At 72.4% G+C, this 49,133-nt stretch carries 42 protein-coding genes and 1 pseudogene; 20 read left to right on the top strand and 23 right to left on the bottom strand.

The features are described 5' to 3' along the window. The 3 genes and pseudogenes from AB0B33_RS41805 to AB0B33_RS41795 all read left to right on the top strand — a co-directional run. Window positions 1-1,400, top strand: a pseudogene (locus tag AB0B33_RS41805) (hypothetical protein); the annotation flags it as partial. Continuing rightward, a complete protein-coding gene (locus AB0B33_RS41800; RefSeq protein WP_360782365.1) occupies window positions 1,357-2,250 on the top strand; it encodes a hypothetical protein in 894 nt (297 codons plus the stop codon). The pseudogene AB0B33_RS41805 and the gene AB0B33_RS41800, both read left to right, overlap by 44 nt. A gap of 2 nt (window positions 2,251-2,252) precedes the next feature. Next, the gene (locus AB0B33_RS41795; protein ID WP_360782355.1) at window positions 2,253-3,095 is read left to right on the top strand and encodes a ferredoxin; all 843 of its coding nucleotides are present in this window, start codon (window positions 2,253-2,255) and stop codon (window positions 3,093-3,095) included. Between the two features lie 48 nt (window positions 3,096-3,143). Here AB0B33_RS41795 and ilvA read toward each other — a convergent pair whose 3' ends face one another. After that, window positions 3,144-4,346, bottom strand: coding sequence for a threonine ammonia-lyase (gene ilvA / locus AB0B33_RS41790; protein WP_247018645.1), 1,203 nt, complete (start codon window positions 4,344-4,346; stop codon window positions 3,144-3,146). 96 nt (window positions 4,347-4,442) lie between these two features. Here ilvA and AB0B33_RS41785 point away from each other — a divergent pair, with 96 nt between their 5' ends. After that, window positions 4,443-4,706: a hypothetical protein gene (locus AB0B33_RS41785; protein WP_247018643.1), complete on the top strand. Its 264-nt coding sequence runs from the start codon at window positions 4,443-4,445 to the stop codon at window positions 4,704-4,706. A 9-nt stretch (window positions 4,707-4,715) separates the two neighbouring features. After that, window positions 4,716-5,159 carry a VOC family protein gene (locus AB0B33_RS41780; protein ID WP_247018641.1) on the top strand — a complete coding sequence of 148 codons (444 nt, stop codon included), beginning with the start codon at window positions 4,716-4,718 and terminating at the stop codon, window positions 5,157-5,159. 1 nt (window position 5,160) lies between these two features. On the opposite strand, the gene AB0B33_RS41775 is transcribed toward AB0B33_RS41780, so the two are convergent. The 8 genes from AB0B33_RS41775 to AB0B33_RS41740 all read right to left on the bottom strand — a co-directional run bounded on the left by AB0B33_RS41775 (window position 5,161) and on the right by AB0B33_RS41740 (window position 13,055). Beyond that, on the bottom strand, window positions 5,161-6,318 hold the full coding sequence (locus tag AB0B33_RS41775; RefSeq protein WP_247018639.1) for a cystathionine gamma-synthase: 1,158 nt from the start codon (window positions 6,316-6,318) through the stop codon (window positions 5,161-5,163). Between the two features lie 139 nt (window positions 6,319-6,457). Beyond that, on the bottom strand, window positions 6,458-6,898 hold the full coding sequence (locus tag AB0B33_RS41770) for a hypothetical protein (RefSeq protein WP_360782352.1): 441 nt from the start codon (window positions 6,896-6,898) through the stop codon (window positions 6,458-6,460). 97 nt (window positions 6,899-6,995) lie between these two features. Continuing rightward, entirely contained in the window at window positions 6,996-7,391 is a 396-nt protein-coding gene (locus AB0B33_RS41765) for a hypothetical protein (RefSeq protein ID WP_247018635.1), read from the bottom strand. 385 nt (window positions 7,392-7,776) lie between these two features. After that, on the bottom strand, window positions 7,777-9,285 hold the full coding sequence (locus AB0B33_RS41760) for a hypothetical protein (RefSeq protein WP_360782350.1): 1,509 nt from the start codon (window positions 9,283-9,285) through the stop codon (window positions 7,777-7,779). A 128-nt stretch (window positions 9,286-9,413) separates the two neighbouring features. Further along, a complete protein-coding gene (locus AB0B33_RS41755; protein ID WP_247018631.1) occupies window positions 9,414-10,784 on the bottom strand; it encodes a cystathionine beta-synthase in 1,371 nt (456 codons plus the stop codon). A gap of 140 nt (window positions 10,785-10,924) precedes the next feature. Next, window positions 10,925-11,125 (bottom strand): hypothetical protein, encoded by a 201-nt coding sequence (locus tag AB0B33_RS41750; protein WP_247018628.1) that lies wholly within the window; start codon window positions 11,123-11,125, stop codon window positions 10,925-10,927. A 13-nt stretch (window positions 11,126-11,138) separates the two neighbouring features. Next, window positions 11,139-12,086 carry a pentapeptide repeat-containing protein gene (locus AB0B33_RS41745; RefSeq protein WP_360782348.1) on the bottom strand — a complete coding sequence of 316 codons (948 nt, stop codon included), beginning with the start codon at window positions 12,084-12,086 and terminating at the stop codon, window positions 11,139-11,141. Between the two features lie 378 nt (window positions 12,087-12,464). Further along, entirely contained in the window at window positions 12,465-13,055 is a 591-nt protein-coding gene (locus tag AB0B33_RS41740) for an isochorismatase family protein (protein WP_360782346.1), read from the bottom strand. 101 nt (window positions 13,056-13,156) lie between these two features. On the opposite strand from AB0B33_RS41740, the gene AB0B33_RS41735 reads away from it, so the two are divergent. Together AB0B33_RS41735 and AB0B33_RS41730 are read left to right on the top strand one after the other, a co-directional pair. Next, entirely contained in the window at window positions 13,157-14,134 is a 978-nt protein-coding gene (locus tag AB0B33_RS41735; RefSeq protein ID WP_360782344.1) for a DJ-1/PfpI family protein, read from the top strand. 101 nt (window positions 14,135-14,235) lie between these two features. Then, entirely contained in the window at window positions 14,236-15,456 is a 1,221-nt protein-coding gene (locus tag AB0B33_RS41730; RefSeq protein WP_360782342.1) for an acetyl-CoA C-acetyltransferase, read from the top strand. A gap of 67 nt (window positions 15,457-15,523) precedes the next feature. Here AB0B33_RS41730 and AB0B33_RS41725 read toward each other — a convergent pair whose 3' ends face one another. The 3 genes from AB0B33_RS41725 to AB0B33_RS41715 form a co-directional block, all read right to left on the bottom strand. Then, window positions 15,524-16,792 carry a YeeE/YedE family protein gene (locus tag AB0B33_RS41725; protein ID WP_360782340.1) on the bottom strand — a complete coding sequence of 423 codons (1,269 nt, stop codon included), beginning with the start codon at window positions 16,790-16,792 and terminating at the stop codon, window positions 15,524-15,526. 76 nt (window positions 16,793-16,868) lie between these two features. After that, on the bottom strand, window positions 16,869-17,615 hold the full coding sequence (locus tag AB0B33_RS41720) for a hypothetical protein (RefSeq protein ID WP_247018616.1): 747 nt from the start codon (window positions 17,613-17,615) through the stop codon (window positions 16,869-16,871). Window positions 17,616-17,782: 167 nt separating this feature from the next. Then, window positions 17,783-18,616 (bottom strand): Bax inhibitor-1/YccA family protein, encoded by an 834-nt coding sequence (locus AB0B33_RS41715; RefSeq protein WP_360782338.1) that lies wholly within the window; start codon window positions 18,614-18,616, stop codon window positions 17,783-17,785. Between the two features lie 321 nt (window positions 18,617-18,937). Here AB0B33_RS41715 and AB0B33_RS41710 point away from each other — a divergent pair, with 321 nt between their 5' ends. From AB0B33_RS41710 to AB0B33_RS41695, 4 genes are all read left to right on the top strand, one after another. Next, the gene (locus tag AB0B33_RS41710; protein WP_360782336.1) at window positions 18,938-20,371 is read left to right on the top strand and encodes a hypothetical protein; all 1,434 of its coding nucleotides are present in this window, start codon (window positions 18,938-18,940) and stop codon (window positions 20,369-20,371) included. A 304-nt stretch (window positions 20,372-20,675) separates the two neighbouring features. After that, complete coding sequence (locus AB0B33_RS41705) at window positions 20,676-21,344, top strand: class F sortase (RefSeq protein WP_360782363.1); 669 nt, start codon at window positions 20,676-20,678, stop codon at window positions 21,342-21,344. Window positions 21,345-21,444: 100 nt separating this feature from the next. Further along, the gene (locus AB0B33_RS41700; RefSeq protein WP_247018611.1) at window positions 21,445-23,439 is read left to right on the top strand and encodes an SDR family oxidoreductase; all 1,995 of its coding nucleotides are present in this window, start codon (window positions 21,445-21,447) and stop codon (window positions 23,437-23,439) included. Between the two features lie 116 nt (window positions 23,440-23,555). Continuing rightward, on the top strand, window positions 23,556-24,740 hold the full coding sequence (locus AB0B33_RS41695) for a cell division protein DivIVA (protein WP_360782334.1): 1,185 nt from the start codon (window positions 23,556-23,558) through the stop codon (window positions 24,738-24,740). Window positions 24,741-24,806: 66 nt separating this feature from the next. Here AB0B33_RS41695 and AB0B33_RS41690 read toward each other — a convergent pair whose 3' ends face one another. From AB0B33_RS41690 to AB0B33_RS41675, 4 genes are read right to left on the bottom strand one after another with little or no spacing between them, the layout of a single operon-like run. Then, the gene (locus AB0B33_RS41690) at window positions 24,807-26,132 is read right to left on the bottom strand and encodes an amidase family protein (protein ID WP_360782332.1); all 1,326 of its coding nucleotides are present in this window, start codon (window positions 26,130-26,132) and stop codon (window positions 24,807-24,809) included. A gap of 27 nt (window positions 26,133-26,159) precedes the next feature. Continuing rightward, a complete protein-coding gene (locus tag AB0B33_RS41685; RefSeq protein WP_247018602.1) occupies window positions 26,160-26,762 on the bottom strand; it encodes a response regulator transcription factor in 603 nt (200 codons plus the stop codon). Between the two features lie 46 nt (window positions 26,763-26,808). Then, the gene (locus tag AB0B33_RS41680; protein WP_247018600.1) at window positions 26,809-27,066 is read right to left on the bottom strand and encodes a hypothetical protein; all 258 of its coding nucleotides are present in this window, start codon (window positions 27,064-27,066) and stop codon (window positions 26,809-26,811) included. Continuing rightward, window positions 27,063-27,323: a WXG100 family type VII secretion target gene (locus AB0B33_RS41675; RefSeq protein WP_247018598.1), complete on the bottom strand. Its 261-nt coding sequence runs from the start codon at window positions 27,321-27,323 to the stop codon at window positions 27,063-27,065. The genes AB0B33_RS41680 and AB0B33_RS41675 overlap by 4 nt, the downstream gene beginning before the upstream one ends. Window positions 27,324-27,497: 174 nt before the next feature. On the opposite strand from AB0B33_RS41675, the gene AB0B33_RS41670 reads away from it, so the two are divergent. Together AB0B33_RS41670 and AB0B33_RS41665 are read left to right on the top strand one after the other, a co-directional pair. Continuing rightward, complete coding sequence (locus AB0B33_RS41670) at window positions 27,498-30,755, top strand: BTAD domain-containing putative transcriptional regulator (RefSeq protein ID WP_360782329.1); 3,258 nt, start codon at window positions 27,498-27,500, stop codon at window positions 30,753-30,755. 138 nt (window positions 30,756-30,893) lie between these two features. Next, the gene (locus AB0B33_RS41665; RefSeq protein ID WP_360782327.1) at window positions 30,894-34,523 is read left to right on the top strand and encodes a BTAD domain-containing putative transcriptional regulator; all 3,630 of its coding nucleotides are present in this window, start codon (window positions 30,894-30,896) and stop codon (window positions 34,521-34,523) included. Here AB0B33_RS41665 and AB0B33_RS41660 read toward each other — a convergent pair. The 5 genes from AB0B33_RS41660 to AB0B33_RS41640 are packed head-to-tail and all read right to left on the bottom strand — an operon-like array spanning window position 34,482 to window position 39,454. Then, window positions 34,482-35,888 carry a GH1 family beta-glucosidase gene (locus tag AB0B33_RS41660; protein ID WP_360782325.1) on the bottom strand — a complete coding sequence of 469 codons (1,407 nt, stop codon included), beginning with the start codon at window positions 35,886-35,888 and terminating at the stop codon, window positions 34,482-34,484. The two genes, AB0B33_RS41665 and AB0B33_RS41660, sit on opposite strands and share 42 nt — an antisense overlap. Further along, on the bottom strand, window positions 35,885-36,709 hold the full coding sequence (locus AB0B33_RS41655) for a carbohydrate ABC transporter permease (protein ID WP_247018591.1): 825 nt from the start codon (window positions 36,707-36,709) through the stop codon (window positions 35,885-35,887). The genes AB0B33_RS41660 and AB0B33_RS41655 overlap by 4 nt, the downstream gene beginning before the upstream one ends. Next, window positions 36,706-37,611 (bottom strand): sugar ABC transporter permease, encoded by a 906-nt coding sequence (locus AB0B33_RS41650; RefSeq protein WP_360782323.1) that lies wholly within the window; start codon window positions 37,609-37,611, stop codon window positions 36,706-36,708. Before AB0B33_RS41650 ends, AB0B33_RS41655 begins: the two co-directional genes overlap by 4 nt. Beyond that, a complete protein-coding gene (locus tag AB0B33_RS41645; protein WP_360782321.1) occupies window positions 37,611-38,867 on the bottom strand; it encodes an extracellular solute-binding protein in 1,257 nt (418 codons plus the stop codon). Before AB0B33_RS41645 ends, AB0B33_RS41650 begins: the two co-directional genes overlap by 1 nt. 8 nt (window positions 38,868-38,875) lie before the next feature. Beyond that, a complete protein-coding gene (locus AB0B33_RS41640) occupies window positions 38,876-39,454 on the bottom strand; it encodes a LuxR C-terminal-related transcriptional regulator (RefSeq protein ID WP_360782319.1) in 579 nt (192 codons plus the stop codon). A gap of 137 nt (window positions 39,455-39,591) precedes the next feature. Between AB0B33_RS41640 and AB0B33_RS41635 the strand changes: the two genes are divergently transcribed. From AB0B33_RS41635 to AB0B33_RS41615, 5 genes are all read left to right on the top strand, one after another. After that, window positions 39,592-40,773: a glycoside hydrolase family 3 N-terminal domain-containing protein gene (locus tag AB0B33_RS41635; RefSeq protein ID WP_360782318.1), complete on the top strand. Its 1,182-nt coding sequence runs from the start codon at window positions 39,592-39,594 to the stop codon at window positions 40,771-40,773. Window positions 40,774-40,818: 45 nt separating this feature from the next. After that, window positions 40,819-41,529, top strand: a complete 711-nt coding sequence (locus tag AB0B33_RS41630; protein WP_360782316.1) for a hypothetical protein — start codon at window positions 40,819-40,821, stop codon at window positions 41,527-41,529. 91 nt (window positions 41,530-41,620) lie between these two features. Then, window positions 41,621-42,235: a dihydrofolate reductase family protein gene (locus tag AB0B33_RS41625; protein WP_360782315.1), complete on the top strand. Its 615-nt coding sequence runs from the start codon at window positions 41,621-41,623 to the stop codon at window positions 42,233-42,235. 37 nt (window positions 42,236-42,272) lie between these two features. Beyond that, window positions 42,273-42,596: a YciI family protein gene (locus tag AB0B33_RS41620; protein WP_360782313.1), complete on the top strand. Its 324-nt coding sequence runs from the start codon at window positions 42,273-42,275 to the stop codon at window positions 42,594-42,596. Further along, window positions 42,593-43,819, top strand: a complete 1,227-nt coding sequence (locus AB0B33_RS41615) for an RNA polymerase sigma factor (RefSeq protein WP_360782311.1) — start codon at window positions 42,593-42,595, stop codon at window positions 43,817-43,819. The genes AB0B33_RS41620 and AB0B33_RS41615 overlap by 4 nt, the downstream gene beginning before the upstream one ends. A 27-nt stretch (window positions 43,820-43,846) precedes the next feature. Here AB0B33_RS41615 and AB0B33_RS41610 read toward each other — a convergent pair whose 3' ends face one another. Continuing rightward, window positions 43,847-46,453 (bottom strand): tetratricopeptide repeat protein, encoded by a 2,607-nt coding sequence (locus AB0B33_RS41610; RefSeq protein ID WP_360782309.1) that lies wholly within the window; start codon window positions 46,451-46,453, stop codon window positions 43,847-43,849. 314 nt (window positions 46,454-46,767) lie between these two features. On the opposite strand from AB0B33_RS41610, the gene AB0B33_RS41605 reads away from it, so the two are divergent. Further along, window positions 46,768-47,637, top strand: coding sequence for an oxidoreductase (locus AB0B33_RS41605; protein ID WP_247018577.1), 870 nt, complete (start codon window positions 46,768-46,770; stop codon window positions 47,635-47,637). A gap of 42 nt (window positions 47,638-47,679) precedes the next feature. Beyond that, window positions 47,680-48,087 (top strand): hypothetical protein, encoded by a 408-nt coding sequence (locus tag AB0B33_RS41600; protein ID WP_247018575.1) that lies wholly within the window; start codon window positions 47,680-47,682, stop codon window positions 48,085-48,087. On the opposite strand, the gene AB0B33_RS41595 is transcribed toward AB0B33_RS41600, so the two are convergent. After that, on the bottom strand, window positions 48,065-48,709 hold the full coding sequence (locus AB0B33_RS41595; RefSeq protein WP_360782307.1) for an MFS transporter: 645 nt from the start codon (window positions 48,707-48,709) through the stop codon (window positions 48,065-48,067). The genes AB0B33_RS41600 and AB0B33_RS41595 overlap by 23 nt on opposite strands. Window positions 48,710-49,133: the final 424 nt, after the last annotated feature.

The following is a 49,133-nucleotide window of genomic DNA, read 5'->3' as shown; positions in this document are numbered from 1 at the left end:
ACTCCCACGGACGCGTCTTCTCCTCCGACTACGAAATCGGCCCCGACGGACGCATGCGCCCCCGCATCCCACCCGACGGGGAATGGAACACCCACTACCCCGACGGCTCGACCCACCGGGCCGGCGAGGACGGGTTCGCGCCGGACAGCCACCACGGGGACGCGCACGACGTCGATGCCGACAGTGCGTTCGCGCGGGGCAAGGACCACCCGGACATGCACGACCTCGGCGAGGGCTGGCGGGAGCCGGAGTTCACGCGGCACGAGGACGTCACTCTCGGGCGGCACGAGCGGTTCTTCGACCCGGCGAACCCGCGGCACCTGGAGCCGAACACGCGCTACGAGGTCACCGATCCGGACGGGCGGTTCACCCGGGTCTACACGAACGGTGAGACCCCGCCGCGGATCACGCACATCGATGCCGACGTGCCGAACACGCGGGTCGGGAACAACGGCGTCGAGGTCGGGAACCCGGATGCTTCGCACCTGCACGGGGACGTCGACTACCGGGTCAGCACCGGTGAGGGGCAGTTCGAGTTCCACACCGACGCGGACGGGCGTCCCGAGCTGGACATCGACCACTTCGATCCGCCGTTGACGCCGCCGCCGGTGGAGCGGCGGATCACCGGGTACGACCCGGCCCACAACGGTGACGGTCCGTTCGGGGCCACGCCGCCGGAGGACCTCAAGCCCAACAGCCGGTACGAGGTCTATTCGAAGGCGCCCGACGGTACCGATCAGTGGCACGGCACGTTCTACACCAGCGGTGACAACCCGCCGGAGTTCACGCACATCAAGACGTGGCACGACAACGAGCGCGGCATGATCAACCCGGAGACGGGTGATCAGCACACGATGCACGACCAGCACGCCGGCCGGCCCGATGGCATGCCGGTGCGCGGCGCCAAGTACGAGATCGGCGCCGAGAACATGCACTACCACGTCGACGAGCACGGCAACGCCGCCGTGTCGTGGGAGCCGGACTACACCAGCCCGGCGACGAAGCGGGTCGGGCTCGGTCCGCAGGAACGCACCGGCCACGTCGGGCTGGAAGACCACCCGGGCAGCACCGTCAACCGCGGCGGGCACACCGCCGACCACCGGTCGGGCGGGCTGCAGGGCCGGATGGGCATGGTTCCCCAGCTCTACGAGCAGAACCACAGCGTCGGCAACCCGGACAACTGGCGGCAGATGGAGATCGACCGCCAGACGTTCGAGCGGGGCGGTGGCGACCACGGCACGACACGCGTCTACGCCGACGCGCCGTCGACCGGGGAGACACCCGACCGGCTGCACGTGATGTCCGAGAGAATCCACCCCGACGGCACCCGCACGTACAACTACAGGAGCTTCCCGAATGTCCCGAACCCAGCCCCCGTGGTACCCCCCACCCGGACCTGACCTGCGGGAGGCGGACGAGGACCAGGTGGTCCGCTGGATCGGCGGCTGGCTGATGGACGCCGCTCCCGAAGGCTGGCGGCGGATCGACATGACCGTCCGGCTGACCGCGGCGGTCGAGGAGATCTCCCTGGCCGTCGTGATGCCCGACGGCGCGGCCGCGCGCATGGAGCCGCCGCCCGACGTCAGTCCGCTGCTGTTCGAGCTGCGCAACAAGAAGTACCTGCGCGGCCGCGGCACCTGGCTGTCGCTGCGGCTGGTCATCGAGCCGGACGGCGAGTACCGCGTCTCCTACAACTTCGACCTCGACCCGCTGTGGGACCCGCCGCTCGAGGCCGACGTCTGGCACCAGGACTTCGAGGCCTACTTCCGCGACGAGGAGTGGACGCCCGCCTGGTACCGGGAGGGCGTCAAGGGCGAGGCCGGCGGGGAGCAGCCGCCCGACGAGCCCAACGCGCTGCTGAAGAACGTCGCCGACTACCTGAAGTTCACGCTCCCCGCGGGCTGGGACTACCTCCAGCTGCAGTACCGGGCGGTCGGCGACCACGAGGAGTCGGGCGCGGTCGTGCACTCGATCACCGGCACGGTCTACCCGTGGACCCCGCCGGAGCAGGTGCTCGACCTGCTCCGGCGCCACCGCGCCGCCTCGCTGTCCGAAGGCCGCGGCACCTGGGTGAGCGTGAAGTACGAGATGAAGTTCCCCGACTCGGTCAAGGCGCAGTTCAACGCCACCGAGGACCCGGGCTTCCAGGAGCGGCCGCCCGCCGGGGCGTTCGCCGAAGAGCTGCGGCGCTACCCGCGCACCGAGCGGCGCACGCCCGACTGGCTGCGCCAAGGCGCCGAAGGAGCCTGACCATGACCCAGCCACCGGGGCCGCTGCGCCCGGACCAGCAGCAGGAGATCGTCCGGCAGATCGGCGCGGCGCTCACCGCGGCGATCCCGCCGGGCTGGCAGCAGCTGCGGGTGGAGTACCGGGCCGCGGGCCGGCACGTCGAGTCCGACCTGCTGGTGACCGCTCCGGACGGGCGGCCTCGCGTGGCGCAGCCGCCGCCGGAGGCCGTGCGGCTGCTCGGCCTGCTGCGGTCGGGCATGTACCAGCCCGGCTTCGGCACCTGGCTGGGCGCGATCCTCGTCTTCGAGCCGGGGCAGGCGCCCGACGTCGACTTCGTGCGGCCGGACCTCGAGCCGCCGTTCCGGCAGCAGCCCCCGCCGATCGGGTTCCAGGACGAGCTGCGGTTCTTCCCGCGCGCGGAGGAGCACATCCCGGGCTGGCTGCGCGAGGGCGCGGGACTGCCCCCGCTCACGCCGCCGCCGGGTGACGGCGAGGTGCGCACCCCGCGCATCTACGACGGCCTCGACGCCTCCGGGCGCCCGCTGATCCGCCGCCAGCCGCTCCTGCCCGCCGAGATCGAGCGGGTGCTGACCTACCTCGACGCGGCGCCGGTGATCCTGGCGTCCCGCAGCAACGGGCCGGACGCGTTCGCGCCCGACCGCGGGGACGCGGTGCCGATGAACTTCCGCACCGACGGCGCCTGGGCGTGGCCCGGCGCGGTCGCGTACTACCTGCGCGAACACGGCGTGCCGCCGGACCCGGAGCTGGTCGCCCACATCCGGGCCCGGCGCTTCACCGCGCCGGCGGAGGTGCCGGAGACCGCGAAGGACCTCGCGCTCACGGCCATCACCGGCGAACAGCTGTGACATCCGGGGGCCGGGGGGCTCCGCCACCCGGATCCCCCGGAAGCGGCCTCAGACCACGGTGTAACCGGCGTCGGTCAGCGCGCGCTCGACGTCCTTGCAGTGCTCGGGGCCGCGGGTCTCCAGCGCCAGTACGACGTCGGCCTCGCCGAGGTCGAGGGTGCCGGAGATGCGCGAGTGCTCGACGTCGAGCACGTTCGCGCCGAGCTCGCTGACGCACGACAGCACGCCGACCAGGGAGCCGGGGCGGTCCGGGACGCGCAGCCGGAGGCGCAGGTAGCGGCCGCCGGCGGTCATGCCGTGCTGGATGATCTGCAGGAGCAGCACCGGGTCGACGTTGCCGCCGGAGAGGATGGCGACGACCGGCGGTTCGAAGGCGCCGACGTGCTGCAGCAGCGCCGCGACGGGCGCCGCGCCGGCCGGCTCGACGACCAGCTTGCGGCGCTCCAGGCAGAGCAGCACCGCGCGGGACAGGTACTGCTCGGACACCGTGACGACGTCGTCGACCAGCGACTCGACGTGCGCGAAGCTGACCAGGCCGGGCTCGCCGACCGCGATCCCGTCGGCCATGGTCGAGGTCTGGCCCAGCCGCACCGGCGCGCCCGCGGCCAGCGAAGGCGGGTACGCGGCGGCCTCCGCGGCCTGGACGCCGACGACGCGGACGTCCGGGCGCAGCGCCTTGACCGCCGACGCGACCCCGCCGACCAGCCCGCCGCCCCCGGTGGCGACCAGGATGGTCTTCACGCCCGGCACCTGCTCGAGGATCTCCAGGCCGACCGTGCCCTGGCCGGCGATGACGTCCGGGTGGTCGAAGGGGTGGATGAACACCGCGCCGGTCCGCTCGCCGAACTCGACGGCGGCGCGGAGCGTCTCCTCCAGCAGCGCGCCGTGGAGGTGCACCTCGGCGCCGTACCCGCGGGTCGCGGCCAGCTTCGGCAGCGGGGCCCGCAGCGGCATGAAGACGGTGGACTTGGCGCCGAGCAGCGACGACGCCAGCGCGACGCCCTGCGCGTGGTTGCCGGCACTGGCCGCGACGACGCCCCGCTCGCGCTCGGCCGGGGTCAGGCCGGCGATGCGGGTGTAGGCGCCGCGGATCTTGAACGAGCCGGTGCGCTGCAGGTTTTCGCACTTCAGGTGGACCGGACCGCCGTGGAGCTTCCGCAGGTCGCGTGCGTGCTCCATCGGCGTCACCCGGGTCACTCCGGTCAGGAGCTCCCGGGCGGCTTGGATGCGCTCGAGGGTGACGAGTTCCATGGGCCGGACTATGCCACTCAGGAGATCCACAGGTTGACCGGACCGCGGGCCGGGTACCCTGGGTCCCGTCAACACGCGGTAAACAGGGAGCAACTCATGGCACGGGGGAACGACGCTCGACGGGCTCGCGCCACCCGGTCCGCCGGGCTGGTCCCGCTCGTGATCGGGCTGGCCTCGGCCGCAGCGCTCACCGGAGCCGCGTACATCACGGTGGACAGCGCCTCCTGCGGCTCACCGGCCCAGTACATCCGCCACGACAGCCACGTCGAGCTGGTCGGCGGCTGCGTCGACGGCGCGAAGCTGCCGGCCGCGGGTACGCCGAAGTCCGGCGGCGTGGTGCACGGCAACTACAACCCCTGAGGAACCCCGTTGGCGCTCAAACGGATGGACAACATCCTCATCGTCGTCGACGACCTGGACGCGGTGATCGCGTTCTTCGTCGAGCTGGGCATGCGGCTCGAGGGCAAGGGCCCGCTCGAAGGGCGCTTCGCGGAGCGCGTGATCGGGCTCGAGGACGTCAAGCAGGACATCGCGATGCTGCGGATGCCGGACGGCCAGGGCGGCATCGAGCTGGCGCAGTTCCACCAGCCCAAGGCCGTCGTGCCGGAGCCGAAGGTCGCGCCGTCGAACACGCTCGGCTACCGCCGGATCATGTTCGCGCTCGACGAGAACCTCGACGACGTCCTAGACCGCCTGCGCCCGCACGGCGCCGAGCTCGTGGGCGAGATCGAGCCGTACGGGGGCATCTTCCGGCTGTGCTACGTCCGCGGTCCCGAGGGGATCATCGTGGGGCTGGCCGAAGAGCTGGACTGACTCAGTCCAGCGCCGCCAGCAGGTCGGCGACCAGGTCGCGGCCGTCTTCGATACCGACGGAAAGGCGCAGCAGGTCCGCCGGGACCTGCAGGGTCGAGCCCGCCGTGCTCGCGTGCGTCATCTTGCCCGGGTGCTCGATCAGCGACTCGATGCCGCCGAGCGACTCCGCGAGGATGAACAGCTTCGTGCGTGAAGCGACGTCCAACGCCGCCTGCTCACCGTCCGCGTGGCTGAACGAGACCATGCCGCCGAAGCGCCGCATCTGCTTCGCGGCGATCTCGTGGCCGGGGTGTTCCGGCAGGCCCGGGTAGTAGACCTTCGCCACCTTCGGGTGGTTGACCAGCGCCTGCACGATGCGCTCGGCGTTGTCGCTGTGGCGCTCCATGCGCAGGGCGAGGGTCTTGATGCCGCGCAGCGTCAGCCAGGCGTCGAACGGGCCGGGCACCGCGCCGGCGGAGTTGCGGAGGAAGAAGAACTGCTCGCGCAGCTCGTCCTCGTTCGTGATGATCGCGCCGCCGACGACGTCCGAGTGCCCGCCGAGGTACTTCGTCGTCGAGTGCAGGACGATGTCCGCGCCCAGCGAGAGCGGGTTCTGCAGGTACGGCGTCGCGAAGGTGTTGTCCACGACCAGGCGGGCGCCGGCGTCGTGCGCCACCCCGGCCAGCCCCGCGATGTCGGCGATGCCGAGCATCGGGTTGGTCGGCGACTCGCACCAGATCAGCTTGGTCTCGGGGCGGATCGCCGCGCGCACCTCGTCGAGGTCGGCCAGGTTCGCGACGGTGTGCTCGACGCCCCAGAGGCTGAGCACCTTGTCGATCAGGCGGAACGTGCCGCCGTAAGCGTCGTTGCCGAGCACGAGGTGGTCACCCGGGCGCAGGGTACTGCGCAGCACCACGTCGGACGCGGCCATGCCGGACGCGAAGGCCAGCGCGTGCCGGCCGCCTTCCAGCGAGGCCAGCGCCTCCTCCAGCGCCGAACGGGTCGGGTTCGCGGTGCGCGAGTACTCGTAGTCGCCCTCGCGGGTCCCGCCCACGCCGTCCTGCGCGTAGGTCGAGGTCTGGTAGATCGGCACGATCACCGCGCCGGTGCGGGGGTCGGGCTTCTGCCCCGCGTGAATCGCGCGGGTCTCGAAGCCCAGTTCGGAGTAGTCGTCCACCATCTGTTCAGCGTAAGGCCTGGCCTGAACATTCCCGTCAGGTGGGATGGGTCTCAGTCGGGTGAGCCGGTCCGCCTGCGGCCCAGGTCACCGGGCCCGCGGAGATCGACACCGGCGCCTTCCAATTCCGCACGGCCGGAGATCAGGCGGTGCTCACCCCGACCCAGCGGGCAGCCGGGCGGGAGGCGGCCAGCGCCAGGGTGGCGACCGACGGCGGCAGCACCAGCGCGAGCGCGGCCACCCCACCGGCGGCCAGGTCGCCCGGGCCGCCGAGGTCGACCACGGCGAGCCCGGTGGCCGCCAGCACCAGCGACGTCAGCGTCGCGAGCAGCGCCGCCGAGCTGCCGGCCACGCAGCCGAGGCGGCCGGCCGGGTGCTGCCGCGGCAGCAGGACGCCGCCGGACAGCAGGACCGACGCGAGGACGGCGTCGACCGCCGCGTGGAGGCCGGCGCGGGCGGCGTCGGCCGGGAAGCGGACCAGCGTGACGACGTCGAGGACGAACCCCGCGGCGTAGAGCAGCCCGCCGAGCAGCGCGAGCGCCGCGGCGGCGAGGGCGGTGCGGCCTTCGGTGGAGGTGGTCAAGCGGTCACCGGCCCGGTGGTCGGCCGCCCTGCGGCCGGGGCGGGTACGGCTGATGAGGATACGGCCGGTTACCGTGCGTGCTCCTCGGGGGCGGAAGTCACCAGCTCCGCGACGAAGACGGGTACGCACCCGGACCGGACATCACCGGCAGCGCGGCGCGGTAGCGCAGGTAGCGGAACGTCGGCGGCAGGAACGCGAGGACCAGCACGAGCACCGCCAGCGTGGCGAGGCCGACCCGGTCGACCATGGCGAGGCCGCCGTGGGTGAACATCGCGTCGGCGAAGCGGGCCGGCGGTACGCCCACCGACAGCGGCTCGGTGAGCAGCGCCCCGATGGCCAGCAGCGCGCCGATGCCGAGCAGGACCGCGCCCGCCGTCGCGCGGAACAGCGTGGCCAGGGAACCGATGAGCAGGACGAGCCCCGCGACGAGGTAGCCGGCGAAGTCCACCAGCACCAGACCCGGCAATGCGCCGAGGCTGAATTCGGCGGGCATGTCGAGAAAGATCTTGACCGGTACGTAGCCCGCCGCGACCGCGGCCGGAATTCCGAGAAGACCCGCGAGCACCGCCGTTACTCCGGATGGCCGAGTCGATGAATACGAATGCGAACGCGCTACCGGATAGCCGGTCACCAGTCCCCCATCGGGCAAGCTCAAGTACGACGGCGCTCACCTTAGACCGGAATGCGGGAAGTAGTCCGGAAACGGAACGGAATTCGGCCGGACGGCGGAACCCAAGATCATTATTGTGCGGTAGCGGCAGAAATCATGTCACGCGATCGCACGGACGCCTTTTGTCCTCTTCGGACAATTGCGAATTCCGCTATAAATGCAGCGTGCCCCGGAGCCGAAAGGCTCCGGGGCACGAAAGGCGCTCAGTTCACCACTGCTGCGGCGGCTGGCCGGGCTGGCCGAACCCGCCGCTCGGCGGGCCCTGCTGGCCCGGCGGCTGGCCGTAGCCCTGCTGCTGCCCCGGCTGCTGCGGGTAGCCGTGCGGCGGCTGGCCCGGCTGGCCGTAGCCACCCTGCTGCGGCGGCTGGCCCGGCTGCCCGAAGCCCCCGCTCGACGGCTGCGGGAACCCGCCGCTGGCCGGGTTGGGGCCGCCCGGCTGGCCGTAGCCCGGGGGCGGGCCGTAACCCTGCGGCGGCTGGCCGTATCCCTGCTGCTGCGGCGGCGGGCCGGGCTGACCCGGCTGGCCGAAGCCGCCCGGCTGCTGCGGGCCGCCGAAGCCCTGGGGCGGACCGCCGAAGCCCTGCGGCCCGGCCGGTGCGGCGGCACCGCCGCCACCGCCGAGGCCGACGAACTGCGCGGTCGCCGGCACCAGGCCGAGCACGCCCGCGATGAGGACGAGGACGCCGATGATCAGCGGCGGCAGCCCGAGCCCGAAGGTGTCCTTGGCGGACGCCGAAACCTGCGCGAGCGCCTCGGCGTTCGGCGTCATGCCGATCTTGAGCAGCAGCGCGAACAGCGTGAGGAGCGCGCCGCCCGCGACGACCACGATCGGGACGAACTTCTTGATGCCGCCCAGCTTGCCCGCGAGCGCCAGGCCGACACCGCCGGCCAGGGAGAGCAGCGAGCCCACCAGGATCATCACGACGTAGAACCACACGGTGCCCGGGCCGATGATGCCCAGCCGGTCGAGGACGTCCTTGATGGCTTCCTGGCTCGGCGCGCTGTCGAAGAGCTTCGAGTAGTCGCTCGCGTCGCCCATGTAGCCGAAGGAGATGATCAGCGCGATCAGGCCGAGCACCGCGACGACGCCGCCGGCGATGTAGCCGAAGAGGCCGTTGCCGCCGTCGGCCGCCGGAGCGGCACCGAACGGCTGCTGCGGCTGCCCGCCGAAACCGGGCTGCTGCGGGCCGCCGAACCCGGGGCCGCCGAAGCCCTGCGGGGGCTGCTGCCCCGGCTGGCCGAAGCCGCCCGGCTGCTGCCCGAACCCGCCCTGCTGACCGGGGTGGCCGAAGCCGCCCTGGTCCGGCTGACCGAACCCGCCCTGCTGCTGGCCGAACGCCGCGGCCGGGTTGTCGGCCGCGCTCGGCGGCGGGGTGTACGGGATCGCCGGCGGCTGGGAGCCCGGGGGCACCAGCTGCGTGGAGTCCGCGACCGGGGCGTCGCCGCCGCCGACCGGGTTCACCATCTGGGTCGCGTTCGCGTCGACCGGCGGCATCGCCTGGGTCGCGCCCGCCCCGCCGTCACCCGGCTGGACGACCTGGGTCGGCTCAGGCGTCTCCCCGAACGGGGAACCGCCCTGCTGAGGCTGGGCGGGCTGGACGACCTGGGTCGGTTCCGGGCTGCCGAACGGGTCCTGCTGCGGCTGGGGGCCACTCGGCGGGCCTTGAGGTGGCTGGCCGCCACCCCACGGCTGGTTCGGTGGCTGCGGTGCACTCATGTGGGTCTTGAACCCCCTTGACGAGGACGCGAAAGTGTTCTACTCGCGCTCACGCTATCGGATCACCCGGCAGGGCGCTCGTAACGCCCCTGCCGGGTCCGCCGATCAAGACACTTCTCAGCCGTTGTTCAGCGTCCGGCCAGAAAGCCCAGGAGGTCGTGCCGGGTGACGACCCCGGCGGGCTTGCCGTCGACCAGCACGAGGGCGCCGTCCGCGCTCTCGAGCGCGGTCATCGCGGAACCCACCTGCTCACCGCCGCCGATCGTGGGCAGCGGCGGCGACATGTGCCGGTCGAGCCGGTCGGCCAGCTGCGCCTTGCCGGTGAACAGCGCGTCGAGCAGGTCGCGCTCGTTGACCGCGCCGACGACCTCGGCCGCCATCACCGGCGGCTCCGCGCTGACCACGGGCATCTGGCTGACGCCGAACTCGGCCAGGATCGCGATGGCCTCGGCGACCGTCTCGTTCGGGTGCGAGTGCACCAGCGTCGGCAGGTGCCCGCTCTTCTTGGTGAGCACGTCGGCGACCGTCGCGCCGGAGGAGTCCGGCGGCAGGAAGCCGTAGGAGGACATCCAGGTGTCGTTGAAGACCTTCGTCAGGTAGCCGCGGCCGCCGTCGGGCAGCAGCACGACCACGACGTCGTCCTCGGTGAGCCGCTCGGCGAGCTTCAGCGCGGCGGCGACGGCCATCCCGCAGGAGCCGCCGACCAGCAGGCCCTCTTCCAGCGCGAGCCGGCGGGTGACCTGGAAGGAGTCGGCGTCGGAGATCGGGATGATCTCGTCGGCGATGTTCCGGTCGTAGGTGTCCGGCCAGAAGTCCTCGCCGACGCCCTCGACCAGGTACGGCCGGCCGCTGCCGCCGGAGTAGACCGAGCCCTCCGGGTCGGCGCCGACCACCTGCACGCGGCCGTCGCTGACCTCCTTGAGGTACTTGCCGGTGCCGGAGATCGTGCCGCCGGTGCCGACGCCCGCGACGAAGTGCGTGATCTTGCCGTCGGTCTGCTTCCACAGCTCGGGCCCGGTGGAGAGGTAGTGGCTCTCCGGGTTCTGCGCGTTGGCGTACTGGTTGGGCTTCCAGGCGCCGTCGATCTCGCGGACCAGGCGGTCGGAGACGTTGTAGTAGGAGTCCGGGTGCTCGGGCGCGACCGCGGTCGGGCAGACCACGACGCGGGCGCCGTAGGCCTTGAGGACGTTGCGCTTGTCTTCGCTGACCTTGTCCGGGCAGACGAAGACGCACTGGTAGCCCTTGCGCTGCGCGACCATGGCCAGGCCGACGCCGGTGTTCCCGGACGTCGGTTCCACGATCGTGCCGCCGGGGCGCAGCTCACCGGAGCGTTCGGCCGCCTCGATCATGCGCAGCGCGATCCGGTCCTTGACCGAGCCACCCGGGTTCAGGTACTCGACCTTGGCCAGCACGAGCGGCTTGAGCCCCTTGGTCAACGAGTTCAGCTTGACCAGCGGGGTGTTGCCCACGAGGTCTGCGATGTGCTCTGCGTACTCCACGACCGCCAGCCTAAACGGCCGACCGGTGGCGTTGTCCACCTCACGGTCCACTCACGCGCGATCGGGGTCCGGGGGCCTCCGGGTGCGCGTCGGCGATGCCGGGCAGCGATGGCGAGGTCGGACCGCCCGGCGAGGACCCTTCAGGCAGCCACCAAGCCGCTCGTCCACACCGGTTCCGGCCCGAGGGCCGCCGCACGCTGAGCCGTCATCCCGTCCCGGAGGGTCCGCCCGGCGCCGATCGGCACGCGGCAGTCCGTCCGCAGGATCAAGGGCCCGGAGCGAGCGGCCCAGGTGGTGATCATCGCCAGTTCACCTCCCGTGTCGTGGAACGGCGACTTCATCGGAAACACGATCCTATCGGCCCGCCGGTTGCCCCGGCTCACCCTTTCGTGTCAATTCCGCCCAGCCCGGCCGGTCGGCGATCGGCCGTTCTTCCCAGCCCGGCGGCCAGGTCCGCGGAAACCCGCGTTGCGCCTCCGCACCGGCGAGCCGCGCGGTCGTCTTCGTGCCGAAATCGGCCGGACCACTGAAAACGGCGCCGTTGAAGGAGTCGCGCTCGCCGCCGAAAACGGTTCCCCGGAAATCGACGCGATCTTTGAACTCGGCCTTGTTGAAGTCGGCTTTGGTGCGGAATTCGGTACCGCGGAACAGCGTGAGTTCGAGAAACTCCGCGTCGTAGCAGACGATCGAACGGATCACGCAGTGCGTGAGGGTGAGCCCGACCAGAGTCGCACCGGAAAAGTCGAGGTCGATGTCCGGCCAGTACCCGGTGTTCGGCGCTTCGGGCTTCCCGGGCCGCAGGTGCGTCAGGAGGATGCGCTGCGCGGTCTTGCGGACCTGCAGCTCCTCGCGGTGTTCGTCGCCTTGCACGTACGGCATCCGCAGGTAGGCGCAGAGGACGTTGACGATCGTCTGCCGGTGCTCCGGGTACCCGCCGGCGAGCCGTTCGAGCGAGTAGAGCCCGGCGAGCCGCACGGGCGCCTTGTCGCTGCCGAGCTGGTCGGCGGCCTTGCCGTAGATCTCGGTGACCCGCCGTTCGGTGGCGTCGTGGTCCTTCTGCACCAGATCCAGCTCGGCGGACCGCTGCCGCCGCGCGGCGAGCAGCAGCGCGGCGGCACCCCCGGTCCCGACGACGATGTTGGCGGCGGTCTTGAGCGCGTCGAGCCGGGCGGAATCCTCCGGACGGCCGCCGCCCAGCAGGGCGAGCAGGAGGGTGGCCGCCAGCGCGGCGAGCACCAGGAGCCCGGCGCCCCACAGCAGGATCGTCCTGGTCCGCAGCACGCGCTCGAGTTCGTTGGCCACGGGGTTCGATCCTGCCAGTCACCGCCCGGTCGCACACCGGGTTCGGCCGCGCTCGGGTCCGGTCACCCGGCCGCGACCACATCGCCCGGCCGGCTTCCGGGCGGCCGCCACCGAAACCCGGCGCCGGTTCCGGCCCGGCCCGCCGCCACGACCGCCACCCGGGGCCCGCACCCGAGCGGCCGCCACCGAAACGCCGGACCGCACTACCGCAGATCGGCCACGCTCGGGTCCGGTCACCGGCCGCAACGACACCGCCCGCGGCCCGCTCCCGGGCGGCCGCCACCGAAACCCGGCGGCCGGTTCCGGCCCGGCCCACCACCGCGACCGCCCGCCCGCGGCCCGGCTCCCGAGCGGCCGCCACCGAAACGCCGGGCCGCGCTACCGCAGATCGGCCGCGCTCGCCACGACCACCCCGTACAGATCCGCGATCGTCGCCAGCGCGCTGTGGTGCAGCTGCTCCGAAGTCACCTCCGCGACCGCCGTCGCCAGGGGGCGGGTCGCGCACGCCTCCGCCACCACCGTCGGGGTGTTGCCGCGCAGGAACGCGCCCTCCGCGGTGAACGTGACGCACATGTTGGTCATGAAGCCCACGACGATCACGTCCTCGTGGCCCGCCGCGTCGATCCGCTCGCCCAGATCCGTGCCCACGAAGGCGTTCGGCGCGGCCTTCACCACGACCGGCTCGCCGTCGACCGGGGCGACGTCCGGGTGGATGGCGCCGATGTCGGTCCGGACGTCGTACGCGCTGCCCGCGCCGCCGTCGTGGACGACGTGGATCACCTTCGCGCCCGCCGCCCGCGCCGCGGCGAGCAGGTCCTTGGCGGCGGTCAGCGCGGGCCGCCAGCCGTCCAGTTCCATGACCCCGCGCGTGTACGTGTTCTGGTAGTCGACCAGGACCAGCGTCGACCCGGCCAGTGCGGCGGGGGTCCGGTCGAGCCCGTTGAGCTCCCGCAGCGTCGTCCTCGGCATTTGTCGTCCTTCCGCTCTCGTTGACCCCACCGACGCTAAAGTCGGCCGAGCGTGTCGGCAATGACATGCGAGACGCAGAAACCGACATGGAGCGAAGACCGATGGAACGGCTGATCGTCGTGGTCCTGTTCGACGGGGCCGACCTGCTCGACGTCACCGGTCCCGCCGAGGTTTTCTCGCTGCTGCACCGGGAACTGGACCGGCCGTCCGGCTACCGCGTCGTCCTCGCGGCCGGGGCGGCGGACCCGGTGACGACGTCCGCCGGCGTGCGCGTGCTGCCGGACGTGACCTTCGGGGAGCTGACCGGCCGGGCGATCGACACCTTGATCGTGCCGGGTGCGGTGACCGTCGGGGAGAACCGGGAGATCGTCGCCGTGTGCGATCCCGCCGTGGTCGACGCCGTGCGCGTGCTGGCCGGGAGCGCGCGGCGGGTGGCGTCCGTCTGCGTCGGCGCGCACGTGCTCGCGGCCGCCGGGCTGCTCGAGGGCAGGCGCGCCACCACGCACTGGTCCACCGCCCGGCAGCTCGCCGCCGAACACCCCGGGGTCGCCGTCGACGCCGACCCGATCTTCGTCCGCGACGGCGAGGTGTGGACCGGCGCCGGGCTGACCGCCTGCCTCGACCTCGCGCTCGCGCTGGTGGAGGACGACTTCGGCCCGGAGCCGGCGGCCCGCGTCGCCCGCCAGCTCGTCATGTTCCTCCGGCGGCCCGGCGGGCAGAGCCAGTTCAGCGTGTCCCTCGAACCGGCGTCCGCGACCCGGCGGGTCGAGGAGCTGCGCCACCACGTCGCCACCCACCTCGCCGAGCCGCTGACGGTCGCCGACCTGGCCGCGCACGCCCACCTCACCGACCGGCAGCTCACGCGCGTGTTCAAGGCGGAGCTGGGCATGACGCCGGCCGCGTACGTCGAGCACGCGCGCGTCGAGGCCGCCCGGCAACGGCTGGAAACCACCGACGACACGCTCTCGCGCGTCGCCACCACCTGCGGTTTCGGCACGGTGTCCACGCTGACCCGCTCGTTCCGCCGCCGGCTGACCACGACGCCGGGCGAGTACCGCGAGCGATTCCGGATCCGGTAGGGCCAGGCAAGCTCACACCGGCTTCGACTTTGCGAGCCGGGATCCAGGCGGCACTATGTGAGCAACCGCTTAGTGACCGTCGATACGAGGATGTGTCCGTCATGCCCGAAGCCGTCATCGTCTCCGCCGCGCGTTCGCCCATCGGGCGCGCCAACAAGGGCTCGCTGGTCAGCCTGCGGCCCGACGACCTGACCGTGCAGATGGTCCAGGCCGCGCTGGCCAAGGTGCCGCAGCTGGACCCCACCGACATCGACGACCTGATGCTCGGCTGCGGCCTGCCCGGCGGCGAGTCCGGCTTCAACATGGGCCGCGCGGTCGCCGTCGAGCTGGGCTACGACCACCTGCCCGGCTGCACCATCACCCGGTACTGCTCGTCGAGCTTGCAGACCACGCGGATGGCCTTCCACGCGATCAAGGCCGGCGAGGGCGACGTCTTCATCTCGGCCGGCGTCGAGACCGTGTCGCGGTTCTCGAAGGGCAGCTCGGACTCCTGGCCCGACACCCACAACCCGCTCTTCGCCGACGCCGAAGGCCGCACCAAGGCGACCGCGGAGTCCGGCACCGACACCTGGACCGACCCGCGCACCGAGGGCAACGTCCCGGACGTCTACATCGCGATGGGCCAGACCGCGGAGAACCTCGCCCGGCTCAAGGGCGTTTCCCGCGAGGAGATGGACGAGTTCGGCGTCCGCTCGCAGAACCTCGCCGAGAAGGCCATCGCGGACGGCTTCTGGGCCAAGGACATCACGCCGGTGACCCTGGCGGACGGCACGGTCGTCTCGAAGGACGACGGCCCGCGCGCCGGCGTCACGGTCGAGGGCGTCTCCGGCCTCAAGCCGGTCTTCCGCCCCGACGGCCGGGTCACCGCCGGCAACTGCTGCGCGCTCAACGACGGCGCCGCGGCGCTGGTCATCATGTCCGACACCAAGGCGCGCGAGCTGGGCCTGACGCCGCTGGCGCGGATCGTGTCCACCGGCGTGACCGGCCTTTCGCCGGAGATCATGGGCTACGGCCCGGTCGAGGCGTCCAAGCAGGCGCTCTCGCGCGCGGGGCTGTCCATCGGCGACATCGACCTCGTCGAGATCAACGAGGCCTTCGCCGCGCAGGTCATCCCGTCGTACCAGGACCTGGGCATCGACCTGGACCGGCTGAACGTCAACGGCGGCGCGATCGCGGTCGGTCACCCGTTCGGCATGACCGGCGCCCGGATCACCTCGACGCTGATCAACTCGTTGCAGCACCACGACAAGCAGTTCGGCCTCGAGACGATGTGCGTCGGCGGTGGCCAGGGCATGGCGCTGATCATCGAGCGCCTTTCCTGATCCCGACGGTGTCTGCTGAAAAACGGGCGAAGGCCCCCGCTCGCGAGTGGGGGCCTTCGCCGTGGTTTCAGCAGACGCTGTCGGTCGGCACCGGGTTCGCCAGGCCGAACAGCGGGCGCAGCTTCAGGCCGACCCACGTGCCGCCGAGGGCGAAGACGCCCCACAGCCAGCCGTGCAGGCTGCCGGTGGAGATGCCGCCGAGGTACGCGCCGATGTTGCAGCCGCCCGCCATCCGCGCGCCGACGCCCATCAGGATCCCGCCGAGGAGCGCGGCGACGGCCGTGCGCCACGGGATCGAGCTGTGGATCTTCCACGCACCCGCGGCCGCGGCGGCCACCGCGGCGCCGATCATGATGCCGATGTCGGTCAGGCTGGTCTTGTCGCGCCAGATCGGGTTGGCCAGCGACGTCGCGTTCGCCTTCTGCCGCCAGAACTCCCACGACTCCGGGTGCAGCCCGAAGACCTGCAGGATCTTCGCGCCCCACAACGAAAACGCGCTCGTGACGCCCCAGATGCCGCCGGAGACCAGGAACACCGCGCCGGCCAGCACGCCCAGCACGACCGCGCCGGCGAGCATCGGCCACGAACCGCGGAAGACACGGGCGAAGCCGCGCGCGGTCGGCACGACGTCGGTCGGCGGCGGCGTCCGGCGGCGCTGCACCGCGCGCGTGCCCAGGACGATCGCGGCGAGCACGGCGATCGTGATCGCCCAGGAGCCGAACCAGCCGACGTGGTCGGCCAGCAGCACGCCCTTGAACTCGGGCCAGCCGGACAGCACCGGGTACGCCCACGTGTAGAGCACCGAGCCGGCGATGAAGCCGCCGAGGGTCAGCACGATCGTCGACTGGCCGGACCCGACCGCGAAGAGCGTGCCGGACGCGCACGCGCCGCCGAGCTGCATGCCGATCGCGAAGAGCGTCGCGCCGACGAAGAGGGCGAGGCCGAGCGCGCCCGCCGTCGGAGCCGGCTTGCTGCCGAACAGCCCGCTGCCGGTACCCGCGATCAGCGCGATCAGCGTCGCGGCGGTGCCGAGCAGGAGGGTGTGGGCCCGCAGGCCCTGGCCGTTGCCGACGGCGATGAGCTGGCGCCACGCCGACGTGAAGCCGAAGCGCGAGTGGAACAGCGCGAGCCCGAGGCCCAGGCCGAGCAGCAGCAGGACGCCGAACTTGGCGCCGTGGCTCGCCCAGACGTACCAGGTCAGGCCGGCCGCGAGCGCACCCGCGACGGCCAGCGGCACGACGCGGACGGGATCCTCCGGCCGCGGCGCCGGCGCGGCGCAGGAGGTGGGGAATTCGAGGAACTTCTGGTCACCGGCTGGGGATTCGGTCGTCGCCACCCGCCAAAGCTAGATCCGGTGATCGATTCACCGCAGCTCGTCGCACACTGTGGGACGAGCCGCGGTGACCGGCGGGCTATTCGTTCGTCTTGACGCACATCGTCGTCGCCGGCGACGGGTAGACGGCCACGCGCGTGGCCTCCGTGCCCTCGCAGAGACCCTTGTCCGCCTGACCCGAGACGACCTTCACCAGTTCGCCGTCCTTGGTGGGGTCGGTGCAGGGCACCTTCAGGTAGCCCTTGGTCTGCGACGTGAAGTTCGCGAGGCAGTCGCCCTGCTTCGCGTTGATCATCAGGCACAGCTTGTACGAGCTGCGGCCGCTGACCGAGTAGGTGTCGTAGCCGGCGTCGGACCCGCCGGGGCACTGGTCGGACGCGCTGTCGAGCTTGGCGGCGATCTTGACGTTGGCCTTCGGGTCGTTGCAGTCGGCCTTCGCCGGGTCGTCCCCGCCCCGGGTGAACTCGGTGATCGTGAGGCAGTCACCGGCGGCGGAGCTGGCGGGCGAGTTCGCGAACGAAACGATCCCCACGACGACGGCGACGATCACGACGACGCCGACGATGCCGAACTTGATGAACGTGCCGGCCTTCGACTTCTTCGGCACCGGCGGCGCGGGCGGGAAGCCCTGGCCGGGCGGGAACTGCCCGGGCGGGAACTGCCCCGGCGGCGGGCCGTACTGGCCGGGCTGCCCCTGCGGCTGGCCGTGCGGCGGCGTGCCGGGCTGGCCGTACTGCTGCTGCGGCTGACCGCCGGGAGGCGGTCCGTAGGGATCGGGCTGACCCACCGGCTGCTGGCCCCCGGGGGCCGGAGGGGGAACGCTCACTGTGAACCTCACACATGTGAAATGAAGAACCGACCGGCACATCAAACACGCAGGGTGAGCGGGATCCGCAGCGGGGTCCCCGAATGCACGAATTACCCACAGAAAAGGCGCCCCGTTGATTACGGAGCGCCTTCACTGTGTAGTCATTCGGAAGCTATGAGCCAGGGTTACTCACGAAGGTAGGACAGCAGCCGGAGGATCTCCAGGTACAGCCAGACCAGCGTGGTCATCAGGCCGAACGCGGTGTACCAGGCCCACTTCGACGGCATGCCCTCGCGGATCATCCGGTCGGCCTGGTCGAAGTCGAGCAGGAAGCTGAACGCCGCGATGCCGATGCAGACGATGCTGAAGATGATGGCGAGCGGGCCGCCGTCGCGCAGCGGGTTGAAGCCGAAGACCAGCGCACTGATCAGGTTGAACAGCATCAGGATCGCGACCCCGACGACGGCGCCGACGATCCACTTCGTCAGCTTCGGCGTCACCTTCACCGCGCCGGTCTTGTAGACCACCAGCATGCCGATGAAGACACCCGCGGTGCCGATGATCGCCTGCAGCGCGATGCCCGGGTAGACGACCTCGAAGACACCGCTCAGCGCACCGAGGAACAGGCCTTCGGCGGCGGAGTAGACGAGGGTCAGCGGACCGCTCGGCTTCTGGCGGAAAATAATCACCAGGGAGATCACGAGCCCGACGACCAGGCCGCCGAGCATCGCGCCGAGGAGCGGGCCGGACAGCCGGCCGGTCTCGGCCAGCGTGTTCTGGGCCCAGATCGCGGTGACGATCCCGACGAGCAGCGCGACGCCGAGGCTCATGCCGGTCTTGACGACGACGTCGTCGACGGTCATCGGGCGGTCGCCCTCGCCGGAGGCGGCCTGGCCGGGGCCGTACCCGGGCACGCCGCCCTGGGGTTGGTTGAAGCCCACCGGGGGGCCGTACTGCCCGTAAGTCTGGGTTCCGCCGTGGGGCAGGTTGCGGAACGCCGGGTTGCTACTGGAACGCACCTGATCCTCCTGGATCTGCTGCTTTGTGGATCGACGCTGCATCGGGTTCAACGACCGCCGGGGACGTGCGGTTCCCGTCGAGTAAAGACGACTTTACTCGACGGCGGCCCCCTGGCCACGGCGGACACGTTATGCGACCACGATCACGACCGTTCGGCGACCGCCACTCGAAGGGCGGTAGACAGCCGGGCCCCCTCGGCGCGACGCTCACCTGGCGTGCCCGGTCGTTCACCGTACGCGCGTCGGGGAGTTGATCAATCGTGTGACCTGCGGAGACGCTGTGAGCCGTCGCCGCGCGGCCGACGAAGGAGCCTGCACACCATGAGGTGGTCGACACGCCCGCGCGCGGGCATCCGCGTGCTCATCGCCCTGTTCGCCGCGACGCTGCTCGGCGCGCTCTCCGCGACCGCGGCGTCGGCCGCGAGCCAGGAGGGCATCGGCCACCGGGTCGGCGCCGACCCGGCGCCGCGCCCGGTCTGGCTGGGGTCGTACGTCGTCGGCGGGGAGCAGGTGTTCTGCGTGAGCTTCCGGCTCCGCGCGCCGAACACCGACGAGCCGTACAAACCCGGCGACGAACTGCTGACGAAGTGGGGCACGAAGCTGCCCGCGGACGTGGCGGCGAACATCTCGTACCTGCTGCTGCGCTACGGCGGCACGAAGAACCCCGACGAGGCGACCGCGCTCGCGCACCTGCTGCACTCGTGGACCGCGCCGTCACGCACCTCCACCGACCGCGACCCGAACCTGCCCGCGGACGAGATCGCCTACGACGAGGACGGGTACCTGAAGGCGATGAGCAAGGACTCCGCCGACGCCGTCAAGCGGTTGCGGACCGACGCCGAGACCAACCGCGGGCCGTGGACGGCGTCGGTGACCGCGCCGAAGGGCGACCAGCACCTCGGTGAACCGGCCGAGTGGACCGCGACCGTGAAGAACGCCAAGGGCAAGGGCGTCCCGGACGTCGCGGTGAAGCTGACGGCGACGGCCGGCACCCTCGGCGAACCGGCTGGGGACCCGGCGGGCAACTCGAGCCCGCAGGCCGCCGCGAAGGACGTCACGCTGAAGACCGGCCCCGACGGCACGGTGAAGGTGAAGCTGACCCCGACGGGCGAGCGGCCGAAGCTGGTGGCGTCGCTGTCCGCGCCGGCCGCCCGGCCCTACGTCCGGCTGCCGGTCGACACGGCGGCGCAGCGCGTCGTCTCCACCGGCGGCGAGCAGGAGCTGACCGCGCAGGGCGTCGTCGAAGTCGCGAAGCCCGGCAAGGTGCAGGTGACGAAGACGGACGCGAACACGGGCAAGGGCGTCGGCGGCGCGGTCCTGCGGATCACGGGCGCGGACAAGACGTCCGCGGCCCTCGGTGCGGACGGCAAGCCCCTGACGGGCGCCGACGGCAAGCCCGCGGTCGTCACGACCGACGGCGCGACCGGCGGGGTGACGGTCGAGAACCTCCGGGCACCGCAGGAGATCTGCGTGGTGGAGGCGAGCCCGCCGCCGGGGTACACGAACGCTTACGACCCGGGCAACCCGCCGTCGGCGTGCGGCACGGTGAAACCGGGCGAGACGCTGGCGCTGACGGTGTCGAACAAGCCGAACGAGGTCCCGCGCGCGATCCCGGCCGGCGACGCCCCGGTCGCGATGATGCGGGGGACGGTCGAGACGAGCTATTCGGGGCTGGGCCTGGCGGGGATCGGCTTGCTGGTGCTGCTGGGCGCCGGCCTGGCGGGCTTCGCGGCACGGCGCGCTTCGCGGAGGTAACGGCGTGGCGAACGACGCCGGCGAGCGCTGGCGGGGCGAGAGCTGGTTCATCGAGGAGTGGCACCAGGGAGTGGGCTGGGCGGCTGGTGAGGAGCAGCGGCACCGGGGCACCGACTGGACCGCGGGCGGCGATGCTTCGCAGCAGCAGGGCACCGGCTTGGCCGACGACCGCGAGCTGCAGCACCTGGCAACCAGCTGGACGGCCGCCGACGGTTCGCAACCTCAGGGCACCGACTGGGCCACCTACGACCCGCAACCCGGCGACCACCGGTACCCGGGTCGGTCGAAGCCGCGTCGAGGGCGGCTGCTCGTCGGGTTCGCGCTCGGGGCCGCGACCGTCGTCGGCCTGCAACTGGGGTCCTCCGTGGTCGCCTCACCGCCGAAGACCGTCGTGGCCGGGACCGCGCTGCCCGCCGCCGGCGCCGCAGCCCCAGCCGCCCGCCCGGCCACCCTGACCCCGACACCCCCACCGCCACCGCCGACGAGCACCCCCGCCGCCCCGGCCGCGCAGCCGTCCACCGCGCCGCCGGCTCCGCAGCGACCCGGCACCGTGCGGCTCCCCGCCGGCGGTACCGCCACCCTCGTGCGCAAGGACCTCGGTCCCGGCGGTGAACTGCCCGTCCCCGACAACCTCGGCCAGGCGACCTGGTGGGGCGCCGAGCTCGACGCGGCCGGCGGTGCCAGCGTCTTCGCCGGGCACGTCAACTGGCGGGGCGCCACCGGGCCGTTCGCCGAGCTGTGGAACGCCCGGATCGGCGCCGAGGTGACCATCGTGGACAACGCCGGGAAGACCTGGCGCTACCGCATCTCCCAGCTGCTCACCGTCCACAAGAACGACCTGCCCGCGCAGGCCGACGACCTCTTCGGCCAGTCGGGCCCGCACCGCGTGGTGCTCGCGACCTGTGGCGGCCGCTGGGTCGGCGGTTCGGACGGCTACGAAGAGAACCGCATCGTCATCGCGGAGCCCGCATAAGTTACCCGTGAGTAACTTCACGTCGCGCCACGGTGGTCACGAACACCCCGATGCAGCAGAATGCCCAGGGTCAGGGCGTGGAGCGAGAGGTGTGAAGACGATGGCGACGTTCTTGGTGACCGGGGCGACCGGACTGATCGGGCGCCAGTTCACCCGGCTGCTGCTCTCCCGCCCCGACGACGACCGCATCGCGCTGCTGGTCCGCGCGTCGAGCAAGGCCAAGCTGGCCGCGCTCGTCGACCAGTGGCCGCACTCCGACCGCGTCACGCTGGTGACCGGGGATCTCGGGGAGCCGCTGCTCGGCGTGTCCGAAGCGGACCGCGAGGAGCTGCGCGGGCACGTCGACCACGTCGTCCACCTCGCCGCGCTCTACGACCTCACCGCCGACGACGAGGCCAGCGTCAAGGCCAATGTGGACGGCACGCGCAGCGTCGTCGACCTCGCCGCCGACCTGCGCGCCGGCTGCCTGCACCACGTCTCGTCGGTCGCCGTCGCGGGTGACCACGAAGGCGTCTTCACCGAGGAGATGTTCGACGCCGGGCAGCGGCTGATCACGCCGTACCACCGGACGAAGTTCGAGGCCGAGAAGATCGTCCGCGAGCAGACCGAGGTGCCGTGGCGGGTGTACCGGCCCGCGGTCGTCGTCGGGCACTCCGAAACCGGCGAAATGGACAAGATCGACGGCCCCTACTACCTCTTCCCCGCGATCAACCGGCTCGCCGGGCTGCCCGACGTGCTGCCGATCGTCGGCCCCGACCTCGGCGACACCAACATCGTGCCGGTCGACTACGTCGCCAAGGCACTGCTGGAACTCGTGGTCAAGCCCGGGCTCGACGGCCGCGCCTTCCACCTGGTCAACCCCGAGCCGCAGCCGGTCGTGTCCGTTTACAACGCCTTCGCGCGGGCCGCGGGCGCGCCGACGATCTCCGTCCAGCTGGGCGAAGGCCTCTCCAAGCGGATCGTCGGACTGGTCAAGCTGACCGAGCACATCCCCGGCGTCACCATCGCCCGCGACGCCGTCATGGAGCGCTTCGGCATCCCGCCGGTGCTGCTGGACACCATGGCGTTCCCGTCGGTGTTCTCCTCGGCCGAGACGCGCAAGGCACTGGCCGGCAACGTCGAGGTCCCCCGGCTGGCGGAGTACGCGCCGACGCTGTGGCGCTACTGGCGCGAGCACCTCGACCCGTTCCGCGCGCGCCAGCACGGCCCGCGCGGCGAGCTGGACGGCCGCCGCGTGATCATCACCGGCGCGTCGTCGGGCATCGGGCGCGCGACGGCGCTGAAGGTCGCCGCGGCGGGTGGCGTGCCGCTGCTCGTCGCCCGGCGCCAGCACGAACTCGAGGAGGTCCGCGACGAGATCGTCGCCGCCGGCGGCACGGCGTCGGTGTACCCGGCCGACCTGACCGACGAGGACTCGGTGCGCAAGGCCGTCGACGCGATGCTGGCCGAGCACGGCCGGATCGACATGCTGGTCAACAACGCCGGCCGGTCGATCCGCCGGTCGATCAAGCTGTCCTACGACCGGATGCACGACTACGAGCGCGCGATGGCGATCAACTACTTCGGCGCCGTCCGGCTGATCCTCGCGGTGCTGCCGCACATGTCGGAGCGCAAGTTCGGGCACATCGTCAACGTGTCGTCGATCGGCGTGCAGGGCATCGCGCCGCGCTTCTCGGCGTACGCGGCTTCGAAGGCGGCGCTGGACTACTTCTCGCGGATCGCCGCCACCGAGACGCACGGCGACGGGATCACCTTCACCACCATCCACATGCCGCTGGTGCGCACGCCGATGATCCGCCCGACGAAGATCTACGACGCGTTCCCGACGAAGTCGCCGGAACAGGCCGCGGACATGGTGCTGAAGGCGCTCGTCGAGCGGCCCAAGCACATCGGCACGCCCGCCGGGCAGGCGATCGGGCTGGCGTACACGCTCACGCCGGGCCTCACCGACGCCGTCGCGTACCAGGGTTTCCGGATCTTCCCGGACTCGGCCGCGGCGGGTGGTTCGGGCGGGTTGAAGATCGGCCGTGGCGAGAAACACCTTTCCCGCGCGGCGATGGCGCTAGCCCGGCTGTCGCGCGGGTTTCACTGGTGACGCAGCGTTTCCGGGGTGCGGCCGTTCCGGCGACGCGCCGCCCGGACCACGACACGTGTTGGTGATTTGTTAAGCCGAAGGGCGTAAGCGGTCCGTGCCCAGGTACGGTCGGGCGCATGGTTCCTGAGCGCGACCCCGCCGCAACCGCCCTCAACGGCCTCCTCCCCCTCCGTCGTGAGTACACCCAGGCCTGGCACGGCTTCGACCGCAACGAAGTCCGCCAATACCTCGACCACGTCGAGGCGCAGCTGCGCCGGGTGCTCAGCGAACGCGACGCCGCCGTGGCGCAGGCCGCGAGCGCGGCCAGGGAGGCGGAATCCGCCCGGCAGCAGGTCGCTTCGCTCGAAGCGCGCGTCGAGGAGCTCAAGAAACCGCCGGAGCGGCTCGAGGACCTCGACGAGCGGATGCAACGCACGGTGACGCTCGCGCAGGCGCGCGCGGACGAGATCGTCAAGCGCGCCGAGGCCGCCGCGGAGAAGACGTGGGCGGGCTCGACCGAGGCGTCGACGAAGCTGCGTGAGCGGTACACGAAGCTGGTCGCGGAGCTGGACAAGCAGGCCGACCTGCTGCACTCCGAGCACGAGAACGCGCTGGCGGAGACGCGCGCCGAGGTGCAGCGGCTGACCGTCGAGGCGGCCCAGCGGCGCGAGCTGCTCGACAACGAGGCGGAGCGGAAGCGGCGGAAGATCGAGCGCGAGTTCGACGCCTCCCAGTCCGCGCAGAAGACGGCGCTGGACAAGCACATCGCCGACCAGCGCACGGCGAGCAAGAACCAGGCCGAGCGCCGGATCGCCGAGGCGACGGCGGAGGCCAAGCGACGGCTCGACGAGGCCACGGCGGAGGCCAAGCGCCGCCTCGACGAGGCGACCACCCAGGCCGCCCAGCGCACGACGGTGGCGAACCGCAAGGTCGAGCGGCTGGCGGAGATCCGCGAGCAGGCCCGCAAGAGCCTGGCGATGGCGGAGGACATCCTCAACCGCAGCGAGACGCAGCTCGCGACGCTGCCGGAGGAAGCGGTGATCCCCCAGGCGTCGAAGCTGGTGGGCGGCGACACGGAATCGGCGACCACGCCGTCGGCCCCGGTCGTCCCGGTGGTGCAGCCGCAGATCCCCGCGAAGCCCGCGGTGGCGCCGAAGCCGGCTCAGGCCGCGAAGCCCGCGCCGCAGCAGGCAAAGCCGGCACCCGCGGCGAAGCCGGGCAACGCCCCGGCGAACTCGAACGGCCCGGCCACGAAGCCGGCCAACGGCAACGGGAACGCCGCCAAGCCGCTTTCCCCGACCGCGAGCAAGCCCGGCTCCTAGACACCCCCAAGCGCCCCGATGCGGCGTTGGGTGCGTCTGACGCACCCAACGTGGCGTTGGGGCGCTTTACTTGCGGGCGGTGCGGGGCCAGGGGTTGGCCGACTCCAGCTGGGCCGCCAGGCCCAGCAGCAGGGACTCGCCGCCCGGGCGGGTCACCAGCTGGACCGACGTCGGCAGGCCCGAAACGACCGAGCGCCCCACCGGGACCGTGATCGCCGGGTAGCCCGCGAAGTTCCACTGGCCCGTGAAGCCGGCCAAGCGCGTCGACGGCAGCACGTTCGTCAGCCACCGCTTCTCGTGCCAGCGGCCCGCCTTCACCGGCCAGTGCGACAACGTCGGCGTCATCAGCACGTCGTGGCCGTCGAAGAACTCCGAGGCCCGCGCCAGCCACAGCTCCCGCGTCCGCTCGCGGATCAGCCCCGCACGCTGGATCAGCCGTCCCGCGCGGACGTGCGCGCGCGTCCGCCGCTGCAGCCCGGAGAACGAGAAGCCCTCCGCCTGGACGGCCGGGCCGGCCAGCCAGCGGGCCGTCATGCCCAGGACCATCGTCGCCGGGTAGCGCGGGGCCGCCGTGGACAGCGTGTGGCCCGCTGCGGACAAGTGGCCCGCCGCGGTCGAGACCGCCGCCACCAGCTCCTTCGGGACCGGCGTGTGCAGCAGGGGCACCGTCGTGGACATGCCGATCCGGACCGGCTCGGGCGTCGGCACCGAGGCCAGCGACGGGTCCGCGGCCAGGACCGAGAACAGCACCGCCGTGTCCGCGACCGTCGTGGCCAGCGGGCCGTGCACCGACATGCCGAACCAGCCGCCCTCGGCCAGCCGGTCGGCGCCCGGCTTCAGGCCGACCAGCCCGCACATCGCGGCCGGCAGGCGGACCGAGCCCATGCCGTCGGTGCCGTGGGCCAGCGGGACCAGGCCGGCCGCCACCGCCGCCGCGCTGCCGCCGGACGAGCCGCCCGAGGCGTACGTCGGGTCCCACGGGTTGCGGGCGATGCCGTCCGGGGTGTCGCTCATCGGCCAGATGCACAGCTCCGGCACGCGCGTCAGCCCGACGAGCACCGCGCCCGCGGCCCGCAGCCGCGTCGCGACCAAGCCGTCCGCGGTGGCCGGTGAAGACGGGCCGGCCGGCGAACCGTGCGAAGCGAACTCGCCCTCGATCTCCGTGACGTCCTTGACGGCGACGGGCACCCCGGCCAGCGGCAGCGACGCGAGATCGGGCCGCGCGGCGACCTCCGCGGCTTCCTTCAGCGCCTCTTCGGCGCGCACCCGCCGGAAGGCACCGACGACGCCGTCGGCCGCGCCGATCCGGTCCAGCGCTTCCCGGGTCACCTGCACCGGGTCGAGGGTCCCGGCCCGGACGGAGGCCGCGATCTCCACTGCCGTCAGCACCATGATCGCGACCCTAGCCCACGGAACGGCTCAGATGGCTCCCGCTCGCAGCGCGTAAGCGACGGCGTGGGCGCGGTTGTTGAGGCCGCAGCGGGTCATCAGGCCGTAGAGGACGTTCTTCACCGTCCGCTCGGAGTAGCACAGCTTCGCCGCGATCTCCTCGGTCCCGAAACCCTCGGCGACCAGCCGCAGGACGTCGCACTCGCGCGCGGCGAGCCCGGACAGCGTCAGCCCGTTCGGCTCCAGCACGTCCTTGCGCATCCGCTGGACCTGCGAGAGCAGCGCCCCCTGCAGCCGCGGCGGCAGGTTGGCCGTGCCGTCGCCCGCCGCGAGCACCGCCGTCACCAGCTCGGCGCCGCCCGTTTCGCGCCGCGGCAGGATCGCCACGACCCCGCACTCCAGCACCGACATCAGGTCGCTCTCGCGGAAGTGCTCGACGACCAGGACCACGTGGGACGCCTTGGCCGCGCGGATCTCGCCCAGCACGGCCTCGGTGACGTGCTCCTCCATCACCAGCAGGACGTCCGGGACCAGGTCGGTCACCCGGATGTCCGGATGGGACTCCAGCAGGCTCTCGGCGCCGGCGTGCGTGATCGGGTCCGAGGCGAGGACGGTCACTTCCACGGGCTTCATGGACGCAGTGTGGCGGGCGCGCCTTCACGCCTTCCCTATTCCGTCTTCACGCGCGTGAAGACGTCTCCAGTCCCCCGACCGCCGTGCGCGCCCGTTCCAGGCAGCCCGGCATCCGCTCGGCCGCGCGCGCCCACTCGCGCTTGGCCCGCCGGTACTCCTCCTGAGCCGCCGCGGTCCAGCCCGCCAGCTCCGGCTCGACGTCGGTCTCCAGCTCGGCGAGCAGCTCGCCGAGCTCGCCGGTGATCGCCCCCATCCGGTCGAGCACCAGACCGGCGTAGCTGAACTCGAGCTCCTGGCGCGTCACGGCACGCGCTGCCGCGGCACCGGGCCGCCGCCCGTCGTCTCGAGCAGCCGGGCCAGCCGCGAGAGGATCACGTCGTACTCCTGCTCCCAGTCGCTCATGGCCTGGCCGAAGCGCACCGCGTCCTCGCCCCGCCACGACGCCTGCACCTCCGCCATCTCGCTGTTGACGTCGCGAAGCCGGGAGCGGGCCGCTTCGATGGTGTGCGCGAAGCGGGCGGCCGCCCGCTGCATCTCGTCCGTCGGCGCCGCTGTGGCCATGCGGGAACTCCTCTCGGGCGTCCCGAGGGTGGCAAACCCCGCGCACCGGCGGAACCCCCGCTCCCGGCCGTTGCCCGAATGTCCGCCATCATTGCCTGCCGGTTCACGACGGCCGCGTATGCTCACGTCAGGCATCCGGCGCGTGACGTTTCGTCAGCGCACGAAGGGAGACCGATGTCGGCTGCGGACGGCTCCGCACCGAGACTCCAGCTGCTCGGCCCGGTCAAGGCGTGGCACGGCGAAGTGGAGCTCGACCTCGGCTCCGCGCACCGGCGGACGGTCCTCGCCGCCCTGGCGATGAACCCGAGCCGCACGGTCTCGCGCGAGGAGCTGATCGACGCCGTCTGGGGCGAAGCGCCGCCGCAGAGCGCGCAGGGTTCCATCTACACCTACGTCTCCGGCCTGCGGCGGGCGCTCGAGCCCGGCCGCGCCAAGGGCGAAGGCCCGCAGCTGCTCGCGTCGATCGGGTCCGGCTACTCCCTGCGCCTCGACGCCGGCGCGATCGACGTCCACCGGTTCGAAGCCCTGCGCGAACAGGCGCAGCGCAAGCAGTCGGCCGGTGACCTCCGCGGCGCGCGCGAGGACCTCGAGGAAGCGCTCGCGCTCTGGCACGGCGTCCCGCTGTCCGGCCTGCCCGGGCCGTTCGCCGCCGCCCAGCGCGCGCGGCTGACCGAGGTGCGGCTCGCGACGGTCGAGCGGCGGGCCGAGGTCGTCCTGGAGTCGGGCGGGCACGCCGAGCTCGTCGCCGAGCTGACCGCGCTGACCCGTGAGCACCCGTTCCGCGAAACGCTGCGCGGGCTCCTCATGCGGGCGCTGGTCCGCGCCGACCGGCGGACCGAAGCGATCGCCGTCTACACCGACGTCCGCGACCGGCTCGTCGAGTCGTCCGGCACCGAGCCCGGCCCGGCGCTGCGGCGGCTCTACGACCAGCTGCGGGAAAAGCCCGCGCCCGCGCCGGAACCGAAGCCCACGCCACCGCCGCGCCCGACGCGGCTCCCGGTCGCGGCGATGCCCGAGCGCGCCGACCTCTTCCTCGGCCGGGAAGCCGAGCTGGCCCGGCTGCGCGAAGCCGTCGACGGGCTCGAAGCGGGGATCGGCCGGTCGGTGTGGCTCGAAGGCGAGCCGGGCAGCGGCCGGACGGCACTGCTGGCCGAAGTGCTCGCCATGGCCGAAGACCTCCAGCCCGCCTTCGCCGCCGCCGACTCGCTCGACCAGCGGTTCGCCCTGCGGCCGTTGCTCGACGCGCTGGGCGTGCACGCGGGCGCCGCCGGGCACCGGGCCGTCCTCGCCGCCCGGCTCGCCGAGCACCCCGGCGAAGATCCGGTCGACGGCCTGCTCGCGCTGGTCCGCGAGCTGTGCGCGGAGGCGCCGCTGGTGCTCGTGGTCGACGACCTGCACTGGGCCGACGACGCCACCCTCGGCGTCTGGCGGTACCTCAGCCGGGAGACGCGGCAGCTGCCGCTGCTGCTCGTCGGCGCCTGCCGCCCGGTGCCACGCCCGGCCGCGCTCGACGAGCTGCGAGCCGAGCTTGACAACGATGACACGACGGTCCTGACGCTGCCGCCGCTGACCGAAAGCGCGGCCCGGGAGCTGGCCACCGAGCTGGTCGGGGCGCCGCCCGGCCCCGGCTTGGGGCTGCTCGTCTCCTACGGCGCCGGAAACCCGCGCTACACCAGGGAAATCGTCGAGACGCTGCTGGCGCAGTCGATGATCGTGCTCGACGGCGTCCACGCGCACCTGGACGGCAACTCGTGCCAGACCATCCCGGCGCCGCTGGGGTCGCGGATCACGCTGTACCTGAGCTTCCTCTCCAGCGGCACGCGCGACACCCTGCGCTGGGCCGCGATGCTGGGCCGCGAGTTCTCGCTGTCGGACATCGCCGTCGCCACCGAACGGCCGCCGACGGCGCTGGTCGGCGCGGTCGACGAGGCGATCGCGTCCGGGGTGCTCGTCGAGTCGGGCGACCGGCTGGCGTTCCGGCACCCGCTGGTGCGCCGGGTGCTCTACGAAAAGACACCGGCGGCGATGCGCGTGGCGCTGCACCGGCAGCTGGCCGAGGCGTTCGCCGCCGCGGGGGCGCCCGCGGTCCGCGTCGCCGAACAGCTCGCCGCCGCGCCCGCGCAGGTCGACCCGTGGGTGACGACGTGGCTGCTGGACCACATCGGGACGGTCGCCACCGAGACCCCGCGGATCGCCGTGGACCTGCTGCGCCACGCCGTCACGCAGGGCACGCTGCCGCCGGAGGCGCGCGAGACACTGACCGCGACCCTGGCCCGGCTGCTGTTCTGGCTCGGCCGGGAGCCCGAGGCCGAGGCGCGGTCGGTCGTGGCGCGGACGGCCGACAGCAGGCGCGCGGCGGAGATGCGCTGGATCCTCGCCTACGTCTACTACCGGCGCGGCGACTTCGCCGAGGCGACCGCCGAGCTGAAGCGGACCCTCGACGACACCGACGTCCCGGAGATGTGGCGCGGGCGGCACGAGTCGCTGCTGGCCACGCTGGAGCGGCTCGGCGAGGAAACCGCGCTGGCGCCCGCCGGGCTGCACCCGCTGGACGACGCGGCGCTGTCCGTGCCGAAGCTCGACAGCCTCGAGGAGGCCGCGGAGCCGCTCGACGCCGCCCGCCGGATCGCCGCGACCCGCGCGGTGCCGGGCGAGATGCACCTGGCCGGCGCGGTGCACTACTACTGGCTGGGCCGCTGGCCCGAGGCCCTCGACGAGCTGGACGCGGTGATCCGCGACGGCGCGGAAACGGCGTCGTACGTGCTGCGCAGCCCCGGCTCGGCGCTGCTGGTGCACGGGGTCGGCGCGCTGATCGCCGGCCACCGCGGCGACCCGGGCCGGGCCAGGACGCACCTCGAAGCGGCCGACCGGCGCCAGTGGCCCCCGGGCCTGGAGCCCGACGGCGGCGACTTCCTGCTCGCGGCGCGGGCGTTGCTGGCCGAGCAGGACGACCGCCCGGAGGCGGCGCTGGCCGCGTTGCTGCCGCTGCTGGAGGAGAACTACCCGCCGGCGGCCCGCCACCAGTGGCTCCCGGACCTGGTCCGGCTCGCCCTGCGCCTCGGCGAGGGGCAGCGCGCCCACCAGGCGTTGCGCCTGCTCGACGTCGAGGGTGACGTCCCGCCGGCCCACGCGGCGGCGGCCGCGCACTGCCGCGGCCTGGTGGCCGGCGACCCCGAGCCGGTGCTCACCGCCGCCGGCCACTACCGGGCGGCCGGTCGGCTGCTCAAGCAGGCGAAGGCGACGGAGGACGCGGCGATCCTGCTGGCCGAGTCGGACCGGCTGGACGAGGCGCGAACGGCGTTCCGGACCGCGCTGACGGCGTACACGGGTATGGGCGCGGTGTGGGACGTCCGCCGCGCGGAGGCCCGCATGCAGCCCTTCGGCATCAGGCGCGCCCACGCGGTCCGCCAGCGAGCCGCCGCCGGCGAGTGACCGCACGGCACCGCTTCGGGTCGAGCGCAACCCGGGTGGGGGTTGCCACGTCAGTAAGGTCACCGGTGTAGTCGTTACCGAGATGTCCCTGGGGGAAACGGGGTCTGGGGCGCACGCCCCAGAGGGGACGGCACTGACATGGCAGGGGATGCGGACACCGGCCTGCGGGTGGGTGTGCTCGGCCCGCTGCGGGCCTGGCGCGGGGCGGCCGAAATCGGCCTCGGCCCCGCGCGTCAGCGTGCCATCTTCGCGGTGCTCGCGGTCAACGCCGGGCGGCCGGTCCCCCGGGCCGAGCTGATCGCCGGTGTCTGGGGCGACTCCGCGCCCGCGAGTGTCGAGGGCAGCGTCCACACCTACGTCTCCGGGCTCCGCCGCGCGCTCGAACCGGACCGGTCGCGCTGGTCGGCGGCCAGTGTCCTGCTGTCGGACCCGGCCGGGTACTCCTTGCTGCTCGCCGAAGACGCGCTCGACGCGGCCGTGTTCGAACGGCACCGCGAGCTCGCGCAGGACCACCTCCGCCAGGGCGACCCGCGGGCCGCCGTCACCGAGCTCGACGCCGCCCTCGCCCTCTGGCAGGGTGAAGCGCTTTCCGGGGTGCCGGGCGGGTTCGCCGAGCGGCACCGCGAATACCTCGCCGAGCTGCGGCTGAACACGCTCGAGCGGCGCGCCGAAGCGGTGCTGGCCCTCGGCGGGCACCTCGACCTCGCGCCGGAGCTGGCCGTGCTGGCCGGCGAGCACCCGCTGCGGGAATCCCTGCGCGAGTCGCTCATGCTCGCCCTCTACCGCAGCGGGCGGCACTCCGACGCGCTCGACGTCTTCCGCGACGCCCGCGCCACCCTCGTCGAGGAGCTCGGCGTCGAGCCCGGACCGGCGCTGCAACGGCTCCACCAGCGGATCCTCGCCCAGGACCCCGGGCTCGACGCGCCCGCGGCGCCCATCGTGGTCACCGGGCACCGGCTGTTCGGGCGGGAAGCCGAAACCAGGACCCTCGCCGAACTCGTCGCCGACGTCCGCGCCGGGCGGGGGCGGGCCGTCTGGATCGAGGGCGAGGCGGGCATCGGCAAGTCCGAGCTGCTCGCCGGTTCGCTGCCCGACGGCCCCGGCTACCAGCGGCTTTCCGCCGCCGCGGACGAGCTGAGCACCCGGTTCCCGCTGCAGGTCATCCTGGAGTGCCTGGCGATCGACGTGCATTCGGCCGACCCGCGGCGCGCGCGGGTGGCCCAGGAGCTCGCCGGCGAGGGGCCGGTGCGGCGCAGCTGGGGCCCGGCCGACCCGGTGCTCGGCGCCGTCGACCGGCTGCTGGCCCTGGTCGACGAACTCTGCGCGCACTCGCCGCAGGTGCTGGTGATCGACGACCTCCAGTGGGCCGACGAGGCGTCCGTGCTGGTCTGGCACCGGCTCTGCGCGGCGACCCGCCAGCTGCCGCTGCTGCTCGTGGCCGCGACCCGCCCGGCGCCCGACCGCGCCGAGCTCGCCCAGCTGCGCCGCGGTGTCCAGGCGCGCGACGGCGTCGTCCTCGACCTCGCGCCGCTGACCGGCGAAGACGTCGGCCGGCTGATCGAGGACCGGATCGGGGCGCCGCCGGGGCCGGGGCTGCGCGAGCTGGCCGCTCGTGGCGCCGGGAACCCGTTGTACGTCAAGGAAATGGTCGATGTCCTGCTGCGCGCCGGCGCGGTCGAGGTGAGCGGCGGCGAGGCCGACGTCGGCGACCCGGCCGAGTTCGAGGCGCCCGGTTCGCTGGTCGCCGCGGTCGACCGGCGGCTCGACTTCCTGACCGCGCGGACGCAGGAAGTGCTGCGCTGGGGCGCGTTGCTGGGCATGGAGTTCGCGGTCGGGGACGTCGCCGCGGTGCTCGGCACCCGGCCGTCGGACCTGCTGGAGCCGCTCGAAGAAGCCGTCGCGGCGAACGTCCTCATCGACACCGGGACCCAGCTCGCGTTCCGCCATCCCCTGCTGCGCCAAGCGCTTTACGACCGGTTGCCCGGCGCGACGCGGGCGGCGCTGCACCGGCAGGCGGCCGAGGCGCTCGCCCGGATCGGCGCGCCGGTCAAGCGCGTCGCCGAACAACTGGTGGCCGCACCGGCCACAGTGGACGAATGGGTGCTGGACTGGCTCACCGGGCACCACGCGGCCGTCTCCAACCGGGCGCCGCTGATCGCCGTCGAGCTGCTGGAACGGGCCCTGGCCGCGATCGACGGTGCCGACCCCCGCCGGGAAGTCCTGCTCGTCGCGCTGGTCAAGGTGCTGTTCCGGCTGGAACGCAGCCCGGAAACCCAGGCGCAGCAGGCCATCGAGGTGGCCACCGACCCGGACGCCGTCGAGGAGATGCGGCACGTGGCCGCGGCGCTGCGGCACCGTCGCGGCGACACCGAAGGCGCGGTCGCGACGCTGACCGGCGCGGTCGACGACCCGGCCGTGCCCGAGCTCTGGCGGGTCAAGCACCGGCAGCTGCTGGCCAACTTCCGGCGCGGCGATCTGTCCGATTTGGACACCGCGGAAAAGGCGGCGCGCGAAACGAAGTCGCTCGCCGGCGGCGACCGGTACGTGACCGCGCACGCGCTGCAGACGTTGTGGCTGGTCGATTCCGTGCGCCGCGAGCACGACCGCGCGCTCGGCCACGTCGACGCGGCGATCGAGGCCGTCGGCGACGAGCACGAGCTGGCCGACCTGCACCTCGACCTGCTCGACAACCGCGTCTTCACGCTGCAGAACCTCGACCGCCTGGCCGAAGCGGGCGACGCCCTGCGCGCGGCCGGAGAAGTCGCGGCACGGCACGCGCTGCCGGTCGGGCTGCAGGTGTCCGCGGCGGTGCACCGGTACTGGGAAGGCCGCTGGGACGAGGCGCTGGTCGAGCTGGACACGGTCATCGAGGACGGCCCGGCGATCACGTTCTACGGCCTGCGCGAGCCGGGCCCGGCCGCGCTGCTGCTGCACGGCGTCGCGGCGCTGATCGCGGGCCGCCGCGACGACCGCGCCCAGGCCGCGGCCCACCTCGACGCGGCGGAGGAGTACGCCCCGGCGACCGGCGCCGAGCGCGAGAGCTTCGACTTCCTGCTGGTCGCCGACGCCCTCGCCGCCGAGCAGCGCGGCGACCGGGTCCGCGCGCTGACCGTCCTCGAGCCGATCCTGAACCCGACGTACGCGGCGATGATGCTGCGGCACCAGTGGTTGCCGGCGTTCGTGCGGCTGGCGATGGAGCAGGACGACCCCGGCCGCGCCCGCCGCGCTCTCGACGTCTGCGCAGAAGAGGCGGCGAAGGAACGACGGCCGGCGCGGGCGCACGCGGCGGCGTCGTGGTGCCGCGGGCTGATCGAGGACGACCCGGCCGCGGTGCTGGCCACGGCGGAGCACTTCCGCGCGGTCGGCCGCCGCCCGGAACTGGCGGCCGCGTTGGAAGACGCGGCCGTGCTGCTGGCCGGCGCGGGCCGGCTGGACGCGGCGCAAGCGGCGTTCGAGGAGGCCGCCGAGCTCTACACGGCGTTGTCCGCGCGCTGGGACCTGCGGCGCGCGGAAACCCGGTTGCGCCGCCTCGGTGTCCGGCGCGGTGCGGTGTTCTCGCCGATCCGGCCCGGGCACGGCTGGGAGTCGCTCACGGCGATCGAGGTCCGCATCGCCGGTCTCGTCGCCGAAGGCCGCTCCAACCCGGACATCGCGGCCGAGCTGTCGCTGCCGCGGCGGACGGTCCAGGCGCACGTGGCCCGGCTGCTCGGGAAGCTGGAAACGCCTTCACGCTCCGGCGTCGCCGACGCCGTCCGGCGGCGCACCTAGCGCGTTGGCCTTCGCGACCCGGCCGAGGAACCGGCCGGAGTCCTTGACGGTCCGCCGCTGCGTGTCGAAGTCGACGTGCACCAGGCCGAAGCGCTGCGTGTAGCCCATCGCCCACTCGAAGTTGTCGAGTAGCGACCAGGCGAAGTACCCGCGGACGTCGGCGCCGCCGCGCAGGGCGTCGTGCACCGCCTCCAGGTGCTCGGCGAAGTAGTGGACGCGGTCGTGGTCGTGCACCCGGCCGTCGACCACCTCGTCCACAAAGGACGCGCCGTTCTCGGCGACGACCAGCGGCAGCCCGCCGGACCGCTCGTGGATCCACGTCAGCAGCTCGGTCAGCGTGCCCGGCGACTGCTCCCAGCCGAACGCCGTCAGCGGCGGCGGCGCGGGCAGCACGTCCAACCCGCGCAAGCCGGGCAGCGGGCAGTTGCCGGGGCCCAGCGGGTCTTCGAGCGGGGTGACGCGCGCGGGGGCGTAGTAGTTCACGCCCAGCCAGTCGATCGCCGCCGCGATCACGTCGGTGTCGCCGTCGCGCACGGCCGCGGCGAACCGGCCGCCGTGGTGCTCGACGTCCGCCATGACGTCTTCCGGATATCCCTTGCCCAGCACGGGGTCCAGGAAGAACCGGTTGTGGATGCCGTCGAACTTCCGGGCCGCCTCGCGGTGGGCGGGGGTGTCGCCGTCCGGGATCGCCGGGGCGAAGTTCAGCGCCAGCGAGAACTCGTGCCCCGGGCGCGCCTGCTCGGTCAGCGCGCGCGTCGCGAGGCCGTGTCCGAGCAGCAGGTGGTGGGCCGCGACCAGCGCGGTGTCGTGGTCCTGGACGCCGGGCGCGTGCACGCCGCTGCCATAGCCGAGGAAGGCCGCGCAGAACGGTTCGTTGACCGTCGTCCACTGGTTGACGCGGTCGCCGAGGGCGTCGTGCACGACCGCGGCGTAGTCGGCGAACCGCCGGGCCGTGTCGCGTTCCGGCCAGCCGCCGTCGTCTTCCAGCGCCTGCGGGAGGTCCCAGTGGTAGAGCGTCAGCACCGGGACGACGGCCCGGCTCAGGAGCTCGTCGACCAGCCGGTCGTAGAAGGCGAGGCCGGCCGCCGACGTCGTCCGCCCGTCCGGCATCACGCGCGGCCAGGCGACCGAAAAGCGGTAGGCGTTCAGGCCGAGGTCCGCCAGCAGGCCGACGTCTTCGGGGTAGCGGTGGTAGTGGTCGCAGGCGACTTCGCCGGTCGCGCCGCCGAGCACCTTGCCGTCGGCGGCCGCGAACGTGTCCCAAATGGACGGTCCGCGGCCGCCTTCGCCGACGCCGCCTTCCACCTGGTACGACGCGGTCGCCGCGCCCCACAGGAACCCCGGCGGGAATTCGGGTCCGGTCACACTGGTGCCCCTTTCAGGATTCCCTTGACGAGGTAGCGCCCCAGCAGCAGGAACAGCGCGATGACGGGCACGACGCCGACGGTCGCGCCGGTGAGCATCAGCGCGTAGTCGGTGTAGTAGCCGCTCGCCAGCCGCGAAAGGGCCACCTGCACGGTCGGTGTTTCGTTGGGGTCGAGTACCACGAGCGGCCAGAAGTAGTCGTTCCACGTGGCCATGAAGGTGAGCATCGCGAGCACCGCGGCCGGCGCGCGCAACGCGGGCACGGCGACGTGCCAGTAGGTGCGCAGGATCGAACAGCCGTCGACGGTGGCGGCGTCGACGAGGTCGGCGCTGATCGCGTTCTCGCAGGCCTGGCGCATCCAGAATACGCTGAAGGCGCTGACCAGCGCCGGCACGATCACCGCTTCCAGCCGCCCGTACCAGCCGAGGTCGCCGACGACGAGGTACAGCGGGATCACGCCGAGCTGCGCCGGCACCATCGCCGAGCCGACGACCAGCAGGAACAGCGTGTTCCGGCCGCGGAAACGCAGGCGCGCGAAAGCGAACCCGGCGAGGCTCGCCAGCACGACGTTGGCCGCCATGACGGTGGTCGCGACGATCAGCGAGTTCCCGATGGCGAGCCAGAAGTCGACGGTGTCGAAGACGCGGCGCACGTTCTCGACGAGGTGCCCGCCCGGCACCAGCACCGGCGCCGCCTCCCCGATCGCCGAGTTGTCGCGCGTGGCCACCACGAACGACCAGTACAGCGGGAACACGGACGCGCCGAGCACACCGGTCAGCACCGCGTACACCCAGCCGCCCGGGCGGCGCCGCGCGGTCACGCCGCCCTCACGAACCGGCGCACCAGCCGGTAGTTGACCAGCGCGAACAGCGCGCAGACCACGAACATCACCCACGTCAGCGCCGCCGCGTACCCGGCGTTGAACTGGGTGAAGCCCTTTTCGTACAGGTACATGACCAGGGTCTGGAACTGGCGGTCGTTGCCCCCGGTGGCGCCGGACCCACCGGCGTCGAACAGCTGCGGCTCGGCGAAGAGCTGGAGGCCGTTGACCGTGCCGGCGACCGCGGTGAACGCGATCGCGGGCCGGATGCCCGGCACGGTGATCGACCAGAACGTCCGCCACCGCGAGGCGCCGTCGAGCTCCGCGGCTTCGTAGAGGTCGTTCGGGACGGCCTGCATCGCGGCCAGGTAGATCAGCGCGTTGTAGCCGGTCCAGCGCCAGAGCACCATGCTCGCCACGGCGAAGTGCGACGTCCACGTCGTCGCCTGCCAGTTGACCGGCGCGATGCCGGCCCAGCCGAGCACCTCGTTGACGACGCCGTAGTCGCGGCTGAACAGCTGCCCGAACACCAGCCCGATCGCGACGACGGAAACGACGTTCGGCAGCAGGATCCCGGTGCGCCACCAGGTCGCGGCGCGCAACGGCCGGTCGAGCAACGCCGCGATGCCCAGTGCCAGCAGGAATTCCGGGACCGCGGCCAGCAGGAAGATGCTCACCGTGTTGGCGAGCGCGTTGTAGAAGTGCGGGTCGGCGAGCAGCTCGCCGTAGTTGGCGAGGCCGAGCCGGCCCTGGCCGCCTTCGAGCAGGTTCCAGTCGTGCAGCGAAACCCACGCCGTGTAGAGCAGCGGGTACGCGCCGAAGACCGCGAACAGCCCGAAGAACGGCGCGACGAACAGCAGCGGAGTGACTTCGCGGTCGAAGCGGGCGAGCCGGTGGCGCACTACTTCAGCAGCGCTCGGGCTTGCTGGACGGCTTGCGCCCAGGCCTGGTCGACGGTCTGCGTCCTGTCCTCGATCCGCCCGAGCGCGCGGCCGAACTCCGGCCGGACGTCGGCGTCGTGCAGGCCCCGGTAGTTCGGCCGCAGCTGCTCGGCCGACGCCGCGAAGATCCGGCCGATCGGCGCGTCCCCGAAGTACGGATCGGTGTGCGCGACGACCTGCGGGTCTTCGTAGACGGCCGGTTCGCTGGGCAGGATGCCGTCGGAGAGGAAGAGCTTCTTCTGCTGCTCCGGCGCGGTCAGCCAGCGGGCGAGCTCGTAGGCCTCCTTCTGGTGCGCGCCCTGCTTGGGCACGGTCAGGAACGAGCCGCCCTGGTTGCCGCTCTTGCCGGGCACCGTCGTGACGTCCCACTTGCCCTTGTTGGCGTCCCCGCCGGCTTCCTTGATCTGGCTGAGCATCCACGCCGGGCACGCGACAGTGGCGAACGAACCCTGCTTGATCGCGACGTTCCACGCCTGCGTGAACGTGGTCGCCGCCGCCGTCTGCCCCTTCGCGGCGATCCCGCCGGAGAGGTCGAAGGCGGTGCGCACGCTGGGATTGGTGTCGGCGATGAAGGAGTCGTCCCGCTGGGAGAAGTAGTTCTCCGGCGACTGGTTGAGCATCGCCGTGTAGACGGTGCCCGCCGAGTCCGCGAACTTCACGCCGGGCGTCTTCGCCGTGAAGCGGTCGGCCGCGGCGGCGTAGGCGGGCCAGTCGGGGATCAGCTTCGCGACCTCGTCGCGGTCGGTGGGCAGGCCGGCGTCCTGGAAGAGGTCGCGCCGGTAGCAGAGGGCGAGGCTGCCCATGTCGGTGCCGAGGCCGAGCACGAAGCCGCCGTCGGTGCCCTGCGCCCACTTCCACGGCGCCCACTGCGGCTGGAGGTCGCGGGCGCCGAAGGAGGCGAGGTCGGCGAACTTGTCCTTCGCCTTCCGGTACTGCGGGATGTACTGCTCCTCGATCGCGACGACGTCGGCGGCACCGCGGCCGGTGGCGAGCTGCGTCGCGAGGCCCTTGTGGTGGGTGTCGAAGTCGGTGACGCGGTTCTGCACCGTGATGTCCGGGTGCAGCTTCTGGTACTCCGCGATCAGCGGCGCGTAGCCGAACTCGCCGAAGGTGGCGATCGTGAGCTTCGTCGGGCCGCCGGAGTCGGCGGGGCTGCAGGCGGCGAGCAGGGTCAACGCGGCGACCGCGGCGGCGGTCCGGCGGACGGTCGTGGGCACGGGCTCCCTCAGATCACCCCGGCCCGTACGGCGTACGCGACCGCGTGCGGCCGGTTGCGCAGGTTGAGCCGGTTGGTCATGGCGTAGATGACGTTCTTCACGGTCCGCTCCGAGTAGCAGAGCCGGCCCGCGATCTCGGCAGTGTCCCAGCCTTCGGCCATCAGGCGAAGCACATCCACCTCGCGCGGCGTCAACGCGGCGCCGCTGCCTTCCTGCGCCAGCGCCTCGACCTGGTCCCGCAACGACGTCGTGCGCCCCCGTGCGGCGGCGAGCACGTTCTCGGTGAGCCGGTCGAGCGCCGTGCGCGGCAGCACGGCGGAGACGTGGCAGTCGGCGAGCACGCTCAGGTGCGCCGGGTCGACGTGCCCGGCGACCAGCACGATCGCGGCCGGCGACTCGGCGGCCGCGGCCCGCAGCGCGGCGACGACCTCCCGGTCGACCTGGCCGACGGCGAACACCAGCACCGCAGCCTCGCCCCGGCGGGCCCGCGGCACGACCAGCAGCTCCGGGCGCGTCTTCAGGTGGTTGATCAGCCCGGTCAGGGCGATCGGGTCCGACGCCCACGCCGCCACTCGCACCTGCTCCATCGAGCCCTCCTCAGCCATTTTCCGACAACCTCACTCTGCTGATGGCGCCTTCACAAATTCTCTAACCGCGATGGAGCCGTTCTTCACGCCGTGAAGTCGACTACGGTCGTGGGGCACGCCGACGAGTGAAGGGACCGATGAACCGCCGACGTCTTGCCGCCTTCGGGGTGGCGTTCTCCATCGTGGCCGGGTGTCTGCTGGTCGTGGGCCTGCAACCGCGGACCGTGTCCGGGCTGGCGCTGCCCCTGGCCTCCCCCGCTCCTTCTTCCTTCAGCGCGGCTGTTCCGCCCGCGGCGCCCGCTCCGACGTCACGCCTGGCCCGTCCGGGCGACTGCGCGTCGCAGGCCGGCCTCCTCGGCGTCCGCGCCCAGGTCGCGCAGCTGGTCGTCGTCGGGGTCACCGGCGACAACCCCGCCGCCACGGTCTCCCTGGTGCGCGAACACCAGGTCGGCGGCATCTTCGTCGGGGGTAACGCAACAGCGTTGTTGAAAGACCGCGCCCTGGCCGCGGTCCAGGCGGTGGCCAAGGTCCCGGTCGCGGTGTCGGTCGACGAGGAGGGCGGGCGCGTCCAGCGCATCGACGACCTCGACGGCGACATCCCGTCGGCCCGGACGATGGCCGCGACGAAGTCCCCGGCGCAGGTCCGCGCCCTGGCCGCCGACCGCGGCCGCCAGCTGCGCGCCCGCGGCGTGACGGTCGACTTCGCCCCGGACACCGACGTCACCGGCGCCGAGGACGACGACGTGATCGGCGACCGGTCCTTCAGCCCGGACCCGGCGCGCGTGAAGACGTACGCGATGGCGTTCGCGGAGGGCCTGCGCGACGCGGGCATCCAGCCGGTGCTGAAGCACTTCCCCGGCCACGGCCACGGCTCGGGCGACTCCCACAAGGGCACGGTGGTGACGCCCCCGCTCGCGCAGCTGCGCGCGGTCGACCTGGTCCCCTACCGCGACCTCGCCGACTACGGCCCGGTCGCGGTGATGGTCGGCCACCTCGACGTCCCCGACCTGACCGGCGGGGTCCCGGCGTCCCTTTCCCCGCCCGCCTACCAGCTGCTGCGCGGCGAGTTCGGCTTCACCGGGCCGGTGCTCACCGACGACCTCGGCGCGATGAAGGCGATCACGGCGCAGTATTCGCTGCCGGAAGCGGTGCTGAAGGCCTTGCAGGCCGGCGCGGACCAGGCGTTGTGGTCCTCCGGCGGCCGCGTCGACGAGGTGCTGGACCGGCTCGTGAAGGCGGTCCAGTCCGGCGAGCTGCCAGCGGCGCGGGTGCAGGAGTCGGTGACGCGCGTGCTGCGGGGCAAGGGCCTCTGCGCCTGAGTTTTCCCGCTCGATGCGCCGCCGCGAGATCGGTAGTGTCGCCCGATGGGGTTCGGAGAGCGGGCACGCCGGGTGCGGGACGGTCGCTTGGCGCACGGCCGGCGGGTCGCGGCCCTGTGTTCGTGCGTGGGTCTCTACCACCCGATCGGGCACCGGGCGACGCTGAGCTTCCTCGCCGAGCTGGCCGGGCCGTACCAGCGGCACGAGCGGGCTTTGCTGCGCGCGTTGGAGGCGCTGGAGGCCAGCCGTGCGGTGTGGCGCGCGGAGGTCACGGCTTACGTGGCGTCGCGTGTGCAAGAGAAGCGGCTCGGCCGGCGGCCGCCGCCACCCGGTGATCCGCCGCGGAGCCGGATGAGCGGGCACTGGTACGCGTCGACGCCGGAGTTGTCGCGACGAGCGGCCGTGCACGCGCTGAAGCTGTGGGACCTCGAGCCGAGCCCGGCACGAGACCTCAGGCCAACCCCGGCACGAGACCTCAGGCCGAGCCCGGCACGAGACGTCGAGCCGGGCCCAGCGGTCGACCTCGGGCCAGGCGGGCAGGGTGCGCCGATCCTGGCCGACCCGGCCGCCACCGGCCCGGCCCTGGCCCTCGAACCGGGCCCAGCGGTCGACGAGGTCCGCGCCCTCGTCCGCTGCTGCCTCGCCACCGGCGGCCGGCTCCCCGCCGAACAGCTGGCCGCCGTGGCCGGGCCGTGGCCGCCGTCGGCGCGCTGGCCGATGGCCCTCGTGGCGTCCGCCGCGGGTCTCCGAAAATAATTCCGGCGACGGTGTCGGATCGGCGCGAGGGTGTTCGTAGCAGGGGTGAGGCCGCCCGCGGGGGCGGCACCGAGGCCGAGGAGCCCCGATCATGAAGCTGACGACCGTGACCCAGCTGACCATCGACGGAGTCGTGCAGGGCAACGGCGGCGCGTCCGCCGAGGACCGCCGCAACGGGTTCGACCGCGGCGGCTGGGCCCTCGGCAAGGGCGACGACGAGACCCGGGCGTTCATCGCGCGGACCTACCAGCGCGCGGACGCGTTCCTGTTCGGCCGGCGCACCTACGACCTGTTCGCCGGCTCCTGGGGAACGATCGAGCAGCTGCGCACCAGCCCCATCGGCGTGGCACTGGCCGAAACCCCGAAGTACGTCGCCTCGGCCACGCTCACCGACCCGCGGTGGCCGGGCACGACGGTGCTGCCCGGCGACCTCGCGGCGGCCGTCCGCGAGCTGAAGGCCAAGCCGGGTGGCGAGCTGCAGGTGCACGGCAGTGGCACGCTGACCCGGTGGCTGCTGGCGAACGACCTGGTCGACGAGATGATCCTGCTGGTGATCCCGGTCGTCGTCGGCCAGGGCACGCGGCTGTTCCCGGCCAGCGGCCCCGATCTCGCGCTCGACCTCGTCGAGTCGCGGGTCGACTCGAAGGGCGTCACGATCCAGGTCTTCCGGCCGGCCGGTCGCCCGCAGTACGCGCCGGCGGCGTGAAGTCCTCATCCCCCGAACCACAGGAGTTGATTTCCCGATGCGCTACCTGGTTTCCGTCATCGACGACAAGGACAACCCCGGCAGCACGGACCGGCAGCCCGCCATCAGCGCGTTCAACGACCGCCTGATCGAGGAGGGCTACTGGGTTTTCGCGGGCGGCCTCGCGGACACCGACGCGGCCACGGTCGTCGACAGCCGCGGCGAGCAGGCGGTGCTCACCGACGGGCCCTTTCTCGAGTCCAAGGAGTACCTCGCCGGGATCTGGGTGTGGGAGGCCCCCGATCTGGACGTCGCGCTCAAGCTCGCCACCGAGGCGTCCCAGGTCTGCGACCGCAAGATCGAGGTCCGGCCGTTCCAGTGAGCGACGTCGAGGAGGCGGTGACCCGGGCCCACCGCGAGGAGTGGGCCCGGGTGGTGGCCGCGCTGACCAGACGCTTCGGTGACCTCGACATCGCCGAGGAGTCGGCGGCCGAGGCGTTCGCGACGGCCGTCGAGCGCTGGCCGTCCGACGGCGTTCCGCCCAACCCCGGCGCGTGGCTGACCACCACCGCCAACCGCAAGGCGATCGACCGCATCCGCCGCGAGAGCAAGCGCGACGACAAGCAGAAGGAGGCTCTGATGGTGTACGACGACGACCCACCTGAGCCCCTCGGCGCCATCGACGACGACCGGCTCAGGCTGATCTTCACCTGCTGCCACCCGGCGCTGGCGACGGACGCCCGCCTGGCGCTGACGTTGCGCATGGTCGGCGGCCTGACGGTGCCCGAGATCGCCCGCGCCTTCCTGGTCGCCGAGACCACGATGGGCCAGCGGATCACCCGCGCGAAGGCCAAGATCAAAGCCGCTCGCATTCCGTATCGTGTGCCCTCCGCCGAGGACCTCCCTTCCCGTGTGTCCGGTGTGCTGGCGGTGCTTTTCCTGGTTTTCAACGAGGGCTACCTCGCGACGGGCCCGGACACCGACCCCGTCCGCCAGGACCTGACCGCCGAGGCGATCCGCCTCACCCGCCTGATCCGCGCCCTCCTCCCGTCCGACGGCGAGGTGACGGGCCTGCTGGCCCTGATGCTCCTCACCGAGGCCCGCCGCCCCGCCCGCCTCTCCGCCGGCGGCGAGCTGGTCGCCCTCGACGAGCAGGACCGCGGAGCCTGGGACACGTCCCTGATCGCCGAGGGCCACCAGCTGGTGCGCGAACGCCTCGCCGCCGGGGTGGCGCCGGGCCGCTACCAGATCCTCGCGGCGATCAACGCCGTGCACACGTCCGCCCGCGACATGCGCGACACGGACTGGTCGCAGGTCCTGGCCCTGTACAACCAGCTCGTCCGCATCGACCCGTCACCGATCGTCGCCCTCAACCGGGCCATCGCGGTCGCCGAACTCGACGGCCCGGAGGTGGCACTGGCGGCGGTCGACCGGCTCGAGCCGAAGTTGGCCGGGTACCACTCGTTCCACGCCGTCCGCGCCGACCTGTTGCGCCGGCTGGGCCGGAGCGCGGAGTCACGGGAGGCATACGACCGGGCCATCGAGCTGGCGGGGAACACCGCGGAGACGGCGTCGTTGAGCCGTCGCCGCGACCAGCTCGGGTAGCGATCACCTGCTTCCGGGGTTCGTTCGTCATCGGGGGACCAGCAAACTCACCAGCCATCGGGTTGCCGACGAGATGCCCTCTTTGTTGTTCGCCTCCGTATAGATGGACAACGCGTTTTTGTAAGCGGCAATCGCTTCCGCCCGAGTGTGGTCGTGCAGGCAGATGCCGCGGTGAAGCCACGCATCGGCTTCTCGTTTGGCATCTCCGATGCGGCGGAACAGGGCAGTCGCTTCGCTGAAGGCCGCACCGGCCGCGGCTGCCTCCCCCGTCCTGTTGTTCAGGGCACCGATGTTCGCCAGCGTCATGGCCTGCCCGAAAAGGTCGTCGTGAGCCCGGGTGAGACTCAGCGCGGTCTGGTGCGCGGCCGCCGCTCCTCGACGATCGCCCGACTCCGCCAGAACGTGCCCGAGGTTGTTCGATGTCATCGCCTCGCCGTGCCAGTCGCCGATGCGGCGGTAAGCGCGAACAGCTTCCCGGTGCGCCGCCGCGGCTCCGGTGTGGTCCCCTTCTTCGGATCTCGCGTGGCCCAACTGGGTCCACCGCAACGCGACCGTCCCCGTCGGTTCTTCCCGGCCCTCCATCGCGATGCTCCGCCGGCAAGCGTCATCGGCTTCCCGGGAGCGGCCGAGGCGCTGGTAGAGGAAGCCGAGGCTCGCCCACGCGGCGGCCTCGGCCGCGACGTTCCGGTTCGCCTGGCCGACCGCGACGGCGGTGTTGCCCGCCCGGACGGCGTCCTCGGACTGGCCCGCGTCCAGCAGCGCGCCCGCCGCACTGGACCAGGCCGTCACCTCGGTCCCCACGTCGCCGATCTCCCGGCACATCTCGGCGGCTTTCTCAAAGGCGAGGACCGCGTTCTCCGGCTGCTCATCAGCTGCCAGTGCGCTACCCAGGTTGATCCACGCGGCCGCCTCTTTCCGAACGTTGCCGGCTCTCCGGTAAGCGTCGACGGCGGTGCGGCAAGCGTGCACCGCCTCGTCGCGCCGCCCCGCCGCGCCGAGCGTGTTTCCCAGGTTGTTCCAGGCCTTGGCGGCATCGTGGGTGCTGCCGTTCTCGGTGTGCAGGTCGATGGCGACCCGGAACAAGTCGATCGCCTCGGCGATCAGTCCGACTTTGTTCAGCGCGATGCCGAGGTTGCTCGCCGCGTCCGCGCGGGCCGCGATCTCGCCGGAAAGGCACGCGCCGGCATAACCGAGTCGGGAGGTCATGAGCAGATCGGTCAGGTAGCCGTGCCTGTTCTGGTACGCGAACAAGTGACTGCACAGAACCATGGCGTAGCGGTGGTTCCCTGCTTCAGCGGTCTTGTGCGCGACCGCGAGCAGCGTGGGGTATTCGGTGACCAGCCAGCGGTCGGCATCTTCGGTGCGGTCGAAACGGTGGTGACCTGGTCTTTTCGCAAGGTCGGCCATGCGAAACACGGCGTCTTGTGTGGTGAAGACGTAGTGGTCGACCAGGCGGGTGTCAGCCGCCTGAAGATCGGACGCGCTGAGACCGGCGTCGCAGGTTTCCGCGTGGGCACGAACGAGGTCGTGCATCCGCCAGCGCTGGTCGGCATGGGCGAGCAGATGTGCCTGACGCAGCGTGCGGAGCAGTGGCACAGTGCGAGCGTCGGACGAGCCGTTGAGCACGGCGGCGACTTCCGTGGGGCAATCCGGCCCCACGGTCAGGCAGAGCAGCCGCAACAGCCGGGCCGCGGCCCGGTTGCGGCGGAGCAAGCGGTGCCAGGAAAGGTCGAGCACCGCCGCCAACGCTCGCTCACCGTGCGCGAAGCCCACGATCCCGGCCTCGGTCAGTTCGGCGGCCAGCCGGGCGGGTGTCAACGCGGGTTCGTCCACGAGCAGGGCCGCGACGATCCGCAAAGCCAGCGGGAGCCGCCCGCAGGTACGGATCAGTTCCCGCGTCCCGATCGGATCCGCGGACAGCCGCCGCTCGTCCGGAGTCAGATCGCAGATGGCCCTGTCGAGCAAAACGCTCGCGTTTTCGTTCGTCAGCACATCGAGGGAGAAACCGCGAGCCCCGGGAAGGCTCAGGGTTTCACGGGTCGTGATCACCACCCGGTGAACACCGCCGGCGGGGAGCAACCCCTGGATCTGTTCCGCGCTGGAGACGTTGTCGAGAACCAGCAGGACCGCGTTACCCGACCGGTCCAACTGGTCGAGCACCTGCTGGTAGGCGGCCAGTTGCTCGCCCACGTCCACGGGGATCTCGTGGGGGTCGGCCCCCAGGAGCCGCATCAACGGTCGCAGCATCGCCCGTGCGGGAACGCCGCCGTCAGTTCGGTAACCCTGCATGTCCGCCGAGAAGACGCCACCGGGGAACCAACCGGCTTCGCCCACAGCCCGCGCGCAGTGCAACGCCAACGCCGTCTTGCCCACACCGCCCATCCCGGCGACGTACGAGACCGAAGCCCCGGAACCGGGCTGCAGCTGCGACGACAGGCGCTCGACTTCGTCCTCGCGGCCCACGAAGACCTCGGCGTACTTTCCGACGTCACTTCGCACCGGCAGCACCACGGCCACGGCGGTGCCGGCCGGAGATGCGGCCAGGTTGACAGTTCCGATGGTGCCTGCCTGCACGACCGTTCCGATGTCCCGGCCCGCATCGATGGTGTTGTCGACGGGCGTCTTCGCATCCACCGAGAGATTGTCCCGGACCGGAACCAGGGTGGTTCTTCGCAATGCCATTCCTCCTAGGTCGAGCAGTCTCAGGCCTTCATGACGATCTCCTTTCGCAGGTCGACTCTCCCGGCCACACCACCAACGCTACCGAACAAGCGTACGAAAGATCATCGCTGGATCGGGTGAAACCGACCAATGATTTCCCTTGCCCCACAACGGAAATCGTCGTGAGCAGCCCCCAATTCAATCCTACCGCGCACCACCGACAAAACCGGTCGCGTGAGGACCTCGCCTAGACTCCTCACGAGACGCACTCGAAGCAAAGGAGCGGCATGGCGAACCTGGGCGGCACCTACCCCCTCGGCGGCGAAATCCCGGTCACCCGCATGGGATACGGCGCCATGCAGCTGGCCGGCCCCGGCGTGTGGGGGCCGCCGCGGGATCACGACACCGCCGTCGCCGTGCTGAAGGAAGCCGTCGGGGCCGGGGTCACCCACCTCGACACCAGTGACTACTACGGGCCGCACACCGTGAACGCGGTCATCAAGGAAGCGCTCCACCCGTACCCCGAAAACCTGTGCATCGTCACGAAAGTCGGCGCGAAGCGCAGCGAGGACAAGGCTTGGCCGGCCGCGCTGTCGGCCGATGAGCTCACCCAGGCCGTGCACGACAACCTGCGGAACCTCGGGGTCGACGCGCTCGACGTCGTGAACCTCCGGCTGAGCAACGCCGCCGGGGACTACCCCGTGCCGATGTCGCTCGCCGAACCGTTCGGGGTGCTCGCGGACCTGCGGCGGCAGGGGCTGATCCGGCACCTCGGCGTCAGCCACGTCACCGCCGAGCAGCTCGACGAGGCCAAGGCCATCGCGCCCGTCGTGTGCGTGCAGAACCAGTACAACCTCGCGCACCGCGAGAACGACGACCTCGTCGACAAGTGCGCCGCCGAAGGGATCGCCTTCGTGCCGTACTTCCCGCTCGGCGGGTTCAGCCCGCTGCAGTCCGGGGCGCTCGACGACTGCGCCGCGCGGGTCGGGGCCACGCCGATGCAGGTCGCGCTCGCCTGGCTGCTGCAGCGGTCGCCGTCGATGCTGCTGATCCCGGGGACCTCGTCGCCGGAGCACCTGCGGGAGAACCTCGCCGCCGCCGAGCTCGAACTGCCCGCCGACGTTCTCGCCGATCTCGACCGGATCGGCGCCCCCTGATCGCTACGCTGAGCGCGCACAGGCACGAGAACGGAGAAAAGCGTGGCGCAGTGGGACGATCTGGTCGCTTACATCAGGGAGTCGTACCGGGTGGTGCGCGACGAGCCCGACGAGATCCGCATCCGCCTGATCTTCGGCGACGATCCCGACACCGAACAGCGCGCCCAGATCGTCGTGATCGCCCGCGAGATCCTCGACCAGCGTGAGGACTGGGTGCAGATCGCGACGCCGTTCGCCCGGCACGACGAGGTCGACCTCCTCGCCGTGCTGACCGAGGTCGGCGAGGCGATCGTGGTGGGCGGGATCGCCGTGATGGGCGACCACCTCGTGCTGCGCCACTCGCTCCCGCTGATCAACCTCGACATCAACGAGTTCACCGACCCCCTCGAGCTCGTCGCCGGCGCGGCCGAGCTGCTGGAGCAGCAGTTCACCGGCCGCGACGACTACTGAGCGGAACCACGGCGGCAGCGGCGGCGGCCACCAGCCCGGCCCCGAGGCCGAGCGGTGCCGCCGCCGTGCCGCTGCCCAGGTAGAGCCCGCCGAGGAGGGCGACGCCGAGGGTGCCGCCCAGCTGCTGAACGGCGTTGAGCAGCCCGGCCGCCGAGCCCGTCTCGTGCGGCCGGACGCGGGCCAGCGCCGCGGTGAAGAACGGCACCGTGAACGTGCCCATCCCGAGCCCGCACAGCGCGAGCGCGACCGGCAGCGGCCACGGGTAGCCGCGCACCGAGGCGTCGACGGCGATCGTGGCGAGGATCCCGATCAGCAGCAGCGCCAGCCCGCCGAACATCACGCGCGCGCCGAACCGAGGTACCAGCTTCGCCCCGGCGAACCACGACGACACGGCGAGCCCGGCCGAGAGCGGCAGCAGCGTGAGGCCCGCGGTGCGGACGTCGGCGCCGAGGCCGAGCTGGAGCTGCATCGGCACGACCTGCATCAGCCCGGTCATCGCCGCGAAGAACAGCAGCGAGCCGACGAGCGCGGCCGGGAACCCGCGGTGGGCGAAGAGGCTCGGCTCGACCAGCGGCGCGGCCGACCGGCGCAGGTGGAACCCGAACCCGACGAGCAACCCCACACCGGCGACGAGCAGGCGCCAGTCGGGCCCGGTGGGTCGATCAGCGGGAGCACGAGCAGTCCTACGCCGGCGACGACGAGCGCGGTGCCGACCAGGTCGAGCCGCGGGCGAGGGGTGGCTCGGTCTTTGCGCGGCCCCGCTACGCCGGTCGGGTCGAGCTGTGGGCGGGTAGCGGGCTGTTTCTCGCGTAGCCCCGCGCCGGGTGGGTTGAGCCGCGGGCGGGTAGCAGGCTGTTTCTCGCGTAGCCCCGCGCCGGGTGGGTTGAGCCGCGGGCGGGTAGCAGGCTGTTCCTCACGCAGCCGCGTGCCGGCCGGGGCGAGCCCCGGGCGGGTAGCAGGCCGTTCCTCACGCAGCCGCGTGCCGGCCGGGGCGAGCCCCGGGCGGGTAGCAGGCCGTTCCTCACGCAGCCCCGTACCGACCGAAT

Source organism: Amycolatopsis sp. NPDC049159 (assembly GCF_040648295.1).
Taxonomy (GTDB): Bacteria; Actinomycetota; Actinomycetes; order Mycobacteriales; family Pseudonocardiaceae; genus Amycolatopsis; species Amycolatopsis pretoriensis_A.
Note: the sequence above shows the minus strand (reverse complement) of the source record. Positions and strands in the feature narration are given on the sequence as shown.

Coding starts and splice junctions, on each gene's coding strand:
- AB0B33_RS41800 (WP_360782365.1), top strand. CDS start 1,357: ATGTCCCGAACCCAGCCCCCGTGGTACCCCCCACCCGGACCTGACCTG.
- AB0B33_RS41795 (WP_360782355.1), top strand. CDS start 2,253: ATGACCCAGCCACCGGGGCCGCTGCGCCCGGACCAGCAGCAGGAGATC.
- ilvA (WP_247018645.1), bottom strand. CDS start 4,346: ATGGAACTCGTCACCCTCGAGCGCATCCAAGCCGCCCGGGAGCTCCTG.
- AB0B33_RS41785 (WP_247018643.1), top strand. CDS start 4,443: ATGGCACGGGGGAACGACGCTCGACGGGCTCGCGCCACCCGGTCCGCC.
- AB0B33_RS41775 (WP_247018639.1), bottom strand. CDS start 6,318: ATGGTGGACGACTACTCCGAACTGGGCTTCGAGACCCGCGCGATTCAC.
- AB0B33_RS41765 (WP_247018635.1), bottom strand. CDS start 7,391: ATGCCCGCCGAATTCAGCCTCGGCGCATTGCCGGGTCTGGTGCTGGTG.
- AB0B33_RS41760 (WP_360782350.1), bottom strand. CDS start 9,285: ATGAGTGCACCGCAGCCACCGAACCAGCCGTGGGGTGGCGGCCAGCCA.
- AB0B33_RS41750 (WP_247018628.1), bottom strand. CDS start 11,125: ATGAAGTCGCCGTTCCACGACACGGGAGGTGAACTGGCGATGATCACC.
- AB0B33_RS41740 (WP_360782346.1), bottom strand. CDS start 13,055: ATGCCGAGGACGACGCTGCGGGAGCTCAACGGGCTCGACCGGACCCCC.
- AB0B33_RS41735 (WP_360782344.1), top strand. CDS start 13,157: ATGGAACGGCTGATCGTCGTGGTCCTGTTCGACGGGGCCGACCTGCTC.
- AB0B33_RS41730 (WP_360782342.1), top strand. CDS start 14,236: ATGCCCGAAGCCGTCATCGTCTCCGCCGCGCGTTCGCCCATCGGGCGC.
- AB0B33_RS41710 (WP_360782336.1), top strand. CDS start 18,938: ATGAGGTGGTCGACACGCCCGCGCGCGGGCATCCGCGTGCTCATCGCC.
- AB0B33_RS41700 (WP_247018611.1), top strand. CDS start 21,445: ATGGCGACGTTCTTGGTGACCGGGGCGACCGGACTGATCGGGCGCCAG.
- AB0B33_RS41695 (WP_360782334.1), top strand. CDS start 23,556: ATGGTTCCTGAGCGCGACCCCGCCGCAACCGCCCTCAACGGCCTCCTC.
- AB0B33_RS41690 (WP_360782332.1), bottom strand. CDS start 26,132: ATGGTGCTGACGGCAGTGGAGATCGCGGCCTCCGTCCGGGCCGGGACC.
- AB0B33_RS41685 (WP_247018602.1), bottom strand. CDS start 26,762: ATGAAGCCCGTGGAAGTGACCGTCCTCGCCTCGGACCCGATCACGCAC.
- AB0B33_RS41675 (WP_247018598.1), bottom strand. CDS start 27,323: ATGGCCACAGCGGCGCCGACGGACGAGATGCAGCGGGCGGCCGCCCGC.
- AB0B33_RS41670 (WP_360782329.1), top strand. CDS start 27,498: ATGTCGGCTGCGGACGGCTCCGCACCGAGACTCCAGCTGCTCGGCCCG.
- AB0B33_RS41665 (WP_360782327.1), top strand. CDS start 30,894: ATGGCAGGGGATGCGGACACCGGCCTGCGGGTGGGTGTGCTCGGCCCG.
- AB0B33_RS41640 (WP_360782319.1), bottom strand. CDS start 39,454: ATGGAGCAGGTGCGAGTGGCGGCGTGGGCGTCGGACCCGATCGCCCTG.
- AB0B33_RS41635 (WP_360782318.1), top strand. CDS start 39,592: ATGAACCGCCGACGTCTTGCCGCCTTCGGGGTGGCGTTCTCCATCGTG.
- AB0B33_RS41630 (WP_360782316.1), top strand. CDS start 40,819: ATGGGGTTCGGAGAGCGGGCACGCCGGGTGCGGGACGGTCGCTTGGCG.
- AB0B33_RS41625 (WP_360782315.1), top strand. CDS start 41,621: ATGAAGCTGACGACCGTGACCCAGCTGACCATCGACGGAGTCGTGCAG.
- AB0B33_RS41620 (WP_360782313.1), top strand. CDS start 42,273: ATGCGCTACCTGGTTTCCGTCATCGACGACAAGGACAACCCCGGCAGC.
- AB0B33_RS41605 (WP_247018577.1), top strand. CDS start 46,768: ATGGCGAACCTGGGCGGCACCTACCCCCTCGGCGGCGAAATCCCGGTC.